This is a genomic window from Anaerococcus groningensis, assembly GCF_046365465.1.
Classification (GTDB): Bacteria; Bacillota; Clostridia; order Tissierellales; family Peptoniphilaceae; genus Anaerococcus; species Anaerococcus groningensis.
In genome coordinates, this window is sequence record NZ_JBGMEG010000005.1 from 1 (window position 1) to 57,671 (window position 57,671).

At 31.9% G+C, this 57,671-nt stretch carries 55 protein-coding genes and 2 tRNA genes (1 of these 57 running past the window's edge); 7 read left to right on the plus strand and 50 right to left on the minus strand.

The genetic code is table 11. The features are described 5' to 3' along the window. Nucleotides 1-125 precede the first annotated feature (125 nt). The 17 genes from AB9Q04_RS03910 to AB9Q04_RS03990 form a co-directional block, all read right to left on the minus strand. A complete protein-coding gene (locus tag AB9Q04_RS03910; protein ID WP_410024073.1) occupies nt 126-257 on the minus strand; it encodes a hypothetical protein in 132 nt (43 codons plus the stop codon). Nucleotides 258-439: 182 nt separating this feature from the next. Further along, the gene (locus tag AB9Q04_RS03915) at nt 440-1,990 is read right to left on the minus strand and encodes an NAD(P)/FAD-dependent oxidoreductase (RefSeq protein WP_410024074.1); all 1,551 of its coding nucleotides are present in this window, start codon (nt 1,988-1,990) and stop codon (nt 440-442) included. A gap of 45 nt (nt 1,991-2,035) precedes the next feature. Beyond that, nucleotides 2,036-3,133: a tetratricopeptide repeat protein gene (locus AB9Q04_RS03920; protein WP_410024075.1), complete on the minus strand. Its 1,098-nt coding sequence runs from the start codon at nt 3,131-3,133 to the stop codon at nt 2,036-2,038. Nucleotide 3,134: 1 nt separating this feature from the next. After that, nucleotides 3,135-3,821, minus strand: a complete 687-nt coding sequence (locus AB9Q04_RS03925) for a hypothetical protein (protein ID WP_410024076.1) — start codon at nt 3,819-3,821, stop codon at nt 3,135-3,137. After that, entirely contained in the window at nt 3,821-5,518 is a 1,698-nt protein-coding gene (gene argS, locus AB9Q04_RS03930) for an arginine--tRNA ligase (protein ID WP_410024077.1), read from the minus strand. The genes AB9Q04_RS03925 and argS overlap by 1 nt, the downstream gene beginning before the upstream one ends. 9 nt (nt 5,519-5,527) lie before the next feature. Further along, nucleotides 5,528-7,873: an endonuclease MutS2 gene (locus AB9Q04_RS03935; RefSeq protein WP_410024078.1), complete on the minus strand. Its 2,346-nt coding sequence runs from the start codon at nt 7,871-7,873 to the stop codon at nt 5,528-5,530. Next, a complete protein-coding gene (locus AB9Q04_RS03940) occupies nt 7,873-10,077 on the minus strand; it encodes a peptidase U32 family protein (RefSeq protein ID WP_410024079.1) in 2,205 nt (734 codons plus the stop codon). Before AB9Q04_RS03940 ends, AB9Q04_RS03935 begins: the two co-directional genes overlap by 1 nt. Then, a complete protein-coding gene (locus AB9Q04_RS03945) occupies nt 10,077-10,568 on the minus strand; it encodes a cell division protein ZapA (RefSeq protein WP_410024080.1) in 492 nt (163 codons plus the stop codon). Before AB9Q04_RS03945 ends, AB9Q04_RS03940 begins: the two co-directional genes overlap by 1 nt. A gap of 8 nt (nt 10,569-10,576) precedes the next feature. Continuing rightward, the gene (gene pheT / locus AB9Q04_RS03950) at nt 10,577-12,964 is read right to left on the minus strand and encodes a phenylalanine--tRNA ligase subunit beta (RefSeq protein WP_410024081.1); all 2,388 of its coding nucleotides are present in this window, start codon (nt 12,962-12,964) and stop codon (nt 10,577-10,579) included. Between the two features lie 8 nt (nt 12,965-12,972). Beyond that, nucleotides 12,973-13,995 carry a phenylalanine--tRNA ligase subunit alpha gene (gene pheS / locus AB9Q04_RS03955; protein WP_410024082.1) on the minus strand — a complete coding sequence of 341 codons (1,023 nt, stop codon included), beginning with the start codon at nt 13,993-13,995 and terminating at the stop codon, nt 12,973-12,975. A 234-nt stretch (nt 13,996-14,229) separates the two neighbouring features. Then, the gene (locus AB9Q04_RS03960; protein ID WP_410024083.1) at nt 14,230-14,952 is read right to left on the minus strand and encodes a TrmH family RNA methyltransferase; all 723 of its coding nucleotides are present in this window, start codon (nt 14,950-14,952) and stop codon (nt 14,230-14,232) included. After that, nucleotides 14,952-15,305 carry a 50S ribosomal protein L20 gene (gene rplT, locus AB9Q04_RS03965; protein ID WP_394012004.1) on the minus strand — a complete coding sequence of 118 codons (354 nt, stop codon included), beginning with the start codon at nt 15,303-15,305 and terminating at the stop codon, nt 14,952-14,954. Before rplT ends, AB9Q04_RS03960 begins: the two co-directional genes overlap by 1 nt. Before the next feature lie 18 nt (nt 15,306-15,323). Continuing rightward, on the minus strand, nt 15,324-15,521 hold the full coding sequence (rpmI, locus tag AB9Q04_RS03970; protein WP_203128278.1) for a 50S ribosomal protein L35: 198 nt from the start codon (nt 15,519-15,521) through the stop codon (nt 15,324-15,326). Further along, a complete protein-coding gene (gene infC, locus AB9Q04_RS03975) occupies nt 15,511-16,047 on the minus strand; it encodes a translation initiation factor IF-3 (RefSeq protein ID WP_394012238.1) in 537 nt (178 codons plus the stop codon). The genes rpmI and infC overlap by 11 nt, the downstream gene beginning before the upstream one ends. A 167-nt stretch (nt 16,048-16,214) precedes the next feature. Then, nucleotides 16,215-17,072, minus strand: a complete 858-nt coding sequence (locus AB9Q04_RS03980; RefSeq protein ID WP_410024085.1) for a DegV family protein — start codon at nt 17,070-17,072, stop codon at nt 16,215-16,217. A gap of 14 nt (nt 17,073-17,086) precedes the next feature. Beyond that, nucleotides 17,087-17,941, minus strand: coding sequence for a DegV family protein (locus AB9Q04_RS03985; RefSeq protein WP_410024086.1), 855 nt, complete (start codon nt 17,939-17,941; stop codon nt 17,087-17,089). 46 nt (nt 17,942-17,987) lie between these two features. Next, a complete protein-coding gene (locus tag AB9Q04_RS03990) occupies nt 17,988-18,764 on the minus strand; it encodes an MBL fold metallo-hydrolase (protein WP_410024087.1) in 777 nt (258 codons plus the stop codon). A gap of 78 nt (nt 18,765-18,842) precedes the next feature. Here AB9Q04_RS03990 and AB9Q04_RS03995 point away from each other — a divergent pair, with 78 nt between their 5' ends. Both AB9Q04_RS03995 and AB9Q04_RS04000 read left to right on the plus strand, forming a co-directional pair. After that, the gene (locus AB9Q04_RS03995; RefSeq protein ID WP_410024088.1) at nt 18,843-19,331 is read left to right on the plus strand and encodes an aminoacyl-tRNA deacylase; all 489 of its coding nucleotides are present in this window, start codon (nt 18,843-18,845) and stop codon (nt 19,329-19,331) included. Next, nucleotides 19,324-19,935: a hypothetical protein gene (locus AB9Q04_RS04000; RefSeq protein ID WP_410024089.1), complete on the plus strand. Its 612-nt coding sequence runs from the start codon at nt 19,324-19,326 to the stop codon at nt 19,933-19,935. Before AB9Q04_RS03995 ends, AB9Q04_RS04000 begins: the two co-directional genes overlap by 8 nt. 42 nt (nt 19,936-19,977) lie before the next feature. On the opposite strand, the gene AB9Q04_RS04005 is transcribed toward AB9Q04_RS04000, so the two are convergent. From AB9Q04_RS04005 to AB9Q04_RS04030, 6 genes are all read right to left on the minus strand, one after another. Then, on the minus strand, nt 19,978-20,340 hold the full coding sequence (locus AB9Q04_RS04005; RefSeq protein ID WP_410024090.1) for a desulfoferrodoxin family protein: 363 nt from the start codon (nt 20,338-20,340) through the stop codon (nt 19,978-19,980). Nucleotides 20,341-20,411: 71 nt separating this feature from the next. Further along, nucleotides 20,412-21,704, minus strand: a complete 1,293-nt coding sequence (hisS, locus tag AB9Q04_RS04010) for a histidine--tRNA ligase (protein ID WP_410024091.1) — start codon at nt 21,702-21,704, stop codon at nt 20,412-20,414. 44 nt (nt 21,705-21,748) lie between these two features. Next, entirely contained in the window at nt 21,749-23,032 is a 1,284-nt protein-coding gene (gene brnQ, locus AB9Q04_RS04015) for a branched-chain amino acid transport system II carrier protein (RefSeq protein ID WP_410024092.1), read from the minus strand. A gap of 65 nt (nt 23,033-23,097) precedes the next feature. Next, nucleotides 23,098-23,775: a DUF6873 family GME fold protein gene (locus AB9Q04_RS04020; protein WP_410024093.1), complete on the minus strand. Its 678-nt coding sequence runs from the start codon at nt 23,773-23,775 to the stop codon at nt 23,098-23,100. 50 nt (nt 23,776-23,825) lie between these two features. Continuing rightward, nucleotides 23,826-23,899 (minus strand) — tRNA-Cys (locus AB9Q04_RS04025). A gap of 258 nt (nt 23,900-24,157) precedes the next feature. Continuing rightward, nucleotides 24,158-24,232, minus strand: a tRNA-Gly gene (locus AB9Q04_RS04030). A 198-nt stretch (nt 24,233-24,430) separates the two neighbouring features. Between AB9Q04_RS04030 and AB9Q04_RS04035 the strand changes: the two genes are divergently transcribed. Together AB9Q04_RS04035 and AB9Q04_RS04040 are read left to right on the plus strand one after the other, a co-directional pair. Further along, the gene (locus AB9Q04_RS04035; RefSeq protein WP_410024094.1) at nt 24,431-25,060 is read left to right on the plus strand and encodes an ABC transporter ATP-binding protein; all 630 of its coding nucleotides are present in this window, start codon (nt 24,431-24,433) and stop codon (nt 25,058-25,060) included. Then, complete coding sequence (locus tag AB9Q04_RS04040; RefSeq protein WP_410024095.1) at nt 25,053-25,844, plus strand: ABC transporter permease; 792 nt, start codon at nt 25,053-25,055, stop codon at nt 25,842-25,844. Before AB9Q04_RS04035 ends, AB9Q04_RS04040 begins: the two co-directional genes overlap by 8 nt. Nucleotides 25,845-26,012: 168 nt before the next feature. On the opposite strand, the gene AB9Q04_RS04045 is transcribed toward AB9Q04_RS04040, so the two are convergent. Genes AB9Q04_RS04045 through AB9Q04_RS04055 form a run of 3 tightly spaced genes read right to left on the minus strand, consistent with a single transcriptional unit; the run spans nt 26,013 to nt 30,020 of the window. Then, nucleotides 26,013-27,902: an ABC transporter ATP-binding protein gene (locus tag AB9Q04_RS04045; protein ID WP_410024096.1), complete on the minus strand. Its 1,890-nt coding sequence runs from the start codon at nt 27,900-27,902 to the stop codon at nt 26,013-26,015. Next, nucleotides 27,895-29,655, minus strand: a complete 1,761-nt coding sequence (locus AB9Q04_RS04050) for an ABC transporter ATP-binding protein (RefSeq protein ID WP_410024097.1) — start codon at nt 29,653-29,655, stop codon at nt 27,895-27,897. The genes AB9Q04_RS04045 and AB9Q04_RS04050 overlap by 8 nt, the downstream gene beginning before the upstream one ends. Next, complete coding sequence (locus AB9Q04_RS04055) at nt 29,652-30,020, minus strand: MarR family winged helix-turn-helix transcriptional regulator (RefSeq protein WP_410024098.1); 369 nt, start codon at nt 30,018-30,020, stop codon at nt 29,652-29,654. The genes AB9Q04_RS04050 and AB9Q04_RS04055 overlap by 4 nt, the downstream gene beginning before the upstream one ends. Before the next feature lie 181 nt (nt 30,021-30,201). Between AB9Q04_RS04055 and AB9Q04_RS04060 the strand changes: the two genes are divergently transcribed. Together AB9Q04_RS04060 and AB9Q04_RS04065 are read left to right on the plus strand one after the other, a co-directional pair. Beyond that, nucleotides 30,202-31,107 carry an AAA family ATPase gene (locus AB9Q04_RS04060; protein WP_394020005.1) on the plus strand — a complete coding sequence of 302 codons (906 nt, stop codon included), beginning with the start codon at nt 30,202-30,204 and terminating at the stop codon, nt 31,105-31,107. After that, nucleotides 31,100-32,821, plus strand: coding sequence for a vWA domain-containing protein (locus tag AB9Q04_RS04065; protein ID WP_410024099.1), 1,722 nt, complete (start codon nt 31,100-31,102; stop codon nt 32,819-32,821). Before AB9Q04_RS04060 ends, AB9Q04_RS04065 begins: the two co-directional genes overlap by 8 nt. Before the next feature lie 18 nt (nt 32,822-32,839). Here the strand turns inward: AB9Q04_RS04065 and murJ are convergent, their stop codons facing one another. The 14 genes from murJ to AB9Q04_RS04135 form a co-directional block, all read right to left on the minus strand. After that, entirely contained in the window at nt 32,840-34,471 is a 1,632-nt protein-coding gene (gene murJ, locus AB9Q04_RS04070; RefSeq protein WP_410024100.1) for a murein biosynthesis integral membrane protein MurJ, read from the minus strand. Nucleotides 34,472-34,529: 58 nt separating this feature from the next. Further along, nucleotides 34,530-35,090, minus strand: a complete 561-nt coding sequence (locus tag AB9Q04_RS04075; RefSeq protein ID WP_410024101.1) for an ATP-binding cassette domain-containing protein — start codon at nt 35,088-35,090, stop codon at nt 34,530-34,532. Then, nucleotides 35,083-35,826, minus strand: coding sequence for an ABC transporter permease (locus AB9Q04_RS04080; RefSeq protein ID WP_410024102.1), 744 nt, complete (start codon nt 35,824-35,826; stop codon nt 35,083-35,085). The genes AB9Q04_RS04075 and AB9Q04_RS04080 overlap by 8 nt, the downstream gene beginning before the upstream one ends. Next, on the minus strand, nt 35,804-36,883 hold the full coding sequence (locus AB9Q04_RS04085; RefSeq protein ID WP_410024103.1) for an ABC transporter substrate-binding protein: 1,080 nt from the start codon (nt 36,881-36,883) through the stop codon (nt 35,804-35,806). Before AB9Q04_RS04085 ends, AB9Q04_RS04080 begins: the two co-directional genes overlap by 23 nt. Nucleotides 36,884-36,900: 17 nt before the next feature. After that, nucleotides 36,901-38,424: a 4Fe-4S dicluster domain-containing protein gene (locus AB9Q04_RS04090; protein WP_410024104.1), complete on the minus strand. Its 1,524-nt coding sequence runs from the start codon at nt 38,422-38,424 to the stop codon at nt 36,901-36,903. Next, nucleotides 38,425-38,715, minus strand: a complete 291-nt coding sequence (locus AB9Q04_RS04095) for a hypothetical protein (protein WP_410024105.1) — start codon at nt 38,713-38,715, stop codon at nt 38,425-38,427. A gap of 75 nt (nt 38,716-38,790) precedes the next feature. Continuing rightward, nucleotides 38,791-40,443 (minus strand): sensor histidine kinase, encoded by a 1,653-nt coding sequence (locus AB9Q04_RS04100; protein ID WP_410024106.1) that lies wholly within the window; start codon nt 40,441-40,443, stop codon nt 38,791-38,793. Beyond that, nucleotides 40,440-41,099, minus strand: coding sequence for a response regulator transcription factor (locus AB9Q04_RS04105; RefSeq protein ID WP_410024107.1), 660 nt, complete (start codon nt 41,097-41,099; stop codon nt 40,440-40,442). Before AB9Q04_RS04105 ends, AB9Q04_RS04100 begins: the two co-directional genes overlap by 4 nt. Nucleotides 41,100-41,101: 2 nt before the next feature. Beyond that, entirely contained in the window at nt 41,102-41,719 is a 618-nt protein-coding gene (locus AB9Q04_RS04110; RefSeq protein ID WP_410024108.1) for a phosphate signaling complex PhoU family protein, read from the minus strand. Nucleotide 41,720: 1 nt separating this feature from the next. Next, entirely contained in the window at nt 41,721-42,464 is a 744-nt protein-coding gene (gene pstB / locus AB9Q04_RS04115; protein WP_410024160.1) for a phosphate ABC transporter ATP-binding protein PstB, read from the minus strand. A gap of 231 nt (nt 42,465-42,695) precedes the next feature. Then, complete coding sequence (gene pstA / locus AB9Q04_RS04120; RefSeq protein WP_410024109.1) at nt 42,696-43,508, minus strand: phosphate ABC transporter permease PstA; 813 nt, start codon at nt 43,506-43,508, stop codon at nt 42,696-42,698. Between the two features lie 19 nt (nt 43,509-43,527). Continuing rightward, nucleotides 43,528-44,388: a phosphate ABC transporter permease subunit PstC gene (gene pstC / locus AB9Q04_RS04125; protein ID WP_410024110.1), complete on the minus strand. Its 861-nt coding sequence runs from the start codon at nt 44,386-44,388 to the stop codon at nt 43,528-43,530. 4 nt (nt 44,389-44,392) lie between these two features. Further along, nucleotides 44,393-45,397, minus strand: a complete 1,005-nt coding sequence (locus AB9Q04_RS04130; RefSeq protein WP_410024111.1) for a substrate-binding domain-containing protein — start codon at nt 45,395-45,397, stop codon at nt 44,393-44,395. A gap of 145 nt (nt 45,398-45,542) precedes the next feature. After that, nucleotides 45,543-46,898, minus strand: coding sequence for a uracil-xanthine permease family protein (locus AB9Q04_RS04135; RefSeq protein WP_410024112.1), 1,356 nt, complete (start codon nt 46,896-46,898; stop codon nt 45,543-45,545). 220 nt (nt 46,899-47,118) lie between these two features. On the opposite strand from AB9Q04_RS04135, the gene asnA reads away from it, so the two are divergent. Next, nucleotides 47,119-48,132 carry an aspartate--ammonia ligase gene (gene asnA / locus AB9Q04_RS04140; RefSeq protein ID WP_410024113.1) on the plus strand — a complete coding sequence of 338 codons (1,014 nt, stop codon included), beginning with the start codon at nt 47,119-47,121 and terminating at the stop codon, nt 48,130-48,132. 45 nt (nt 48,133-48,177) lie between these two features. Here the strand turns inward: asnA and recQ are convergent, their stop codons facing one another. From recQ to AB9Q04_RS04190, 10 genes are all read right to left on the minus strand, one after another. Then, nucleotides 48,178-49,977, minus strand: coding sequence for a DNA helicase RecQ (gene recQ / locus AB9Q04_RS04145; protein WP_410024114.1), 1,800 nt, complete (start codon nt 49,975-49,977; stop codon nt 48,178-48,180). 37 nt (nt 49,978-50,014) lie between these two features. After that, nucleotides 50,015-51,184 carry a DUF4097 family beta strand repeat-containing protein gene (locus tag AB9Q04_RS04150; protein ID WP_410024115.1) on the minus strand — a complete coding sequence of 390 codons (1,170 nt, stop codon included), beginning with the start codon at nt 51,182-51,184 and terminating at the stop codon, nt 50,015-50,017. Then, the gene (locus AB9Q04_RS04155; protein WP_410024116.1) at nt 51,174-51,593 is read right to left on the minus strand and encodes a hypothetical protein; all 420 of its coding nucleotides are present in this window, start codon (nt 51,591-51,593) and stop codon (nt 51,174-51,176) included. The genes AB9Q04_RS04150 and AB9Q04_RS04155 overlap by 11 nt, the downstream gene beginning before the upstream one ends. Next, nucleotides 51,586-52,329, minus strand: coding sequence for a tRNA pseudouridine(38-40) synthase TruA (gene truA, locus AB9Q04_RS04160; protein ID WP_410024117.1), 744 nt, complete (start codon nt 52,327-52,329; stop codon nt 51,586-51,588). Before truA ends, AB9Q04_RS04155 begins: the two co-directional genes overlap by 8 nt. Continuing rightward, the gene (locus AB9Q04_RS04165; RefSeq protein WP_410024118.1) at nt 52,323-53,120 is read right to left on the minus strand and encodes an energy-coupling factor transporter transmembrane component T family protein; all 798 of its coding nucleotides are present in this window, start codon (nt 53,118-53,120) and stop codon (nt 52,323-52,325) included. Before AB9Q04_RS04165 ends, truA begins: the two co-directional genes overlap by 7 nt. Continuing rightward, nucleotides 53,113-53,970, minus strand: coding sequence for an energy-coupling factor transporter ATPase (locus AB9Q04_RS04170; RefSeq protein ID WP_410024119.1), 858 nt, complete (start codon nt 53,968-53,970; stop codon nt 53,113-53,115). The genes AB9Q04_RS04165 and AB9Q04_RS04170 overlap by 8 nt, the downstream gene beginning before the upstream one ends. After that, nucleotides 53,967-54,788, minus strand: a complete 822-nt coding sequence (locus AB9Q04_RS04175) for an energy-coupling factor transporter ATPase (RefSeq protein WP_410024120.1) — start codon at nt 54,786-54,788, stop codon at nt 53,967-53,969. Before AB9Q04_RS04175 ends, AB9Q04_RS04170 begins: the two co-directional genes overlap by 4 nt. 8 nt (nt 54,789-54,796) lie before the next feature. Beyond that, complete coding sequence (locus tag AB9Q04_RS04180; RefSeq protein ID WP_410024121.1) at nt 54,797-56,215, minus strand: L,D-transpeptidase family protein; 1,419 nt, start codon at nt 56,213-56,215, stop codon at nt 54,797-54,799. Beyond that, nucleotides 56,212-57,351 (minus strand): THUMP domain-containing class I SAM-dependent RNA methyltransferase, encoded by a 1,140-nt coding sequence (locus tag AB9Q04_RS04185; protein WP_410024122.1) that lies wholly within the window; start codon nt 57,349-57,351, stop codon nt 56,212-56,214. The genes AB9Q04_RS04180 and AB9Q04_RS04185 overlap by 4 nt, the downstream gene beginning before the upstream one ends. An 85-nt stretch (nt 57,352-57,436) precedes the next feature. Further along, nucleotides 57,437-57,671, minus strand: the 3' portion of a protein-coding gene (locus AB9Q04_RS04190; protein WP_410024123.1) for an alpha/beta hydrolase family protein. The gene runs 581 nt beyond the window's last position; 235 of the gene's 816 nt are visible here — the last part of the coding sequence; the start codon falls outside the window, past its right edge — the gene reads right to left on this strand; its stop codon occupies nt 57,437-57,439.

The following is a 57,671-nucleotide window of genomic DNA, read 5'->3' on the forward strand; positions in this document are numbered from 1 at the left end:
ATAAAAGCTTTTTGATTCAAGCTCTTTTTATTTACACTGATCTAAAATCAATGCGTGATTTATTTCTCGGCCGTTCCGTCCTGCGACCACTCCGTGGAGGGTCCTCTTCTGGCCGGACTGGCCTATTAATCATCCTTAAAGAAATCAACTTGGTTAAAGTTGTCAATAACTTGTTTGTTATTTATTGATAGGTTGATTATGTTTTGTTTTACATAATCATTGATATTAAATTTCCTTTTAGATGTTATTTCTAACATCTGGTTCATCTTGTCGTTTGTTTGTAACGACTTTATTAGTCTACCACTAATTTTTGAACTTGTCAAGGACTTTTTAAAAGTTTTTTAAAAAATCTTCTTTGCTTAAGTTCACTCTCTTTCGTAGTGACTATAGAAGTATACACTCTATTTTTTAACTTGTCAAATATTTTTTAAAACTTTTTTTAAATTCTTGATAAAATGGCCTCAGCTGTTCTAATTCCATCTACTGCAGATGACACTATGCCTCCTGAATGGCCGCTGCCTTCTCCTACTACATATAAATTATTTAAACCCAAGGACTTATTTTCTTTATCTCTTATCATCCTTATTGGTGATGATGATCTAGTTTCTACTCCTGATAAGATTGCATCATCATCAGAAAATCTTTTTAATTTCTTTCCCATATACTCTATTGCACCTATAACCATCTCATCTATGATTGCTGGATATAGGCCACGTAGATTTGATAGTTTATATGCTGACTCTACTGATGGTTTTATTTCTCCTAATTCTTTTGTTGTTATGTCTTTTTTAAAGTCGATAAATTTTTGAACTGGTACTTTTCCATCTCCTAACTTATAGGCTTTTTTCTCTATTTCTCTTTGAAATCTCATGCCGTCTAATAAATTACTCCCATAGATTTCTTCTCCTATGGTTACTATTAGGGCAGCATTGGAATTTTCTCCATCTCGGTCATGGTAGCTCATGCCATTTACACAGGTCATGTTTTCTTCACTGCTAGCATTTACTACATAGCCACCTGGACACATGCAAAATGTGTAGGCAGAAAGATGAATTTCTTTATCATTGTAGGAAAGGTTATAAGAAGCTGCGGGCAATTCATTGCCTTCTATATCGGTTTTTTTGCCGTTGTACTGGGCGTCATTTATAGCAGTTCTCTTATGCTCTATCCTAAAACCTACTGCAAAGTTTTTATTTTCCATTTTTATTTTACTACTTAACATTTCAAAGGTATCTCTTGCCGAATGGCCTATAGCTAAGACATAGGCATCACTTTGGATTTTATTTTCATTAATAGTAATATTTTCTACACCATTATCAGAAATATTAATATCATCTAAGTGGTGAGAGAAGTAAAACTCTCCCCCGTATGATTTTATTTCTTCTCTTAAATTTGTAATAACATCACGTAGCAAATCTGTACCTATATGGGGTTTAGCATCTATCATAATATCATCTGGTGCACCGTGCTTATGAAAAGTTTCTAAAACCATTCTTACTCTTGGGTCTTTACTGCGTGCAGTAAGTTTTCCATCAGAATAAGTCCCCGCTCCACCTTCCCCAAATTGGATATTTGATTCTGGATTTAATTTGCCAGTTTCCTTAAAGGACTCGATAGTTTTTATCCTATCTTCTATGGCTTCCCCGCGTTCGTAAACTTTTACCTTCACTCCATTTTGCGCAAGGATATAGGCTGTAAATAATCCAGATGGGCCTGTCCCTATAATAGAAACTTCTTTGGGTGGATTATTAATTTCTATTTTTGACTCTCTAAACTCAAACCTATCTGCATTTTTTATTCTTTTAAGTTCCTTATCTGTTGGATCTATATCTACTAATACTTGGTAGGAGAATTTAATCCCTTTTCTAGAATCAATGGATTTTCTATAGATTTCGTAGTCAAAGTCTTTTTTATTTATTAATCTAGATATTTTTTGTCTTAATTTATCAGGATTATCTGATTCTAGAATAATATTTCTAATTATAATCATAAAGCCTCTTTCATTTTTCTCATTTAAAAAGACCGCAATGGGTCTTTAAATTTTGTACTGGTCTTTGATTGTCAATAGATTGCCCCTAATCTCATCTGTTAGGTCATCATAGGTAAGAAGTTCGTCTATATCTTCTTTGGCCTTACCTATATTTCCAAGTGTCAGATTAATTTGAATCTTGTTATAAGTAAGTCTTGGATCTTGGGGGAACTTCTCCAAACCTTCTGCAATTACACTAAGGGCATCAACTTGTCTATCGCTTAGGTATAAAGAAATCGCGTAGTCATTATAAAGTTCTCTAAATTCTGCTCCAGTATCTAGAGAATTTTCAAAGGCCATAATCGAGTTTTCGTATTGGCCTATATTTTGATAGGCTACTCCCAAATAATAATAGGCATCTGCTCGTTTTTTGTTAGAAAGTAAGCCTGTAAGCTTTTTAATAGCACTATTGTAATCGCCCTTGCCTATAAAATATAAAGATTCTTCTATTTCTGCATTATCATTTATTTCAGTTAGTTTATCTCTTATTTCATCTTGGGCCTCTGGGGCTTCTGTTTTTTGCAAGGCATTGTTATAAAAACTACGGGCCTTAATGTATTCTCCTAAATTTGCATAAATATTTCCTAGTTCATAGTAAGAAATTGCAAAATTTTCATCTTCTACAAGAGTTTTTTGTAAAATATCTAGGGCTTCCCTTATAAAATCCTCCTTGTACTTATCTTCTACTTCATAGGCACTTGGCCATAAAAATCTTGCATAAAGATAGGCATTATAATTATCAGCAGGATTAAGAATATAGCCACCTCTTAAAAGTAAAAGAGCCTTGTTGATATCAAAATCAGCAACTGCAATGGCTTTGCTTGAAGCGTACCTACTAATATCATCTAAAAACTGGGTGAGGATAACTTTATATTCTTCATTATGGAGAAAATCTTGATCTGCTCCTATATTTATAAGCATCCCATCTAAGAAATTTTCTAGTTCTATCTTCTCGCTCATAGATCCAGTCATAATCCCGCTTTGGATATCATCTACATAAATTGGCAGAGGTATATCAGCTAATACAGGGTAATCACTAGTTTCTTTTAAATCTAGGTAGGCAAGATTTTCTGTAAAAGTTCTAAAATAATTGTCTAGTCTCATCTTAACCTCTCATAAATTTTCTTTGACGGTAGGAGTGTTTATCTAAATATTTAAATAAATGACCCCTTACTAAATAAAATATCAAATCAATAATAGCAATTAATAAAATATACATGGCCCTACTTGTAAAACCAACGCTGCTATTTAGAGTAAGTTTTGCTATAATAATTAAGCAAATTAGACAAAATATTCCATAAGTTAGGATGTTATCGCAAACAAATTTGGCAGATTTCTTAAGGGCATCTGTTCCTGCGTTGCCATTTATATAGACTTCTTCTAGTAAGGCGGACATTAAAAAGTGAAAGGCTACATATAAAAATAACTTAATATCTGGATAACCTGGCAGTAGGTTAATAATCATCTCTATTAGATAAAAATAAAAAAATGTGCTTAGTATAGGCTGCCAAAAGTTATTTATAGAATTACCTATAGACTTTTTACCAGTATTGCCATAAACAACAACTGATCGCATGGATTGGGCAACAAAGCATAGGAGGGCTACTTCAATAAAGTAATTAATAAGCCCTCCTAAAAAACCTCCACCTATAATAGATGTCATTCTGGAATTTAGAAAAGCAGCCCTAACTAAAAAAACAAAAAATGCTACATAAATTTTATTAAATTTACTAAAACTTTCTTTAAAAGCCTTACTAGTAACTTCTAAAAAGTCTTGAAATTTATCATTCATTACATTTTCTCCACGGTTTTAATACCTAATAATTTAAGGCCTGATTTGATAACTAAGGATGTAGCGTAGGTTAAGGCCAGACGTTCGTTTTTGATTTCTTCATCATCAACCATAATTTGGGAAGAATTGTAGAGTTTGTTAAAGGCTTTAGCAATTTCTGTTAAGTGACGAGTAACAAGTGATGGCTCATACTTTTCACATGCCTTTGTCACTACATCTCCAAAATCAGCTAAAGTTTTTACCAATGCAAATTCTTCATCTGTATTTAAGTTTTTAAATTCAGCTACATCAAAACTTTCTACACCAGCTTTTCTTAAAACAGATTTGGCACGGGCATAAGTATATTGAACATATGGGCCTGTTTCACCATCGAAGTTTAATACTTCATCCCAGTCAAAAACATAGTCTTTTATACGATTGTTGTAAAGTTCTTGGAATTTCACAGCTCCTATACCAACAATTTTTGCAGTTTCGTCTATATCTTCTATGTCAGTATTGCGATCTACCATTATAGATTTTGTTTTATCTATAGCTTTATTTAATACATCTTCTAGGAAAACTACTTGGCCCTTACGAGTAGACATGGTTTGATCTTTTAAACTTACCATACCAAAGGCAATGTGTTTGTTATCATCCCACCATTCATAGCCCATTAATTCTAATATTTTTCTAAGTTGTTGGTAATGAAGGTTTTGTTGGGTAGCAACTACGTATAAATTTTCTTTAAAATCATATTCTCTTTTACGATTTATAGCTGTACCTATATCACGGGTGATATAAGAGCTTGAGCCATTTGATTTTATAATGATAGCTGGAGTTAAATCATATGGACTTAAGTCTACAATTTGCGCTCCATCACTTTCTACTAAAAGATTTTTTTCTTTTAAAAGCTCAATACTTTCTGGAATAAATTGTGAATTGTAGCTTTCTCCATTGTAATCATCAAATTTTATGTCAAGAAGTCCATACACTCTTTCAAATTCACGAAGGGAAATATCCTTAAACCATTGCCATAATTTTGTAGCTTCAGGATCTCCATCCTCTAAATTTTTAAATTCGGCACGAGCAGCATCCATCATCTCTGCATTTTCACTTGCTTCTGTATTATATCTTACATAAAGTTTTAAAAGTTCATTGATAGGATCTTTATTTATAGCATCTTCATCTCCCCAGAGTTTGTAAGCTGCAATCATAGTTCCAAATTGTGTTCCATAATCACCTAGGTAGTTTGTAGCTATGACATTGTAGCCTAAAAATTCGTGGATATTTCTAATGGCATCACCTTGAACTGTTGACCTTATATGACCAATATGGAAAGGCTTAGCTATATTTACTGACGAAAAGTCAATTACTATATTTTTGCCCTTACCCTCATCACTTTTACCAAAGTCTTCTTTTTTTTCTAAAATCTCATTTAATACTGAGTTTTCATAAAGATTTCTATCTACATAAAAGTTTAGGTAGGCATTTAAGTTTTCGATTTTTTCAAATTCTTCTATTTCTAGTTTTTCTGCCAAATCACTAGCTATTTGTGCAGGATTTTTTCTAAGAACTTTTGCTAGGGTAAAGCAAGGGAAGGAATAATCTCCCATGTCATCTTGTGGTGGAATTTCTATTAAATTATAAATCTCATCGTAAGATAAATTTATATCCTCATTTTCTAATTTTTTTGCAATTATCTCTTTAAAATCTTTCATTAATCCTCCCTACTCAAAGCTAACTATTGTTACTCCATAGCCGCCTTCTTTGTCATCGCCTAGCCTAAAGTCTGCGATTCTTTTATCATTTTCTAAATTTTCTGTAACACCATTTATCAAAGCACCTGTTCCCTTGCCGTGGATGATTTTTGCCTTAGAAATCCCTGCTAGCATTGCATCATCTAAATATTTATCTAAATTTCTCATGGCATCATCATATCTTTGTCCACGTAAATCAAGGGTTGGTGATATGTTCATTGCTTTTTTAGCATTATACACTTTTTGGATATTTTTTTCTGTTTTGCTATCACTTTCTACCTTGGTAACATTTTTGATATTTGAATCCATCTTTAAAATGCCCATTTGTAGTTTTATATTCCCCTTATCATCTGGCTCAGAAATTACTTCAGCTCTTTCATTGATTCCTTCGATAATTACTATATCTCCTAGTTTTAAGTCATCTGGAGCAGCATCTGATTTTCCAATTCTAAGTCCTTTTTGTTTTCTTTCGATTTTATTAGACTTATATCGATTTCTGATGTTATTTAAGCTACGGTCTATGTCAGAAGTATTGGCATTTTTAGATTTTTTGGCTTCTTTCAGCATTTCTTGAGATTCTGTGTTTGCTTTTTCTAAAATTTCATTTGCCCTATCTTCTGCTTCCCTAATGATAGCTGCTCTTTGTTTTTCTACTTCTTTTGACTTTTCATCTAAATCTCTTTTAGCCCTTTGGATTTCTCTCTTATAACGATCTATCTCTGCATTTTTGGCTTCTATTTCTTCTTTATTTTCTTCAATTTCTTCTAAGATTTTATTTACATTTTTAGTATCTTCACCCAGTAAATTTTGAGCATTTTTTAATATGCCTTCATCTAGGCCTAAACGTCTAGAAATCTCAAAGGCATTTGATTTTCCTGGAGTACCTATTTCAAGCTTATAGGTTGGAGATAGGGTATTTACATCAAATTCTACAGAAGCATTCATAACACCAGCAGTTTCTACTGCGTAGTATTTTAGCTCACTGTAGTGGGTTGTTGCAAATGTCATGATTTCCTTTTTCCTTAAATAATCCAGGATAGAAATAGCAAGAGCCGCTCCCTCTGTAGGGTCAGTACCAGATCCTAGCTCATCTAAAAGTACTAGAGAATTTGAGCTAGCATTTTCAGTTATTTTTACAATTTTTGTAAGAGATGCAGAAAAAGTTGATAAGCTCATTTCAAGTGACTGGGTATCTCCTATATCTACAAAAATATCATCAAAGACATTTACGATACTGTTTTCCTCAGCTGGTATATAAAAACCAGTTTGGGCCATAAGGGATATTAAGCCAACAGTTTTTAAGGATACAGTTTTACCTCCAGTATTTGGACCTGTAATTATAAGAGTTTTATAATCCCCACCAATTATTACATCTATAGGCACAACCTTGCCTGTTAAAAGTGGGTGGCGAGCTTGGTTTAATTTTATAATCTTATCTGTAGTTATTTTTGGCTTGGTATATTCATTATTTATTGCATACTTAGCCTTGGCTACTAGGAAATCTATACGTCCAATTAGCTTTTGGTTTTCTAAAATCTCTACATCAAATTTTTCGACAAAACGAGAAAGTCTATCTAAGATTCTTCTAATTTCATCTTCTTCTTTAAGTTCCAAATCTTTTAGCTGGTTATTTAACTCAACAATAGCAGCCGGCTCTACAAATATAGTATTGCCAGATGAGGACTTATCATGAATAATCCCGCCAATTACAGATTTTTTATTAGTTTTTACTGGCACTACATAACGCCCGTCACGGATAGATACTACCTTGTCTTGCAAGACATCATCATATCTGTCACTAGAAATATAGGAATTAAGTTTTGCTTTTATGTCAGCTTCCTTGCGTGCTTTTTGCCTGCGGATATTTCTAAGTTCGCTTGAAGCATTATCAGCTATTTCATCTTCGCTAATGATAGATCTTTCTATTTCATCTTTAATAAAATCATTGGTAGAAATTCTAGCAAATAAATCTTTGATGTATGGCTCTTCTATGTCTTTGCCATAATCTTTTAAATATTCAGCTACTCTTAAAAGATCATTTACTTGTAATAGTTCATAAGGTTCTAGGATTCCCCTTTTTCTAACATAACCAATCATAGCAGTAAAGTCATAAAGACCAAATAAATCTATATTGCCAAAACGCGAAATAACTCCTACCATTTGTGCTGTATTTTCTAATTCTTCCTTAATTTCATCAGCGTCTGTCATAGGAGCTAGATTTAAAATTTTATTTTTTATCACACTTGAACGTGCTTGGCTGGCTACTTTTTCTAAAATTTTCTCATATTCTAAAACTTCTAAAGTTCGCTCTTGCATTAAATCACTCCTTTTGTGTAAGAATCGCGAATTTTTGCCTGGTTCATATTTAAAATATCATTATCATCCATTACTGAATATAAGAGTGAAACCTTATCAGAAAATTTATCACTGTCAAAACGACTTGGTTTTTCTGGATATATTTTAGAATAATCTCCATAACGGATTACTTTCATTTTTTCTCCATCATGAGATTCTAAAACTCCCTTATTAAACCTACAAGTTTCACATCCAGATAGACCACATTTTTTGATTACAGAAAATGGGCAATGGCGCATATTCATAAGTTCAATCCTAGAATATACTAAAGCCTCTACAGCTTGATTTTGACTAATATTATTTATAATATCAAGGTCAGCTTCGCTTGATACACAAATATTTTCTGCAAAACCCTTATAAAAATTTGCAGTATAGGAATTAAATATATTTAAATATCTACCAATTCTTATTTTTATATCATTATTTGTAAAATCATCAATAAAGGCTAGATCTCTGTAGTTATTGCAAATAACCCCTTTTATACCATTTGCTTTTATATAAGAAATTAAATTATCTATCTTATATTCATCATGGGCATCTAGATTTAAATATAAGTCATTTCCCCTATATTTTTCACCAAAAGACCTAATATAGACATTGTCAAAATCATTTAATAATTCATTGGATATATTATCTGTAAGGAGCTCTATATTTCTCTCACTTTTATGATTTTGCTCCTTTTCTATCTGTGGTAAATCAATTTCTATTTCATCTCTATGGAAGTATTTTAATATTTCTTCTTCTAGTAGGGATACTCCCATCCTACGACACTCATTTATATCTTTTTTTCTTAAAAATATACCTTCATCAATGTCAATATTTATTGCACTTGGACTAAAAATTTCATCATTAAATTTTTCCAGATTTTCTTTTATATCTTCTGTTGTAAGGGAAACATTTTTTGCTTCCTCTATTGTTACTGGATGAGTGTAGCTTGCTGATGTATCTTTATAAGTAAGTGTTATTTGTGGATTTTCTCCAAGATGGGCCTTAAAATCAATTTTTATCGGTAAATTTCTATAAGCTTCTAGGGCATGGTCCTTTTGGTTTGTAACCTTATTTGAATTTACAATAAGTACATCAGAATCTATAGCTGCATCTGGGTATTTTTCCAAAAATATTTTTTCATTTGCTTTATAATCTCTAGTTATAGTAAAAGGTAATTTTTTTCCTTTATCTGTAGTAATTTCTAGGTTATCTCCTAAATATAAATCAGAATTACTTATAAAATATTTTTTACCTTTCTTGGATGAAACTTTTCCCACACTTCTATGTTTGTTATCATCTTTTAAAGTTATATAATCTCTTTTTTGGCCAAAGATAAACCCCTTTGTATAGCCTCTATTTGAGCTATCTAATATTTGATTTTTATCATAAGTACTTTCTTCGATTTTGCTTTTGTAATTAGCTACTGCTGCAAAAACATATTCTGGAGTTTTCATACGACCTTCAATTTTTAGACAGTCTACTCCTATTTCTATCAGCTCATCTAGGTTATCAATAGCATTTAGGTCCTTCATATTTAAATAATAATCATCACCTAAAACCTTGCCACCAGATATTAATTTATATTTTTGCCTGCACGGACCAGCACATCTGCCACGATTTGCAGATCTGCCTCCAAAATAAGAGCTCATCAGACATTCGCCAGAAAAACTCACGCAAAGTGACCCGTGAACAAATACTTCTGTTTCAACGGGTAAGCTTGCAATTTTTCTAATTTCATCTACTGGAGTTTCTCGTGCTATTACAATTCTATCAAAGCCTAAATCAGCAAGATATTTTGCTCCAAAATATTCTCTAACTGCCATTTGTGTTGATGCGTGAAGCTCCATGCCAGGGACCTTATCTTTTATAATAGAAAAAAATCCCAAGTCTTGGATAATTAAGCCATCTACTCCATATTCATAAAGTTTTTCTACATAGGAAATCGCCTTTGTCATTTCATTATCTTTTATCAAGGTATTCATAGTAATAAATACTCTTTTGCCAAAAAGATGGATGTAGTCAATGGTTTCTTTTATATTTTCTAAGGTAAAATTTTCTGCATAAGCGCGCGCCCCAAAATCATCTAAGGCTAGATAAAAACTATCAGCTCCTGCAGCAAGACCTGCATAAAGCATATCGGCCTTACCTACTGGAGCTAATACTTCTGGTTTTTTCATTAAATAGACCCCTTTAATTGGTCATTTTCTGCTTTAAGGTTTACTGCTTCTTTTTGTAGTCTTTCAATTTCTTTTCTTAATTTATCTATTGTTTTTTCACTTTCTTCGTTTACTTTTACCTTCTTATTTAGAGATTCATTGTCATCTTCTAAAACTTTTATTTTATTTGAAAGTTCATCTACTTTTTCAATTAATTCATCATTATGGGCTACAGCCTTTTTGTAATTTTCTACAAGGCTTGGGTAGTTTTCCATAGCTTCAGATGAGTCTTCTTTTAGATTTTTGTATCTATTGCCTACATGGTAAAGGTCGTTGGCAATATTTATACTTGCTAAAACAAGTTCCCTGTCATAGCTTAGTTTATTTGATTTTACTTCTGCAATTTTACCACTAACATAAGCAGCTATATCTTTTATTTGTTCTTCGCTTTCGTCGGTAACAAGGGTATAGCTTGCCCCATCTATTTCTACTTGAACTTTTTTTTCGCTCACTTTTGCTCCTAACTACGTAATACTATGCCTGATTTTTCTAAATCAGCTAATATATTTTCTTCTATATCTTTTATATCTTCTTCTTTTAAAGTTTTATCATTGTCCCTATATTCTACCTTGTAGGATATAGATTTTTTGTCATTTTCTATTTGGTCCCCTGTGTAAATATCAAATAACTCGATATTTTTAACAAGGTCTCCACCATTATTAATAATTGTATCTTCTATGAAGCTAGATTCAACATCACGGTCTGTTACAAATGAATAGTCACGGGTGATTGCTGGATATTTTGGAAGTTCAGCATATTTTCTATTTTTAATTCTTTGATTACCTATTTTTGCGAGGTTGATTTCTAAAATTAAAGCACCTTTTTTGATGTCGTATTCATCGCGTACTTCATAGGAAATTTCTCCCATAGTTCCGATAAATTCATCCCCGTAATAAATATCTGCACATCTTCCTGCGTGGAAAATAGGATTTTCTTTTTGGGTTTTATAGGTAAATCCATTAAATCCGACACGTGCCATAGCAACTTCGAATATATCTTTTAAATCATAGAAATTATAAGACCCGTAAAGACCCATAGTTAAAGTATCATTTTCGTTTGGTAAATCTGAGTCTGTTTTTTCAAATGTCTTACCAAGTTCAAATAATTTTAAGTCCTTTTGCCCGCGGTTGATATTTTTTGCAATCACATCTAGCATATTTGAAATTTGAGTAGTTCTCATAACTGAGAAGTCCTCACCTAGTGGATTTGTTAATTTTATATATTCTCTTAATTTTGAGTCTGCTAGCACACCCATTCTGTCAAATTCTCTTGGTGAGATGAAAGAATAAGTTGTAAGTTCCGCAAATTTTTGACCAGCTAATTCTCTTTTTAAATCATCTCTTAAAAGTCTAGCATCTGATCTAAGTCCCCTTTGCAGGCTAGAATAAAGTGGTTTCGGCTCTATGTTACCCATACCATAAAGTCTTACAATTTCTTCTATTAAATCTGCTTCGATTTCCACATCAGTTCTAAAGAATGGAACTTTAGCGCGGATAGTATTTTCATCTATATCTTCTACTTCAAATTCTAAAAGTTCTAGATTTTTGATAGCTTCTTCTTTAGTAAAATCTACTCCTGTTAGAGCATTTAGCCTTGATATGCGTAGGTCTACAGTTTTTCCTTCTGAATTTTCTTTGCCCTCTTCTATAAATCCACCAACAACTTCCCCAATTCCTAAATCTGAAATAATTTTCATAGCACGACGGCTAGCGAAATCTGCCATTTCAAGTGGAAGTCCTTTTTCAAAACGTGTTGACGCTTCACTACGTAGGCCAAGTTTTTTAGAAGTTTCTCTTACACTTGTGCTATTAAAGTTAGCTGCTTCTAGGACTATATTTGTAGTTTCATCAGTTACTTCTGTATCAAATCCACCCATTACTCCTGCTATACCAACTGCATTTGCTCCATCAGCTATAACTAGCATATCTGAATCAAGTTTTCTTTCTTCGCCATCAAGAGTTTTTAAAACTTCTCCTTCTTTGGCTTCACGAACTATAAGTTTTTTATCCGTTAATTTATCTAAGTCATAAGCGTGAAGGGGTTGGCCAGTTTCAAGTAAAACAAAATTTGTTATATCTACTATATTATTTATTGGACGCATACCTGCTAAAATAAGGTAATTTTGTAACCATTGAGGTGATTTGCCCACCTTTACATTTTTAGCTACTCTTGCAGTAAACTTAGCGCAATTTTCTGTTTCTATACTTACTCCATTAAAATAATCTTTTATATCTTCATCAATTTCTTTATAGTCAATTGATGGGAGAGTGATTTTTTTGCCAAAGCTTGCCGCAGTTTCTCTTGCCATACCAATAATTGATAGACAGTCAGGTCTATTTGGTGTGATTTCATACTCAATTACAGGAGTATTAGATGATAAAACTTCACTTACTGGAGTACCTGGTTTATATTCTTCATTTAAAATAATAACTCCATCTCTAAATTCTTTTGGAATTACATTATCAGGGTAGCCTAGCTCTGCATATGATGTAAGCATTCCTTCAGAGTTGATACCAAAAAAGTCGTGGTCTCCTATATAATCACCATTGTCCATGGTTGTCCCACTTGTAATTACAAATAAGTAATCATCTTTTTTTGTATTTTTTGCTGCAGTTATAATTGTTGCAGGTTTTTCACGTCCTATATCTATTTTTAAAACTTGTAGCCTATCAGCATCTGGGTGTTTTTCTTGTTCTAGGACATGACCTACAACTACACCTTCTAGGTCTGTTGTTCTGATAGTTACTTCTTCAACGTGAGATCCAGTTTCTGAAAGTCTATCTGTTATTGTTTTTAAATCTTCATCTATTTTTACGTAATTGTTTTGCCAAACTAAAGGTACTAACATGATTTCTCCTAAAATTGTTCTAAGAATCTTTTGTCATTATCATAAAGTAATCTGATATCATTAAGGCCGTATTTTACCATAGCAATCCTGTCTACTCCAAGACCAAAGGCAAAACCGGTGTATTTTTCACTATCGATACCGCAAGCTTCTAGTACATTAGGATGAACCATCCCTCCACCTAAAAGCTCCATGGACCAACCAGTATTTCCACAAGCTGGACAACCCTCACCACGGCAAACTGGACAAGTTGCATCTACTTCTAAAGATGGTTCTGTAAATGGGAAGTGGTGTGGACGATATCTTAGTTCCATATCATCTCCAAACATTTCTTTGATAAATGTTTCAAGCGTTGCTTTTAGATTTGCCATAGACACATTTTCATCTACAACTAGGCATTCTAATTGGTGGAACATCGGTGAGTGAGTTGCATCTACCTCATCATTTCTAAATACACGTCCTGCTGATACCATTTTTATAGGTAGTTTTCCTTCATTCATAACTCTAATTTGCATAGAAGAAGTGTGTGGGCGAAGTAATATATCATCTGTTATATAAAAAGTATCGCTAGTTGACCTTGCTGGATGGTCTGTTGGTGAGTTTAAATCATCAAAAACGTGTTTTACAGTATCTATTTCTGGTCCTTCAACAACATCAAAGCCCATATTTTGGAAAATTGTTTCTAATTCTTCTAGAGTTTGATTTATCAAAGCTAAATGTCCGCTATCATGATTTTCAAAGTGAGCTGTTACATCTATAGTTTCTTCTGCTATTTTTTCTTTTAATAGTTCTTTTTTAAGAGTTTCTGACTTTTCACTAAGAGCATTTTCTATTTCTGTGCTTGTTTGATTTATAAGCTTACCTGCCATTGGTTTTTCTTCATTTGGCAGTTTTGAGATGTTTTTCTTTAAATCTGTTATCACACCTTTTTTACCAAGGTAGGCTACTCTTATTTTTTCTAAATCTTCTAGGCTATTTGCAGCTTCTATTTCACTTTGAGCCTTAGCCAAGCTTTGCTTTAAATTTTCTTCCATTATTATTCCTTTCAATTTTGGTAATAAAAAAATTCCATCCTATAAAAGGACAGAATTTATCTGCGGTACCACCTTAATTGGTTAATATTAACCCACTTAAAAGCTTATAACGCAGCAAATCGTATCAATTACTAATTTCATATCAAGCTTCATCGGTGAATATATTTAGCCGTAACCTTGAGAGCTTCCATCATCCCCTCTTGCTGGTAAAGAATAGCTAAAGTTTTTTCCGAATCATAAGCTAAGATTATTCATTAAAATACTAGCAGCAATAGCTGCATTTAAGGATTCTATTTTCCCTTTCATAGGAATTTTAACAAATATATCTGTCATAGATTTTATTTTATCTGACAAACCATTTGCTTCATTTCCTATTACTAAGATAATATCCTCATCAATCTTACATGTATTAATATCATACCCGCTCATGTCGGCTGCTACCAATTTATAAGATTTTTTTAACAAAGCTATATCATCATAGCTAGTTTGTTTTATATTTAATCTAAAAATGGAGCCCATTGAGGCTCTTAAAGTTTTTTCGTTATATATATCAACTGTATTTGGGGCAAGCAATATATCATTAAAACCAAAGGCTTCTGCAGAACGGATAATGGTTCCCATATTTCCCGGATCATTTAGACCATCTAAAAGTAAAACTCTATTTGATGAAATATTATCTTCTTTTTTCTTTTTAACCACCGCTGCAAATCCATCTGGTGATTTTAGACTAGATAGTTTTTTAAAAAGTTTATCATCAAAAATTATCTTATCTAGCTTTGTTTGATAGTCCTTATTACTTTCAGATAAAAAAATAAAATCTACATCAGCAGAAGAGATAGCCTCTTCTACCAATTTCTTAGATTCTATAATAAATTTATCTTCTATATCCCTATACTTTTTGTTTTTAAGTTTTGATATATATTTAAATTTTTGGTTGGATGTAGAATTTATTACCATTAAGCGTTTTGGTTAGCTAATTCTACTAATTTTGTAAATTCAGCTGGATTTTCTACAGCGATTTCTGCAAGCATTTTTCTGTTGATATCAATGTTTGCTTTTTTAAGGTTACCCATTAATTTTGAGTAAGTTGTACCATTAAGTCTTGCTGCAGCATTAATTCTAGCAATCCATAATTTTCTGAAGTCTCTTTTTCTGTGTTTACGTCCAATGTAAGCATAGTTTAAAGATTTCATTACAGCTTGGTTAGCTGTTCTGTATAGAAGGCTTTTTGAACCGTAGTATCCTTTTGCTTGTCTTAATACTTTTTTATGTTTTTTCTTAGCGTTTGTTGCTCTTTTTACTCTTGCCATTTTCTATTTGCCTCCTAATTACATTCCTAATAATTGTTTAACATTTCTTTCATCAGCTTTAGAAACTACTGTTGATTTTCTAAGATTTCTTTTTCTAGCTGGTGATTTTTTAGCTGTTAAGTGACCTTTGTATGCTTTTCTTCTTACAACTTTTCCACTGCCTGTAACTTTAAATCTTTTTGCAGCAGCTCTTCTTGTTTTATTTTTATTTGCCATTTTCTTCTCCTTTTGGTTCTAGGAACATTACTAGGGATCTACCTTCCATTTTTGGTTTTTTATAAACTTGTACTCCCTCTCCAAGCATGTCCTTAAATTTATCCATTAATTCATAACCTGGTTCTTTACGACCTAGCTCACGACCTCTAAATCTTATAGAAACTTTTACTTTATCCCCGTTGTTTAAGAATTTTTTGGCTTGATTTGCCTTAGTTTGCAAATCATTATCCTCAATATTTAAGGAAAATCTTGTCTCTTTTAACTGAGCATTCTTTTGTTTTTTCTTATTCTCTTTTTCCTTTTTTTCTTGATCGTATTTAAACTTTCCATAATCCATGATTCTAGTAACAGGTGGTTTTGCCTTTGGACTCATTAAAACTAAGTCTAGTTTTGCTTCATCAGCACGAGCTTGGGCATCTCTTAGTGTAGTTACTCCAACTTGGTTACCATTTTCATCGATTAATCTTACCTGGTCAGCTCTAATTTCATCATTTATTCTTAAATCTTTTATAGTTATACCTCCAATGTATAATTACATAAAAAAAGCGGGCACAAAGTACCCGTTCAAATTTTTAAAATCATCTTTAAAAATTATTAACCTACAAATTGTAATCGGCAGGTGAGTATCTGGGTACTTCTTTGTTGTCTATGTGCTATATAATACTAGCTTTTTATATTTTTGTCAAATCTTTTTTAATCAACTAATAAATATGCCACAGCATATATTTGAGGACCTACATGGACTGCTACTACTGATCCTGTAGCAGCTTTAAAAATTCCCTTGGCATTTTTTTCTAAATCATCCAAGTCATTTTTTACACCATCTAATATCTTTATATCATTACCGTAAAGATAGGCCATGTAATAATTTTCCTTACCAGCTAGTTCTTCTCTAACTTTTTTCACTGTTTCTATGTATGACTTTTCTTTACTCATTTTTAGCTTATATAAATCAAATTCTCCATTACCGTCGATTGACATAAAGGGTTTAAAGTTTAAAACTGCAGAAACTTTGCTAGCAGCTTTGCCAAGTCTGCCACCAGCCTTTAAGTATCTTAGCGAATTTATCCAACCAATGGCTATGGAATTGCCGACAGCTTTATTTAACTTTTTAACAATTGTATCAAAGTCAGCTCCAGAATTTAATAAATCATTAGCATACATTACAAGAAGTCCTTCTAAAATAGTTACTGTTTTACTATCGATAGTTGCTACTTCTAATCCATGGTGTTCTGCTATATTAGAATTTATTATAGTTGAAGATAGGTTGCTACCCATGCCAATAAATATTACTTTCTCATAGCCATCATCTTTTATTTGTTTAAAAATCTTGCTAAAATCATCTGGGCTTGGAGATGCTGACTTTGAAGAAAAACTAGGGTCCTCATCATTTAGTCTAAACATATCCTCTGGTGTGATATCTATACCATCTTTATAATATTTTTCATCTACAACTACATATAAACTGATTACGTAAATATTATTTTCTTTTATAAAAGATTCTGGTAAATTTGCGACCGTATCAGTCATTAATGCAATTTTTTCTTTCATTTTTACCTCAACAATCAGTCTAGTTTAAATAATCCAAATCCAAATAAGCCCGGTCCAGTATTTGCCCCAAGGGTTGGTGAAATTTGTATATTACAATATTTTTTGGCATTTGCTATTATATCTGAGAAAGCTTCTTCAAGCTTTGATGAACCCTCTTCAAATCCACCATGGCCGATAAAAAAGTAATAGTTTTTTATATTTTCTAACTCATTTAAGGCTATTTTTCTAAACTCTTTTAAAACTTTTTTTTCTCCCCTAGATATTTTTAAAAGTTTAAAGTGATTATCATCAGGGCTAATGGTTATAATTGGCTTTACTGACAAGGCATTACCAATTTTTCCAAAAGTTCTTGGAACTCTGCCCCCTTCTACTAGGTATTTAAAGGTATCTAGGGTAAAAAACACCTTAGAGTCAGTTCTTTTTTCTTCTAACTTATCTTTAATTTGATCAAAGCTTAAGCCCTTATCTATTAATTCTTTTGCATAAAGGGCAAAACATCCTTCTGCCATAGTAAGGCTTCCACTATCAAATACATAAGTCTCTAGGCCCTCTATATTTATCATGTTAAATAAATTGTAGGTAGAAGAAAAGTTTGCACCAAGGCTTATCATAATTACTTTTTCATAACCATCATTTTTGATTTCTTCTAAAAGCTTAGTAAGATCACCTGGTGATGGTGCACTGGTTTTTGGCAGTGAATTATTTTCCCTAACCCATCCATAAAATTCATCAGGGCTAATTTCAACTCTATCTTTAAAATACCTGCTATCTAAATTCACATATAAGGGCAAAAGATATATACCTAAATCTTTTGCTATATCTATATCAATATCAGATGCGGTATCTGCTAATATTGCTATTTTTTCCATAAATCTCCTAACTCGTTTTTCTTATTATCTATATATCATATTTGATTTAATCATCAATGTCTATCGTTATTTTTTGATTAGGTTCAAATATTTCCCTCACATCCGTAAATTCATAGCTAAAGCTTTCTTTAAATTTACTGGTAATTTCAAGCTTATCCCCGTAGTGCATTGGGAAAAATATTTGTGGACGTACTTCTTTTATAAAGATATCCCCACCCTTATAATAATTTTCTTCAAGTCTTGGATCGACTGGAAAGAAAGCAATATCTATGGGATGTTTTTTGATTTTTTCTACCTCTAGTATAAAATCATCGTATTCTTTTTGCATTTGATTTTCATCATAGCGTGGCCAAGCCCAAAAGTTAAGGTCGCCTGCGTGAAATATGGTCATATCATCTACATATAGTAAAATAGAAACTCCCCTATCAGTTGACCCAAAAGTTTTGATTTTTAAGGTCTTCCCGCTGTTAAGCCTTATATTATAGCTATTATTTTTACTTACTAAGTGTACATTTTTAGAATTGTATAAACTTTTTAGCTGGTCCATAGAAATTTTATCATCTCTTATGTAGATGATATTTTCATTTGATGGCAGCTTAACTATGTCAGAACTTAAAATATAGGTTTTATCTTTCATATCAGGCACTTTTAGTATTTCTGAAGTGTAGTGGTCGCTGTGGGCATGGCTTGATACAAAAATAACTTCTTTATCTTCTGGAATATTTAAAAGTCCTTTGTAATAATCAAAAATAATAAATAAATCATTAGTTTCCACAGTATAACAAGAGTGGTAAACATAGGTAATTATAATCTCTTCTTTCATATATAACTCCATTCTCTAAAAATTTATACCCAATAAGTGAATAATGATAGAGTATAATGAGAGAAAGGATGTGATTTAATGAAAAAAGAAATAAAAACAAATGCCATGCGTGCATTAGAAAACTTAGATATCCCTTATGAGCATATCGATTATGAATTTGAAGGGGAGTTTAAGTCTACAATTGATATGACTGAAGAAACCCACCAAGATATAAGCGTGGTATATAAAACTCTTGCAACTATTTCAAATACAAAAGATATATTTATATTTGTTATACCAGGTGCAGAAAATATTGATTTTAAAAAAGCAAGTAAATGTGTAGGAGTAAAGTCTCTAGAAATGCTGCCACTTAAAGATTTAAAATCTAAAGTAGGCTATGAAAGAGGTGCAACAACTAGCCTTGCTATGAAAAAAGATTATGATGTAATAATTGATGCCAGCGCCAAAGACCATGACTTTATAAAGGTATCAGCTGGTAAAGTCGGCCATAGTCTAAAAATAAAAGCAGAAGATTTAGCTAAGGCAAACGGGGCTAAGTTTTTTGATGTAATCCAAAATAATGATTGATATTAAAAAAAATAAAGACTATATAAAATATTCTTTTTTAAATGATAGGTATAATAGCAGGCTAAGGCTTTTAATAACCCTATCCCCTATTTTTATAGCCTGCTTTGATAATGGATCCTATGAATTAGAATTTTTAAAAAATACTATAGAAAAGTCAACATATCCTTACGGTCTATATCCAAAGTTTTTTGAAGGTTTTAATAGGGATTCTTATTTTAAAGCTTATGAAAATAAAAAAGTCAATGAAGATATAATTTTAAATAAGGATGGGTATGTAGATTTTTATGTAAATCCTATGGAAGAAAAATACGTAATAGCCCTTAAAAATTTAATTGAGGGCTTAATTTTGGATAGTGAGGCAAATAAATATTGGAATGACTACTTTAAGAAAATCCGAAATGACATAGTTATAAATGGCAGAAGATCTATAATTGCCAATGGCATCCAAGGATTTTACTTAAATAAATACGTCCTTGTTTGGATGATGGACTTATGTGATTATATAAAAGAAAATAATTATAATCTTTATATAGATATCCTGCCAATATATCACCTATCCAGTAATTTAAAGACTATAGCGGATAGTAAAAATCAAAATAAATAAAAAAAATCAGACAAGTTAATGTCTGATTTTTATTTTAGCTTATTAGTTTAATTCTGCTGAATTTTCCCATAATCCGTGGATATTGCAGTAGCTTAGGGCATAAATTGTACCTTTTTTGCCTGCTTTTATGTATCCTGTTGCACATGGAATTGTGTATAGATCATCTTCTCCGTGAGCTGTAAATTCAGATGAAGCAATTTCTACAGGGAATTGTGCATCTTCAGCTTGGAAAAATACTTTAATCCATGCAATGTGGTGTTCTAAAGTATTTGGGTGTTCGATTTCTGTTCCTACTGCAGCTCTGATTTTTACTTTGCCATTTTCTACACTTTCAAAATCAATTTCTGGAACGTGTTTTTCATTTGTCCAATCGCCAGTTTGTACTGTTTGTGTTAATAAAGTCATATGTACCTCCAAATATTTTTGATAAATCATTATCTACTACCAATATAGCAGGTATTTAAAATAAAATCAATCTAAAAATCTAAATTTTCTAAACTTTTATTAAATTGTTCCCCTGTTTCCATATTTTTTATTGAAACTTCATTTTTAGAAGCCTCTTCTTCTCCAATTATTACAGCATATTTAGCATTTATTTTATCAGCAAAGTTTATTTTTTTCTTAAACTTACCAGTTTCTAAGTAAATATCAGCTTTTTTACCTAAATCTTTTAGTTTATATAAGACATCTATGGCATAAAAGTTAAATTCTTTATCCATAGGTAAAATTAATAAATCTATCTTGCTAGATTTTTCTTCTTCCACAAGTCCTAGTTCTTGTAATTGGTAAAATAATCTAGTTAAACCTATAGACATACCAACTCCAGGCAAGTTTTGTTTGGTAAAGTTGCTGGCAAGATTTTCATACCTACCACCTGAACAAACTGATCCGATTGATTCGTAGCCATCTATAAAAGTTTCATAAACAGTTGATGTATAATAATCAAGTCCACGAGTAATAGCAAGGTCAATTTTTATATTTTTATCTGCCACTCCAAATTTCACCATGTATTCATAAACAGTTTTTAACTCTTCTAAACCTTCTAAGTATAAATCATTACCAGCAAAAGCCGCTAAATTTTCTAAAACTTTTTCATTATCTTCACTTGAATTGATAAATTCTAAAGTCTTATCAGCCTTTTTTTCACCGATTAAATCTATTAGTAAATCTCTAGTTTTATCTAGACCTATCTTATCTTTTTTATCAATAGTCCTTAAAACTTCAGTACTATCTTCTATATCAATAGAGTTAAAAAATCCATTTAATAATTTTCTGTTATTTATGTGAAAAGTAATATTTGGGAAATTTATCCTAGTAAAGGCTTCAAAAATCACTCTTGCTAGTAAAGCATCATTATAAATTGATAGGCTATTGTTACCAATTATATCAATATCTGCTTGGTAAAATTCTTTATATCTGCCCTTTTGATTACGCTCACCACGGTAAACTTTGCCGATTTGATAGCGTTTAAAAGGGAAATTTAAATCAGATAAGTGTTCTGAAACATATCTTGCAAGGGGTACTGTTAAATCAAAACGCAGGCTCATATCTTTTGAGTCACTTGCTATTTCAAAAATTTGTTTTTCCGTTTCTCCGCCACCCTTAGCAAATAAAATTTCGTTTTTTTCGATAACTGGTGTATCGATTGCTAAAAATCCATAATCTTTAAAAGTATCTTCAATTGTATTTTTCATCCTGTCAAAAACCGCTTGATTATCTGGAAGTAATTCCATAACTCCAGCAATTGTTGAAGGTTTAATAATATCCATCTATTCTCTCCTAGGCTTTTTTTCAATTATAACATAAATAATTATTAGACTAAAGTTTCTCCCTTTTCCCTATTTAAAAGTCCTATTATAAATAAAATAATAAAAGGTCCTAGCCACGGAAAACCATAATCATAAAGCGGTAGCCAAGAAATAATTTTCTCAAAATTTTCTCCTAAACTTGGATTAATCATAGAAATGTACATGGTTAGGGATTGAATTAAGGAAATAATTCCTGTGAGTCCTAGGATAATTTTTCTATAAGCTTTGCTTAGATTATAATTTAGTAAATTAAATACAATCATTATTAAAACTAATGGGTAAACAAAGGTTAGAAGTGGCAAGGTAAAGTTAATTATCCCATCTACTCCAACCATCGAAAGGATAATTGAAATGATTACTACTATAATCGCAGTTGTATTATAGGAAATTTTATCATTACACATCTTAGTAAACATATCAGAAATAGAGCTTATAAGGCCAATAGAAGTTGTAAAACAAGCTAAAACAATAATTGCTGCCAAAATATATTTACCAAACGATCCTAAAATCGATCTTGCAAGTACTATTAAAAGTTCTACTCTAGAATTAATATCAGGATAAGGTGTTGAACTTGTCGCTCCTAAATATGTAAGTGATAAGTAAACTAAAACAAGTCCCGTAGCTGCAACTAAGATAACTTGTACAGTTTTTTTCTTAAGTTCATTTTCATAACCTTTTTCTATTAAAGATTTTATTATTATAGGTGCAAAAACTATTGAAGCTAAGGCATCCATAGTGTTATAGCCTTCAATAACTGACTTGGTAAATGTATGTGACTTAGTTATTGAGCTAGGCTTTGGGCTACCAATAGGATTTATAATTCCCGATATAATCATAAAAAATAATACGATTAATAGTAATGGTGTTAAATATTTACCAATTACGTCTATAATTTTGTTATCAGTTAGTATGAAAATTAAAGTTAACCCAAAAAATAAAATAATGAACAAATTGTAGGAAATATTTATACCAGAAGCTATCATAACCTCCCCACTAGTAGCACCTGTACGAGGTATAGCTCCAAGAGGTCCAATCACTACTGAAATGATTAGTAAAACAAGATTACCCAATCTTTCTCCACCTATTTTTATAAATTCTTTTATATCTCCATCTTTCTTAGCCATAGAATAAACAGCTACCGAGGCAAGGCCAACTCCAGTTAAGATAAATCCAATACTTGAAATCAACCAGTTTGACTCGTAAGTTCTCCCTAAAAAGGGCGGGAAAATTAAATTGCCCGCTCCAAAAAATAAGGAAAATAAGGCAAAACCTATAAATACAATATCCAAAATAAAACTCCTATCCTTTTAAAATATTTTATAATTATACTTTTATTTTTATAATTATCTATATCTTAAATAAATAAAATTGATCCAGTATCAACTAGGTCACAATTTTTAGGATACAAAAGCCTAATTTTAGAAGCCTCACTCTCTTTTTTAAGAGTTTCATAGTTAGATAATTTTTCAATATTACCATTAAAAATTAAGGTTTTATCAAAAAATCCACAAGTCCCACCTAAAAATCCTTCATCAAATCCATCTAGAGGGATATTTTCTTGTCTTAATAAAATAACTTCTATTTTATCTTTTAAGGTCTTGTAGATACCAAAATCGGCCGTCAAAATCTTATCCCCCATAGGAATTATAGAACACCTAGTGTACCCCTGATTTGTAAACAAATGCTTGTAGTTATTAACTTTCATATAATTATTTATATTTTTTTCAGTAACATCATTATGGATATAAAAAGCAGATCCCTTATAAACATTATAAATAGCATCATAAGGATACTTTTTACTTACACTCTCTCCTGGTATTAAATTTTTATCAGTAATATTTTTTTGATAATAATTTATAACACTACTATCAATTGATAGATCATTCTCATTTAAAGGAAATATTGATAAATCTGGGTGATCAGCAATCCTAGGATCTAGGTTTGGATTATCTATTGTTTCTATAAAATCTAGCTTGTTGTCCTTTAAAAACTCTTTAAACTCAACTGTAGATTTGTGGCTAATAATTAACATAAAACTCCTCAATAAAAAAACTCCCATTATTTAAAATGAGAGTTTGTATTTGGAGGCGCCACCCAGATTTGAACTGGGGGTAAAGGTGTTGCAGACCTCTGCCTTACCACTTGGCTATGGCGCCATATATAAGCCCATCCGGCTGATTGAGGACCCTCCATGCAATGGTCGTGCGAAGCACGAAAGCCCATCCAATATCCTGAATCCTCATGACAATAGTCAATAAGTACCCAAGGAAAACCACAGACTATTATTTTTAAAACAAAAACAACCAAGAAACGAGGAATCATTCTATTTTTAGAACAATTAACGCCACCTGGTATTTTCGATTAATTGATATTTTATTATTAGAATAAAATATCAGGCGCTAATTAGCGCAAAATGGAGCGGATGACGAGATTCGAACTCGCGACCCTCGCCTTGGCAAGGCGATGCTCTACCACTGAGCCACATCCGCATGTACTTTTACATTATACAACTAAAAAAATTGTTTGTAAAGTTTTTTTTACTTAATTTTTACTACAATTTCATAATCTAATTTAGATTACTAATATATTTTAAACTTTTCATTTTATTTTGTCAAATCTTCTGTCTTGAAATTTTGCCTTATTATTATACAGTATATTAGATAAATATTATAGAAAAAGAGGATTTTATGTTTACATTTGATAATGTTAAATACAAGGATATCCTTGCTATAGATGATTTAAAAATAGAGCTTGGCAAGGTGACTTGTATCACAGGACCTAGTGGGTCTGGTAAGTCTACATTTCTTAGACTTATTAATAAATTAATCTCTCCTGATAGCGGAATAATAGCTTTAAATGAAGAAAATATTGCGAGTATTAATTCGGTATCTTATAGAAGAAAGGTGCCTATGCTTTCTCAAAGCCCGGTAACTTTTCCTGGAACTATAAGGGATAATTTACTTATAGGCAGAAAATTTCAGGGAAAAAAAACTCTTAGCGATGATAAATTGCTATCTGCTTTAAAGGCTGTTAGCTTAGATGAGCCTTTGGATAAAGATATAGAAAACTTATCTGGTGGGGAGCAACAAAGAGTTTCTATAGCCCGCCTTATGCTTTTAGATAGTGAAATATATCTTTTAGATGAGCCCTCTTCTGCTCTTGATGATATAACTGAAGATTTTGTTATAAAATCTATGGTTGATATGGCAAGAGATGAAAATAAAACAATAATTTATGTTACTCACTCAAATTCTATGGCTGATAAATATAGTGATAGAGTTATAAATATTGTTGATGGGAGGGTAGTCAATGGATAAGTCAGTTATAGATTTAAGTACCAATCAAATGCTTCTTACCTATGTTTTTGTAATCCTTGCTATGATTATAACCTCACTAAATGGATTAAATCGTAACAAGGAATTTATCATAGGCACTATTAGAATGACTGCTCAGCTATTTTTGGCAGGTTTTGTTCTAGTTTACATTTTTGATAGTTCATCCCTTGTTTTATCAATACTTATGATTTTACTTATGGAATTTTTTGCTATCTTTAATATTGTCTCTTCTAAAAAAGGACAATTATCAAAGGGTATGATTGGCGCAATAAGCATTTCTATTTTAATAGGATCAATATTTACACTAGTATTTTTCTTAATTGTTGTAGTAAGACCAACTCCTATCTATGACCCTCAATACTTAATTCCTCTTGGTGGAATGATTATAGGAAATTCTATGACAGGTATAAATCTTGCTTTAAATCAAGTTTTAAAATCTATTGATACAAATAGAGTAAATATAGAAGGTTCTTTAATGCTTGGGGCTACTCCAAGAATGGCTATGGATAAAATTATCCAAGATGCTTTTGATACTGCAATCACTCCAAGTTTGAATAATATAAAAAATATGGGGATTATTAACCTACCTGGTATGATGACCGGTCAAATTTTAGGTGGTGTTTCACCATTAATTGCTATAAAATATCAAATTGCAATTATGACTGCAATTTTAAGTTCTGTAACCATATGTGTTTTTTTCTTCCTACGCTTAGGTTACAAAAAATTCTTTAACGAACAAGACCAACTAATTAGAAATCAACAATAAAACGACAAAAGAGCACCTAATAGGTGCTCTCTTTATGTAAGTCATAGGGTTGCGAAATTCTTTGTCCTTACATTATATGTATATCCTAAATTTAATATAATAGGTAAACTTTTAGTAAAAAATATATAAAAGCTATGTAAAAAATCGCCCACCTTAGTGAGCGATTTTTTAGTCTAATTCTAAAGCACCGGTATATAATTGATAGTAAGTACCACCTTTTTGCATTAATTCAGTGTGGTTACCTCGTTCTATTATCCTACCTTGCTCCATAACCATAATTACATCCGCATTTTGTATGGTAGATAGTCTATGGGCTATAACTATAGAAGTAGATCCTTCCATTAGTTTATCCATAGCCTTGGTTACTTTTATTTCTGTTGTTGTATCAATTGAGCTTGTTGCCTCATCTAGTATAAGCATCGGTGGATTTGCTATCGCTGCTCTTGATATGGAAATCAATTGGTTTTGTCCATCAGATAGTGATGACCCATCCCCACTTATTTCCGTTTCATAGCTTTCTGGTAGCCTATTTATAAAACCATTTGCTCCTGCAAGCTTAGCTGCATTTATAATTTCATCTTCACTAGCATTTAGTTTTCCATAGCTAATATTATCATTTACACTTTCTGTAAATAAATTTACATCTTGAAGCACCATACCAAAGGCTTTTCTTAAGTGGTCTTTTTTGATATCTCTAGTATCTATACCATCTATTTTTATAGATCCACTATCAATTTCATAAAATCTTGTTATTACATTAGTTACAGTTGTTTTTCCAGCTCCAGTTGACCCTACAAGGGCAATTTTTTCACCTGGATTTGCATAAAATGTTACATCTTTTAGAATTTTATCTTTGCCATTATAAGAAAAATCTACATGTTCAAAGTCAATTCTTCCTTCCAGTTGTTTATAAACTGGCTTTCCATCTTCTTCCCATTTCCATGAATAGCATCTTTCTCCAGTACATTCGATAGCATTGCCATTTTCATCTACTCTTGCATTTACTAGCTCCACGTAACCAGTATCTTTTTCTATAGGCATTTCTATGATTTCAAATATACGGCTAGCCCCTGCCATAGCAGAAAAGACTGCGTTTGCTTGTTGGGAAATATTTGAAATAGGTCCTTGTAATTGACGAGCAGTTGTTAAAAACGTTGCAAGTATACCCACTGTCATTGCCCCATTTATAGTTAAAACAACACCTGTTACCGCAAGAATTGCATACATTATATTTATTGAATTTACTAAAAATGGCATCATCTTACCAGCATTTACTAAAGCATCTGCCATAGATGACCTTAAATTTTCTGATTTTTCATCAAATTGATTTATTATATCATTTTCTTTATTAAATACTTTTATAACTTTTTGGCCAGATAGCATCTCTTCATCAAAACCATGGAGGATTGATACATTTTTTTGAGATTCTTTAAACAGTCTTCCTGTTTTGCTTACTATATTTTTTAAAACAAAAACCATAATTACAAGCCCTATAAACATTACTAAGGTAAGTAATGGTGATAGAGATATCATTACAACTATAGTTCCTATTATCATTAAAATAGATCTAATTAAAGTTGGAAGAGTTGATGATAATGATTGGGAAAGTGTATCAGTATCATTGGTAAACCTACTCATTATCTGACCATGTTGGTTAGTGTCAAAAAAGTTTACAGGCATCTGTTGGATTTTGACAAATAAATCATTTCTAAGATTTTTTACTGACCTTTGTCCTATACGAATCATTAGCCTATTATAAATAAAGGTAGTAATTACAGATACTAGATAGACAAAACCCATCTTAATAACTGCTATTTTTAATCCATTAACATCACCTTTTAAAATATAGGTATCTATTATAGGTTGCATCATTGATATGCCCCATACTTGAGTAACTGATGATGCTATTACACATATAAATACAACCACCATTTGCCATTTATTATTAAATAGATAGGCAAAAAGATTTTTAAGGGAAGCCCAGTCTAGGTCACGAGATTTTTTATCAGTAGAAATTTTTACTTCTTCTGTTTTAACTTCAGCTTTTTTATTACTCATCTTCCCCTCCTTTTTGTTGAATATCATAGGTCATTTTATATATTTCGTTTCTCTCATATAATTCTTCTGCTGTGCCTATGTCAGATATTTCTCCATTATCCATAACGATTATTCTATCAGCCTTCTCAAAGGATGATAATCTTTGAGAAATAATAATTTGTGTCATATCTTTATCTAAGTTACTAAAGCCTTCTAATAATTTGGCTTCTGTTTTAGTATCAACAGCGCTAGTTGAGTTATCTAATATTAAAATTTTTGGTTTTTTAAGTAGAGATCTTGCAATAGTTAGTCTTTGTTTTTGACCACCTGATACCCCTGTACCACCTTGGCCAAGCTCAGATTTGTATCCGTCACTTCTTTCTCTTACAAATTCATCTGCTTGGGCAATTTTTGCCATAGCCACTACTTCATCAAAACTTGCATCAGGGTCTCCCCATTTTAAGTTATCGATAATTGTTCCAGAAAATAGGGTGTTTTTTTGTAAAACTATGGTTACATTATCCCTTAAAGTTTTTAAATCGTAGTCTTTAATATCATGGCCACCCACTTTTAGGCTACCTTCTGTGATATCATAAAGTCTTGGTATTAATTGAACAAGGGTTGATTTTGCTGAACCTGTTGGTCCAAGTATACCTATTACCTCACCTGATTTTATGTGTAAATCTACATTTTTAAGTTGGTAGGCATCAGAATCTTCTTCGTATTTAAAACTTACATTATAAAAATCAATTGACCCATCTTCTAAGTTTAGACCTTCTATCTTGGCACTATTATCCATTGAAATTTCTCTAGTTAATACTTCTTTAACACGGGTAACTGAAGGAGATGCTGTCATTAGCATGGTAATTACCATTGATAAACCAATAAGTGATCCTAAAAGCATCATGGCATACATGTTAAAGGATACTAAATCTCCTACTCCAAGATTACCATTTATAATTTCGATTCCACCAAACCATGTTAGGGCAACAAAGGCCACATATAAAATTGCATTTGCTGTTGGGAAAACATAAGAAACTGTTCCCTCTGAACTATCAGCTAGCGTAAACATTTCTTCATTAGCACTAGCAAATTTATCTATCTCATATTTTTTTCTAACAAAGGCTTTCACAACCCTCATATTATTTAAGTTTTCTTCTATAATTAGGTTTAGCTTGTCATATTGTTTACGAGTTTGCCTAAATTTTGGAATAGCCCTTGATGTAATTGATAATAAAATAATTACTAATATTGGCATCAAAACTAAAAATATAAGAGATAATTTTGAGCTAGTGTTAAATGCTAGGATAAAGGAAACTATTGCCATTACTATTGTTTTTATAACAAATCTTGTTGTCATAAAAGTTGATTGGGCTAGGGACTGCATATCTGTTGTAAGTCTTGTTAAAAGTGATGGCACCCCAAAATATTCAAAGTCCTCAAAGGCAAAATCTTGAATTTTTCTAAACTGAGCCTTTCTTACATTGTTAGAAAGACCAGTAGAAGTTATACCTGCATTTTGTGAAGCCTTTATACCTGTAAACATAGATAGTATCGATAAAACAATTATAATTGCTCCATATTTTAAAGCCTGGCTAGGGTCTTTTTGATAGATTACTTCATTTAAAATAACCCCCATTACAGCAGGTATTAAAAGTTCAAAAATAGTTTCTAATACTGTCATTATCATAGAAATTATTCTATTTTTTCGATATTGGTTTAAGTATTGCTTTAAATATGAAAAAGCTTCATTAAACTCTAATAAACTTTTCATATGACCTCCTCATTCATATTTTCTTCTATTACTTTTATTATCTGATTTAGATCTTCTTCTATAGATCTTATTGTCTTAGCACCCAGTTGGTCATAAATTTTACTATTAGAAAAACTTAAAGACCTATTTATATTCGCTACTTCTTCTGCACCTTTATCAGTTAATACTAATTTCTTAACTCTCTTGTCGCTATCAATAGACTTCATATAAATCAGGTCATTGTCTTTTAAATTCATAATTATGCTATTTACTGTTTGTTTGGGCATATTAAGAATATTTACTAAATCTTTTTGAGTTAAATTCTCAATCTTATCTATATGAAATAAGATAATGGACTCTATATTATTTAGGCCAAAGGCCTCCACTCTTTGCTTATTAAGGCCATTTAGCTTCCTTCATAAGGAAAAAATATTAAAAATTTCGCATGATTTTTCGTCCAATTTTAGACCTCCTAATAAATACTACTATAGTATAGTCTATAAATGGACTTTGTCAAGTGAATTTTTGCAATTAAATTGTATAGTATTATGGTTAAAAGGAGTAAAAATGATTGAATATTTAGAAAAACAAAATGTTGATAAAAATCTTATAAAAGAAGTTGAAATATATAGAGAAAAAAATGGATTATTTGATGATCCACGTGTGACAAAACCAGAATTTAACTATTATGGAAAGGAAGTTTTAGAACAAGCTATTTCTGCAATTCTAGCTGGCAAAAATATTTTGCTAACTGGTGCAAAAGCTACAGGTAAAAACGTGCTTGCTTCAAACCTATCTTATTTATTTGCTAGACCATCTTGGAATGTCTCCTTTCATATAAATACTGATTTTAATTCACTAATCGGTGCTGATACCTTTAAAGATGGAGAAGTTTCTTTTAGAAGAGGACCTATCTATGAAGCAGCAACCCAAGGTGGTTTTGCAGTTTTAGATGAGATAAATATGGCAAAAAATGAGGCAATTTCCGTTTTACACGCAACTCTTGACCACAGAAGAATAATTGACCTCCCAGGTTATGAAAAGATAAACCTAGATCCAAATACAAGATTTATAGCAACCATGAACTACGGTTATGTGGGTACTCGTGAAGTAAACGAAGCCCTAGCGTCTAGATTTATGATTATAAATATGCCAAATATTACCCGTCAAAACTTAGACCAATTATTAAAAGATACTTTCCCAAAACTAAAAGATAAATATAGAGATGCCTTTTTAGATATGTTCATTTCTCTACAATTTAAGAGTGAAAATAACGAAATTTCTACAAAATCTGTAGACTTACGTGGGCTTATTTCTTCTATCGAAACTATGGAAGTAGGACTAAATCCATACGAAGCAATTTTAATGGGTATTGCCAACAAATCCTTTGATGAATTTGAAAGACAAATTGTAATAGATACTATAAAAACAAAGGTGCCACCAGTTATCCAGGAGAGCGTTTTTAATGACTGAGTCTCTTGATAAAATTCGAGAATATAATATTATTTGGGATTTTGCAGACAATTATAGATTTACACCAGCTAAGTCCTACCCCATGAATGAAGTTTATAAAAATATCATCTATGGATTTACCTACAAGACCTTTGACACAAAGATCTTAAACTCATTTTTTGCTTATTTGAGAAGCGAAAATCCTTTTTATGAAGAGTTTAAGTTTATAACAAATCTTTTGATAGAAGAAATATCTTTTAAAAAGCTTAGCAAAGAAAACTTAGTTATAGATGATTTACAAAAAGAATATGCTAGAAAAAAATTAACTAGATATCGCTACCACGAACCTGATAATTTGATTGAGCAAATGGAAAAAGCCTACTATGGCAAGGTTTTAAATAAACCCATAGTAGAAGGACCGGTATTTAGGTCTATTTATGAAGCAATATTTAAAATAAATACTACAGATACTAATGTCTTAGTCGATGAATTAAACGATGTTTTTAAAACTTATTTTAATTTTGAAAGGGCCAAGGAAGAAGAAGAACTATTTGAAAAAATGGTTGAAGAGAATAAGCCCCAAGAGTTTAAATCAGAAGATGATGATAGCCCAACAGAATATAGCGATGAAAATATAGACGAGCAATTTGGGATTGGGGCAGCAGAATTTACCGGTCTTATCTATTATGAAGATAGAAAAGAAGATTTAAACAAAAATTTGATGTTTATGAATTCCTCTCAAGATGATTACCATTCTTCCAGTGAATTTATAGAAGATTTTTTTGGCAAACCTATCCTACCTTTAGGCCAGATAGAAAAAATTGAAAAAGAGGTAGCTACTGGTATTCATAGCAATAAAAAACTTTACTTTACCAAGGGTGAATATACCCACAAACCAAATGCTAGATTCTACAAAGAAAATAGACGTGAGCAATATGAAAGAAACAAAAAGTATATAGAAAGTAATTTTGCTATAAATCATAGAAATATAAATGAGCTATCATTAGCCATTAAAAATTCATTGGCTACCTTTGAAGACTATGTAGATGTTACCAAAAACTATGGAGTAATCGACTCTGCAAAGGTATGGAGAGCGCCTGTAATCCATGATTATGATGTATTTTTAAACCAAGAAAATGATGAAGTAACTAAATTTAAGGTTGATTTAATTTTAGATGCATCAGCTAGCCAAATAGAACGCCAACATATAGTTGCCAACCAAGCTTATATCATAGCAAAAGCCATGGATGAAGTGGGAATTCCTATTAGAGTTACTAGCTTTTCAACGCTTCGTGATCACACAGTTTTTAATGTTTTTCGTGATTATAATGAAAAAAATAAAAACACCGAAGTATATAACTTTTTTGCAGCAGGGTCAAATAGAGATGGACTCGCCTTTAAAACCCTCCACCATCTAATAGATATAACAGAAGATGTCCGTCATTTAGTAATAGTCCTATCAGATGGAAAGCCAAATGATGAAAGAGCTAATATAAATACAGTAAAAGTAAAAGATAAGGACCAATATACTGGGCAAACTGCCATAGATGATACTGCCTTTGAGATAAGAAATTTAAGAAATGATAATGTTTCTGTCTTAGGTGTCTTTACTGGAGAAGATGATGATGTGGAAAATGCAAAATTAATCTATAACAGAGATTTTGTAAGAATAACTAACCTAGAAAACTTTAGTAAAGTTGTTTCAATCTTTATGAAAAATCAAATATTAAATTAAAAGCAGCAGGCATTGTACCTACTGCTTATTTTTTTCCCTAGCAGATCTTCTAGGATCTTTTCTCCTATTAAATTCTCCTAAAGTATCACCTTTTTGATTTGGTGCTTGTATATGTTTTTTTGCTTTTCTTTTTCTAAATACTTTATGGTAGATTATATTTACGAGATTCATTACCTCTGGTATTCTTGCAATTAGAATTAAAAATCCATATACCAAAGCAGCTAGTAAAATCGCTATAAATAAGGCTAGGATATGTGGCATCTTGCCACTGGTTAGTTTATAAACACCACTAGCAGTTAGCGCCATAAGGGCAGTTGCAATTATGATTTTAATTATAGATAATAAAGCTGTCTTAAAATTAAAAGAGCCAAAGTTATCTCTAAATTTATAAATCATTAATATAGAGCCCACAATTGTTGAAATAACAGTAGAAAGTGCTAATCCATTTATTCCAAAAAAGTTTATTAATATCATATTAAAAATAATATTTATAAGCTGTTGTAATACAACAATTACAACTGGTGTTTTTGAATCTCCTACTGCATAAAATCCTCTATCCACAACATCTGAAATTGATTGGAAAATTACAAATGGTGCATAGCTTGATAATAAACTTGCTACAATAATTGTATCTTCTGGAGTAAAAGCATTCCTTTCAAAAACAAGCTCTATAATTGGTTGAGATAGTACAGACATTCCAATAGTTGCAGGAACTACCAGTAATAATGTAGTTACAACTGATGAAGAAATGGACTTTTTCATAGAATTGATTTTTCCAGATTGACCAAGCTCTGCTATTTTTGGAAAAAGTGCTGTCGTAACAGAAACTGTAATAACACCTGTAATTAAAGTAAGCATAGTTTTTGCATAAAATAATTTGGAAATAGATGCCTTACCAAAATATGCTGATGCCATAGAGTTATCTACTATTATAGAAATCTCACCAGCTGCAGATGATACTATAACTGGTATTGCTATAACCATTAATTGTCTAACATATTTATTGGAAAAATCTATAATCCTATCATGGTGGTAGCCAGATTTTCTAGTAGCTCTTGGGAACAGTATATATTGTAGAACATTTCCTAAAAGCGCTCCTATTATAAGTAAATAGGCATTTCCAGTTTTTCCTGTAAGGACTGTAAAGATAATTATTACAATATTCATAATTATCCCAGTAATAGCAGGATTAAAGAAATCTCCCTTTATATTTAGATAACCTCTAAATACTGCAGAATAAAGGTAAGCATAAACTGCAAACATCATTATTCTTGTGTAGTTAGCTGCTAGATCTAGCCACTCTCCATCTAAGTCTGGAGAAAGAACTTTTGAAAATGGTTTTGCAAAAACTAAACCTAATATAAGAGCAATTGTTGCAAATACCATCAAGATATTAAAAATATTTGAGGTAAACTTCTCTGCAGAAGCCTCACCTTCTTCGTTTTTTGCTCTATTATAGATAGGGATAAAACCTGAAATAATACCAACTGCTACAAAGTTTGCAACAACTACCGGAAGAGTATTTGCAGTTGTATAAATTGATTTTAGTTCGCCCGCTCCTATATAATTTGCCATAACCGCTTCTCTAACAAATCCAAAGATTTTTGAGATGATGGTTATAAACATGAGCATAAATGTCGTTTGACCCATAATAACCTCTCTTATTATTTCATCTACTTATTATATCTATAAAAAAAAGTAAATACAACTATAAGTGGATAATCTTATTTTTATTTATAGAAAAAAGCTCAAAATCTTCTGGGTTGTGGCTTACTATTATTATAGATTTTCCCTTAAATTTATTATTTAAAAGATTTGCTATTTCTTTTTTACTAGATGCATCTATCCCAGTAAAAGGCTCATCCATAATTAAAATATCACCAGCAAATAAATAAGCACGAGCTAGGGTAACTTTTCTTTGCATGCCCCCACTTAATAAATTAATATTTTTATCTATATCATAGATGCCAAATTTATTGAGAATTTCTTTAGCTAAATTACCATAATCAGTTATTAACCTTAAATTATCTAAGGCTGAAATCTCATTAATTAGCCTATTTTCTTGAAATACTACTGAAGCTTTGGAAAAGTTTTTATTAATAGTTCCAGTATCTGGTTTTTCTAGACCCAAGATTAAATTTAATATAGAAGTTTTTCCTATACCAGACTTGCCAAAAATCGCCATATTTTCTAGATCAGCTAGATAAAAAGAAAAGTCATTAAGGATTTTTTTATTATAGGACTTAGATACATTTTTAAATTCAATCATGGTTTGCTCCCAAAAGTTTTTTAAGTAAGTTCTCAAAAAGTGATGAGACCAATAAAATTGCCAAAGTCCAGGCAAATAGACTTGGCATATCTAAATATACTTTGGCATTATAAAGATTATTACCGATAGAATCTTGAGGTAAGCCTATAACTTCAGCTGCTATGCCCGCCTTAAAAACCAAACCTGATATGCTTATAATAGAAGAATACAGAAAAGGTTTTGCCTTTATCCTATAAATATATTTTATTTTCTTTTGCTCAGTCACCTGATAAATATCAGCCATTTCTAAAATATCTTTGCTGATATTAACTAAGCCATCAAATACATTTTGAAAAATTAAGGGCATTGCCATAATAAAACTTACATAGATCGAAAGATATGCTTTGTTTGCCCAAAATAATAAAAATATAACTATGCTTGCAAGGGGAACCGACCTAAAAATGCGAATAAGAGGGCTAATGAATTCATTAAATAAATGGGACCTATATGCAAAATATGCAAATATTGTCCCTATTAGAATAGATAATATAAAACCACCTATTATTTTGCTTGTAGAGGCAAATATTGCCTTATAAAAATCAATTTGTCCTAACAGATAGATAAATTTTCTAAATACAAGAAGAGGAGATGGTAGTAGTATCTCCTCTTTTATAAGACCAGCCATAATTTGCCAAATCAATATCCAAGTTATAGCTATTAAAATTTTTCTTAATTTATTTTGTGTAGTAGAAGTCATCTGCTGGTAAGGATCCTCCTACTAATTGAGGATTGCTTTGATATAGATGGTCAAGATAGCTTTCAACCATGGTTTTCATCTCATCCCCATCAATGTATTTTAAAGCAAGATTTGGTAAAGCTTTTTTTGCAACTGCTTCTGGCATAATATCGTATTTTCCAAGAAGGGCTGCAGTAGCATCTACATTTGTCTTTGCTTCATCAATTGATTGTTCATACATTTCTAATAAAAGTGGCACATCTATTTCATCTAAGTATTCACTTCTAGCTACTAAAACTGCAGAAATAAGAGGGCTAGATGTGGCCTCTTCATAAAGTTTATTGATATCTAAGGCAACTTTTGCATTCTCATTTTTCAATAGTACATTTGTCACCATTGGCTCTGGAAGAAGGGCAACTTTTGCTTCTCCTGCTATCATTTTTTGAGCTACTTCACTAGCTTCTGCTAGATATTCTATGTTTACATCACTTTCGCTAAAGCCAGCATTTTTTATAACTTCATTTATAGTAAGGTCTGGTGTTGCTCCCTTGCCTGATGTATAAATAGTCTCTCCACTATTTACTAAATCTTCTACAGAATTTATATCTAAATCACCATTTTCAACTAAGTATAAAACACCAAGGTTATTTATTGCTAAAACTTTTATCTTGCCTTCAGTTTTATTATAAACAGTAGATGCAAGGTTTGGAGGAATAATTGCCATATCAGCTTCGCCAGAAACTAATTGTGGAATTACTGCATCTGGAGCACCCTCCACTGATTGATTAAAAGTAAAGCTTGAATTCTCATTTTTTGAGATGTCTACCATATTTATTGCTCCAGCACTTGTAGGACCCTTTAGCATAGCAAGATTGCCTTGGTAAGTAGCTTCGTTTTTATCTTCATCTACTTCCGTTTGCTTTTCTTCTGGTTTTTCTGTTTGAGTTTCCTCTACTTTTTCTGATTTTTCTACTTGTTCTACTGTTTTATTGTTATTTTCATCATTAGTTGTATTACTAGAACATCCTATTAACCCGAGGGATAATAGGATGACTAGTGACTTAGATTTAAATTTCATCAATTAATTTCCTTAATTTATTTTAATAAATCATCATTTGGTCTATCTTCAGCTGGAATGTGGATATTATCAGCTGGAGATTTAAAGTCAGATGCTTTTGAGAATGCTTTTACAGCCTTAGCTGTTTTATTATCTGCAATTACTACTCCTGGACCACCAACGCAACCGCCTTGGCAGGCCATACCTTCGATTAATTTACCATCCATACGTCCAAGTTTTGCCATTTGAGCAAGTTTAACACAGTTTGCAAGTCCATCTGCAGCTTCTACATCTACTTCTATGCCTGGTCTTATTTCTTTTGCACGTCTTACAACTGCTTCCGCAACTCCTCCACCATTTGCATAATTTCTACCTGTTTCTGAAGCATCCATCATTACATCATCTACTTCGATTTCAGATGGTTCTATGCCTTTAGCAAGGAACATTCCTAGAAGTTCTTCATAGGTAATTACAAAGTCGATTATTTCTGCTACTTCTGGCTCTAAAGCTTCTAGTTTCTTAGAAATACATGGTCCTATAAAGGTTATTTCGCAGTTTGGATCTTTCTTTTTAAGTTGCAATCCTGTATAAATCATTGGTGTAGATGATTCTGATATGTATTCATTGATATCTGGGAATTTCTTTCTTACCATCATCTTCCATGAGAAGCAGCAAGATGTTCCCATAAATGGAAACTCGCCTGTTGGTACTTTTTCTAAGTATTCGTGAGCTTCATTCATTGTTGTAAGGTCAGCACCTAAACCTACCTCAATAACTTCATCAAAACCTAATTGTTTGATAGCTTCTCTAGTTTGTTCTGGGCTTACATCTGGACCAAATTGTCCAACAAATGATGGAGCAACTATAGCATAAGTTTTCTTTTCTGATTGGATAGATTTTACTAGTTGGTAAATTTCAGATTTATCAGAGATTGCTCCAAATGGGCAGGTACTTATACATTTACCGCATGCTACACATGCATCAGCATCTATTTCTGCACGGCCTAGTTCATCTGAGTGAATAGCATTTACACCACAGCTAGCCGCACATGGTCTTTTTTGGTGGTTAATAGCATTGTAAGGACAAGCTTCAACGCATTTACCACACTTTATACACTTATCTTGGTCAATTACTGATCCATCTTTGGTAAAAGTAACTGCATTTTTTGGACAAACATTTACACATGGGTGCCCAATACACGCCATACATTGGTCTGTTACAGTTACTTTATTTTCTGGACATGATTGGCAAGCTATTTTTATTACGCTTACTAAAGGTGGATTGTAAATTCTGTGGCTTACATCCATTTTGTCAAGACCTTCTGTTATAGCATCAGTTTTATCTGCTGTTCTTGCATCAAGGCCGATACCCATTCTAAGTCTTTCACCCATTACTGCTCTATCTAAGAAAATATTTTCTCTATATTGAGCTTTTTCTCCTGGTAGTATGTCGTATACTTCTAGGCCTATATCTGTGATTGGTCTGTTTTCATAAGCAATTTTTGCTATATGTTCAAAGGCCATTCTTCTTATGTTTAATATGTCTATGTATGTTTCTTTCATCTATTTGACCTCATTATTAAATTGGTATTGGTTATATATATTTTCCATAAGCTCTTCTGGCTTAATTTTTTCATAATATGTATCATCAACTTTAGCTAATGGAACACTGTTGTCAGAATCTTCTACATCATCCATTATGTTTGTAAAGTCTACGTCTATTTCTGGTTTTGTATCTATTTTTTCGAAAGCATAAGCTTTTAGTAAGTCACTTTTTACTTCATGAACTGAATCTAGTAAAAACTCACTACCTGCTGCGGTGCATCTTGCACACGAACAAATTACAACTTTCATATGACCTCCTTATTGGTTATACATAAATTATAACAAAGAAAAAGCTTATAAGCAATGATAAAAAATTATCACCACTTATAAACTATCTTTTCGGTCAAACTCTAATGGAATTTCAATAATAAACTTAGTTCCCTCTCCTAGTTTTGACTCAACTTTTATATCGTAGTCCAGGTAATTTACAATATGTTTTACAATTGAAAGACCAAGACCAGTTGATTTTTGATTTCTTTTTCTAGACTTATCTACTACATAAAATCTTTCAAAGATTCTTTTAATATCAGCAGAGGCTATACCTATGCCGCTATCTTGTATGCTTAGAAAGTAAGTATTTTCTTCGACCATATAAGAAAATTCAATAGACCCACCTATTTTGTTATATTTTATAGCATTTTCGTAAATATTTGAGATTAAATCATAAAACAATGACTTTGAAGTTTTAATTTTATAAGGTTTTACATTATTTACTACTGTTATATTTTTATTATCAGTTAGTCTTTGGTATTTCTCAATACTTGCACTAATAACTTCATTAATATCTACTTCTATGTAGTTCTTATCAAAATTATTTTCATCAAGTCTAGATATTTTCAATATATCATCTATTATCTCTAGCAACCTATTGCCTTCTTTATAAATTATTTCTGCAAATTTTACTACATCATCTTGTTTGGCTATACCTGTTGCAATCAGTTCTGCATAACCGTTTATAGATGTTAGAGGGCTTTTTAGTTCGTGGGTTACATTTGCAGAAAACTCCCTACGCATTTGCTCAGCACGGACATCTTCAGAATTGTCCACTATAATCATAGCATAGGCTTTTTTATCACTAGTGCTTAGGGGATCTATAAATACTCTTAAATAATAGCCATTTATTCTAATATCAAGATTCTTGCTACGTTTTAAAATAGATGCTTCTCTAAGGGCTAGACTATATTCTTTATTATCTATTAGATTGCTAATGTGAGCATCTTTTTTAACTCCCAAATAATTTTGAGCAGAAGCATTCATAAGCTCTACATTGCCATCTCCATCAAAAAGGATAAAACCTTCTTTCATGTTGCTAGTTATATTTGTAAATTCTAATAACCTAGCTTTTAATTCATTTCTTTCCTTACCAGCCTTTTCTATCTCATCTATATAACCTTTAAGGTAGTGGCTAATTTCATCGTAATTATTGTCCCTTAGAATATTACTATAATTATCAAAATTTATTTTTTTTAAATATACATCTACTTTTTTATCGACATATCTATTTACTATGATATTTATTAAAAATGCCAAAGCAATATAAAATAACAATAAATAAATATTTATATAAAACCATATATCGTTTTTATTAGCAATTAGCAATACATTTTTAGCCTTAGCCCCATAAACTTCTTGGTCTTCTGATGCTCTAAAAAACTTTATGCTAGATCCAACATTCTCACTTTCAAAATTTTTGATTTTGAAATTACTAGTATTTATTTTATCTGGATTATATAAAACCTCATTTTTATCAGTTAAATAAACTAGGGATAAGTTTTTATGGTTATTATTAAATTTTTCTAGGATATCTATAAAATCGGCATCTTCTTCCTTCATTAAAAGAAAGCTCAAAGAATTTTTTGCAAAATCACTTTGAGCTTTGTCATTTATCCTGTAAGAAATACTATTGCTAACTAAAAAAGTTAGGGCTATTATCCGATAGGCCAGCCTTTTCACAGATTTTTCTGCAAGTTTTTTCATATTTCTCCAAACTTATAACCTAAGTTTCTAACTGTTTTTATATGGCGACCTTCTGAAAGAAGCTTGTTACGAAGGGATGCTATGTGTACATCCACAGTCCTCGTTTCGCCTTCATAATCATAGCCCCATATTTTTAATAGAAAGTCCTCACGAGTTATGACATTGCCTATATTGTTCATAAATAATAAAAGCATTTCAAATTCTTTAAAGGTCAAATCTATTGGTTTGCCATCTACTTTTACTGTTCTTTTTTTTGTATTTATAGAGATATTTTTATAATTTATGTGGTCACTATCTTTTTTTACTGATCTTCTAAGGACTGCCTTAACTCTTGAGATAAGTTCTAAGATAGAAAACGGTTTGGTAATGTAATCATCTGCCCCAGACTCTAAACCTAGGACCTTATCAAATTCATCTGTCCTTGCTGTTAGAAGTATTACTGGTATATCAGAAAATTCCGTTATTTCCTTTAAAATTTCTATTCCATCTTTTTCTGGCAGCATTATATCTAGTATTAAAAGCTGACCACCCTTTTGTTTTATGGTATTTACTATATCAAGTCCATCTTCAAAGCTGGTGACCTGATAGCCTTTTTCAGTCAAAGCATAGTCTACTAAATTTCTTATAGACTTATCATCTTCAACTACATAAATCATATTTAAAGCCTCGTAGCTAAATCGCCGACTCTTGCTAAGCGATCGCCTAGTCTTTCAAAATATTTATATAATAAAACTTTTTCTGATAGCTCAATAGCACCTATGCTATTATTTTTATTTAAATCTGCAATGTAATTAACCGCCTCTACAAATAGTTTGTTGTTAACTTCATCATCTTCGATAGTTTTTAGACCTAGGTCATTATCATTGTTGATAAAGCTATTTATACTATCATTAGCCATTTGTTTTTGATTTGCTATAAATCTTTTTACTAGGTCAATTTCTTCATCTGTTAGAGGATATTCTATCATTATCATAGAAGCTTGGGCTAGGTGGCTAGCTATTCTTTTATAAGTAGAAGCAAGCTTTATAGACATTTGTAAAAATCTTAAATCTTTCGCAACTGGTTGTTGTAGAGCAAGAAGCTCAAAACAAAATCTTTCAACATCAGCTGCATTACGTCTTATATCATCATTTAGTTCAATTATTTCTTCTAGATTTCTATTATTTTTATTTTCTAAAAATAAATCAATTTTATCATAACAAAGAATAACAAGCTCCATTAGCTCGTTACTCATGTTTTTGATAGAACCTAGGTCCTGTCTATATCTTGTTCTCATATTAACCAAACCTTCCTGTGATATAATCTTCAGTTCTCTTATCTCTTGGATCTTCAAAGATTTGTTTGGTATCATCCATCTCAATAACTTCACCTGTTAAGAAAAATGCAGTTTGATCTGAAATACGAGCAGCTTGCTGCATGTTGTGAGTTACAATAACAATTGTGTATTGTTCTTTTAAATCTTCCATCAACTCTTCAATAGAAGCTGTAGATATTGGGTCAAGCGCTGAAGTAGGCTCATCCATTAAAACTATCTCAGGTTTTACAGATAATGTTCTTGCAATACAAATTCTTTGTTGTTGTCCACCTGAAAATGATAGAGCATTTTGGTCTAGCTTATCTTTTACTTCATCCCAAATTGCCGCTTGTTTTAATGATGTTTCTACAATCTCATCTAAGGCATCCTTGTCTTTGATACCATCAAGTTTTGGACCATAGGTTAAGTTATCATAAACTGATTTTGAAAATGGGTTTGGTGTTTGAAAAACCATGCCCACATTACGACGTAAGTTTACTACATCTACACCTGGTTTATAGATGTCATTACCTTTTATCTCAATAAGCCCATCTATTCTACAATTTTTTACAAGGTCATTCATTCTGTTAAAACATTTAAGTGTTGTAGATTTACCACAGCCTGAAGGACCTATAAAAGCAGTTACTTGACCTTTTTTGATATCCATATTAACTCCTTTAAGGGCTTGGAAATCTCCATAATATAAGTCAAGGTCTTTTACAAGAATTGCTGTTTCTAAATCAGAATATTTATTTGTTTGATCAAGGGTATGAACTGGTTTACTATCATCCCTATCTTCGTAGTCTAGGCTGTAGTCAGCTCCACTTTCTGTTGCTGACTCAGTATTAGTAGAAGATACGTCTTTAATATTATCCTCACTTTTACCTAGATTTTTATCTAAACTAGCCTTTCTTTTATCGGAAGGCTCGAATGTTTTTTTATCCATTTATTTCTCCTCTTAGTTAACTAAGGTTTTAGTAATTTTTCCTGATATCCAGTTAATTATTATAACAAATATCAGTAGTAAAACTGCAGTAGCATAAGCTTCTTTTACATGGAAACCTTCTGAGGAAAGCATGTACATGTGTACAGCTAGAGTTCTTGCTGAGTTTCCAAGAGTTTTTGGAATAGAAGGTTGAGTACCCATAGTATAAATTAATGCTGCAGACTCTCCAACTATCCTACCTGTTGCTAGAAATATACCACCTAAGATACCATCCATGGCTTCTGGTAAGACTACTTTAAAAATAGTTTGAATTTTTGTAGCACCAAGAGCTAAAGATGCGTGTGCTTGAAGGGGATTAACAGTAAGTATTGCTTCTTCTGTAGTTCTAATAATAGTTGGAAGGATCATGATAGCGACTGTTAGACATCCAGCTATTAAAGAATATCCCATACCTAGACCTAGATTTGTTTTAGTTACAAAAAATAAATATCCAAATAAACCATAAACAATAGATGGAATTGATGATAAGATTTCTGTAGCAAATCTTACAGCTTTAATAAAGTACTTGTTTTCAGCATAATTTGATAGGTAGATAGCTGTAAAAATACCCATTGGTAATGCGATTAATAATGTTAATAAAATAGTAAATAATGTCGAAATTAAGGCCGGCATTATAGATACGTTTGTTGAAGTGTATTGCCATTCAAATAATGATGGTGATATGTTTGGTATACCTTGAAATAAGATGTAGAGAATAATTATTCCACCAAAAGCATATGCCAACACAGTAAATAGCCATACAAAAATTTTATAAGCTTTAGTCATATATACTCCTAGTCAATAATTAATACTTTTGCTCGCTCTTACTTCTTATAATATTAAATATAATATTGATTATTAATATAAAGAAGAATAGCACCATACCCGTAGCAATTAGAGATTCTCTATGCATACCAGACGCATAGCCCATTTCTAGAACGATATTAGTTGTTAAAGTACGAGCTCCATCTAAAATAGAACCTGGCATTCTTGGTTGGTTACCAACTACTAGATAAACTGCCATTGTTTCACCAATAGCACGACCAATAGCAAGGATAATTGAAGAAAAGATACCGCTTTTAGCGTAAGGAAGCATAACGTGATGGATAGTTTCCTCTTTTGTAGCTCCAAGTGCTAGTGATCCAGTATAAAATACTTTTGGTACTTGGCGAAGAGAGTTTTCTGATATATTTACCATAGTAGGTAAAATCATTATGCTAAGCAAAATAGATGCTGTAAGCATGTTGTACTGTGAAGTATGGAATATTTTACCAATTCTTGGTGCAAGCACCACCATGGCAAAGAAACCATATACTACTGAAGGGATAGCTGCCAATAAGTTTATTAATGATTTTAGAAAGTTATAACTTTTATCAGCATAATAGGCCATGAATATGGACACTGCTAGCCCAAAAGGAAGGGCTATCAGTGTTGATAAGGCTGTTACAATAAGAGAGCCTACAATCATAGGCAAGATTCCAAAGCTTGCTGGTTTTGCTGTAGGCGCCCATTTTTCTCCCGTTAAAAACGGAACAAGTCCGTATTTACTTACGAAGTCTATTCCTGATCTAAAGATAAAGAATATGATTAATAGTATAAGTACTACGGACATTGCTGCTGATATAAAGAATAAGATTTCACCAAATCTTTCCTTTGTATTTTTCATTTTCTTAGTTTAATTCTCCAGTATTTTTAAGTTCACCTGCAAAGATTTGTTTAAGTTGTTCGATTGTTAAATCTTCAACTTTGCTGTCTTTGTTAACAATAACAGCTATTCCGTCTGTTGCGATTACTTCTGGTGTTAATTGCTCTTTTTCATCATCTTTAAGTTCTCTTGATGCCATAGCGATTTGTGCTGCACCATCGATAACTGCTTCAATACCTGCTGATGATCCGTTAGATTGGATTTCAATTGTTACATCTGGGTTAAGAGCTTCATAAGCTTCTTTGAATTTTTCCATAAGTGGAGTTACAGATGTAGATCCTGCTACTGTTATAGATCCGCTTAAACCTTCTGCTGCAGTGTATTCTTCAGTATCTTTTAAAGGTACATATCCTTCTTCTTTTACAAGTTCTTGGGCTTGTTTAGATAAAGCATATTTTAAGAAGTCTTGAGAGATTTCATCTAGACCTTCTTCTTTGTATGCAAGGTTAAATGGTCTTGAGATTTTGTAATCTCCTGATTCAATATTTTCTTCTGTTGCTTCTACACCTTCAACTTTAACTGGTTTTACTGTATCATTTAATGAACCAAGAGAAATGTAACCAATAGCTGATGGGTCTTGTGCTACAGTTGTCATAACTCCGTTTGTAGAGTTTTGAACTACTGCATCAACAGTTGTTTTATCTTCTTTGCTTCCATCTGCTGCTTCTTCTTCAAGACCAACAAGTTCTATGAAAGCTCCTCTTGTACCAGAACCATCTTCTCTTGATACTACTGTAAAGTCATAGTCTTCTGCATTAGCTGTGTCAGCTTCTTCTGTTGTTTCTTCTTTTGCTTCATCAGCTGGTTCTGTTGTAGCATCATCTGTAGCTTCTTCTGTTGTTTCAGCTGTATCTGTAGTTTCTGTTGCAGCTGGTTCTTCAGTTTTATTTTCAGCATTGTTTCCACATGCTGTTAAAACTAATCCTAGTGAAAGTGCTGCTGCAATAATTTTTGAATTTTTAAGTGTCATGAAATATCTCCTTATAGTTTTCTTATATTTCTTTACTTAAGTATTCTACACAAGCTTTATTTAATTTATTTTAAAGTTTTGTAAAATTTGTGTAAAGTTTGCTCCAACTACATTACTTATATACCCACTTAAAAATTTTCAAACATCAAGCTTTATCTTCTTCTTTTTCTGGGATAACTAGGTTCATTATAAATGCAAATAAGGTTGTAAGAACAACTGGAGATGAGCCTATAGCTACTTCTAAGCTTTCTGGCATAAATGTAACTCCTGCATTATGAGCTGCAGTAACTACTTGGGTAAAACCAAAACCTATTGCTACAGATACACCAACTATGTAAGTGTTTCTCATAGATAAGGGTTGGCTAGTTATCATTCTTATACCATTCATTGTTATAGCAGCAAAAACTGAAATGGTAGCTCCCCCTATAACTGGATATGGAATTGTTAGTAACAGAGAAGAAAATTTAGGTACAAGACCTGCTATTAAAATCATAATAGATGAAGTAATAAATACTTTTTTATTTATTACCTTATTAATAGAAACTATCCCAGCATTTTGTGAAAAAGTTGCAGTAGGTAGGGTTCCTATAAAAGCTCCAAGTATATTTGCAACAGAAAAGCCCATGATACCACCACGAAGTTCATCACTTGTAGCTGGTCTATTCATACCACCTATAGTAGTAGAGTTCATATCCCCTATTCCCTCAATACAGGTTACTATGAAAATAATAATAAAGGCTGCAACTGCTGATGGTTCAAATTTGATACCAAAATACATTGGACTTACAAAAGAAAACCACCCAGATTCTGCCACTGGAGATAAATCTACATAGCCCATAAAAAACGCTAATACATAACCAACTATCATAGAAAGTAGGACAGATGCTAATGATACCATGCCTTTACCAAAGTGGGTAAAGATAATATTTGCAAGTAGGGTCACCGCTGCAATAAACCAATATTGCCAAGATCCCCATCCTGCCATACTCACATCTCCTCCACCACCCATATAATTTAGAGCAACTGGATATAAAGAAAGTCCGATTGATAAAACAACAGTACCGGCTACTAGAGGTGGGAAATATGGTAAGACATATTTAAGAGCAAAACCAAAAATAAAAGAAAAAATTGCCGCAATAAGTTGGGCTCCTAAAACTATGGCCACGATATTTTTTGACCCTAAACTCTCAAATTGGTTGGCAAGAGCAATCATTGTTGGAACATAAGAAAAACTTACCCCATAAATCATAGGAAGTTTATTTCCTATAAGACGCGCTGGAGCTAAAATAATCAAAAGTGTAGTAAGTGCTGATCCTATAAGCGACATTTGCACTAGTAATATAGAATGACCATAATCAAGACCTGCAGCTCCTGCAAAAATTAAAGTAGGTGCTATACAACCTGCAATCATTGCTATAAGATGCTCAAAAGCTAAAGGCAAGGACTGCTTTAAACTAACAGGTCCATCAACAGTAAATAAATTAGAATAATTTTTATCCATTATCTCTCCTTCATATTTAAATAATAGTAACGACCGACTAACTTATCATCCTTAATAATAAATGATGTTTTTATTTTATAACAATTTTACAGAGAATATTTTAACTTAATTGGTGAAATTAAAAATTTTAATAAAAGAATTCGGTTAAAAACGTTATCCTTGACAACAATTAGTAAAAAATTATAATCATTAAGTGATTATACAGAAAAAGAGGTTAAAAATGAGCAATATTATAGTACCAGATGGGTACACTTCAGATCCAGATTTATATACAACACAATTATTAATAAAAGAAATAAAAGATTATTTTCAAATTAACTTAGCAAATAACTTAAATTTAAAAAGGGTGTCAGCCCCACTATTTGTATCAAAAGAATCAGGGTTAAATGATAACTTAAACGGTTTTGAAGGTCCGGTAGTATTTGATGTTCCAGAAGCAAACAACGAAGAGCTAGAAATAGTTCACTCCCTTGCCAAATGGAAACGCTACGCCCTTAAAAAATATAATTTTAGAATGCATGAAGGCCTTTACACAGACATGAACGCTATCCGCCGTTGTGAAGTGCCAGATAATACCCATTCATTTTATGTAGACCAATGGGACTGGGAACTTATTATGGAAGAAGGCGAGAGAAATGAAGATTATTTAAAAAGAGTAGTAAATGTTATCTACAGAACATTAAAATCTCTAGATGAATATCTTTGCAGTCTTATTCCTCAAAGACATAAGCTTTTAAAAGATCAAATAACCTTTATTACCAGCCAAGAACTTTTAGATAAGTATCCAGAAGTAGCTGACAGTACAGAAAGAGAAAGACTAGCAGTAAAAGAATATGGGGCGATATTCTTAATGCAAATTGGTACTACTCTTTCAAACGGACAAAAACACGATAACAGAGCACCAGACTACGATGACTGGTTATTAAATGGGGATTTAATAGTTTATAATCCAATCTTAGATGACCAGTTAGAATTATCTTCTATGGGTATTAGGGTAAATCCAGATAGATTAAATGAACAATTAAAACAATCAGACAATCTAGATCGTTTAAAATATAATTACCACAGAATGCTAATGGATGGAGAATTACCACAAACTGTTGGTGGTGGTATAGGTCAATCTAGACTTTGTATGTTCTTCCTACAAAAAGCTCACATTGGTGAAGTACAGGTTTCCTACTGGCCAGATGATTATAGGATGGCTCTAGAAAATAGGGGTGTTACCCTATTATAGCTAATAAAAAATCTCACTTTTTAGGTGAGATTTTTTGTTTACTTTTTATGCCAAAAATTCTGATATTTCAGCTATAAATATGTCCCCATATTGGACAAGTTTTTTATCTCCTACTCCCTTTACTTCTAAAAACTCTTCTTCTGTTTGTGGTTTTAAGGTTGCCATATCTTTTAAAGAAGCATCTGAAAATATAATAAAAGGTGGAATATTTCGATTTTTTGATAAATCTAGCCTTACTTTTTTAAGGTGGTTAAATAACTTATCATCATAGTCGGTTGGGTCAATATTTCTTAGGCTTTTTTCCATTTCTTTTACCGGATCAGCTTTATTTTCAATAACAAATACTTTCTCATTATCAAAGAGTACTTCTTTTGATTTTTCTGTAAGCTTTAAAATAGGATATTGGCCGCCACTTACTCTAATATAGCCATCTGCAATCAAGGTTCCTATAAGGTCTTTGATATATTTATCATCATTTTCTTTCATAATTCCAAAGGTCGAAACTTCAGATAAATTTTTCTCACGCGCATTTTTATTTTGGGATCCCTTAAGACAGTCAACTATGGTTTTTGACCCGTACCTTTGATCTAGCCTATAAATACAGGATAAAATTTTTTGGCTATCAATGGTTGCATCTGTTTTATCTACTTCACTTAGACAATTAGAACAGTTATCACAATAGTCCATAGCCTCACTACCAAAATAACTAAGGATAAATCCTCTAAGGCAATTGCTAGTATTTACATAATTTATTATAGTTTGTAATTTTTCTAGCTGATATTTCTTAAAGGAAAAGTTATTAGTTTGATTTATCAAAAATTTGTTAATAATTATATCTTGGGCGTTATATAATAAAATACAATCAGCATCTTCTCCGTCTCGTCCTGCACGACCTGCTTCCTGGTAATAAGATTCCATATCCTTGGGCATATTGTAGTGGATAACATAGCGTACATTGCTTTTATCAATGCCCATACCAAAAGCATTGGTAGCAACTATTATTTTTTTGCGTTCATAGATAAAGTCATCTTGGTTTTTAATTCTTGTACTTTCATCTAAACCAGCATGGTACTTACAAACATCAAGGCCCATTTTCTTAAGCGACTTATAAACCTCATCCACTTTTTTACGAGTGGAGGCATAGATGATACCGGATTCATCATCATGGTCTTTTAAATATCCTTTTAAAAATTTTAGTTTATCTTTTGGTTTTTCTACAATATAGGTTAGATTTTTCCTATCAAAGCCTGTTACCTTTATAAAGGGATCTTTAAGTTCTAAGTTCTTAATTATATCATCACGTACTTCTTTGGTTGCTGTTGCCGTAAAGGCTGCAACTGGGATTTCTCCAATAACATCATAGATACTTGGAATAAGTTTATAGGCTGGCCTAAAATCATGGCCCCATTGGCTTATACAGTGAGCTTCATCTACTGCTACAAAATTTATATTCAAATTCTTAATAAATTCTATAAAAAAATTATTTTCTAGTCTTTCTGGTGAAATATAAAGTAGTTTTACATGTCCGCGTCTGATATCACTTAAGGTTTGCTTATACTCATCAGTGGTTAAAGTCGAATTAATAAAGCTTGCACTAATTCCATTTTCGTTTAAGGCATCCACTTGATCTTTCATCAAAGATATTAAGGGCGATATGACAAGAGTAATTCCATCCATCATTAAAGCAGGCAATTGATAACAAATAGACTTGCCACCGCCAGTTGGTAACACTCCTAGTACATCTTTACCATCTAAGATATTTTTTATAATCTCTTCTTGGCCTGCCCTAAAACTTTCATAACCAAAATATTTTTTTAAATTTTCCTTTAATAAATTTTCTGTCATTATAAATCCTAAAAAAAATAATTAAGCTCCTAAGAACTTAATTATTATTTCCTTCGGTTTGATCAACCTCTTTATCAGTCTCGATTTCTTCTGGTAAATCTTCTTCTGTACTATCGGTTAATTCTTCTTCAGTTTCTTCTTGGTCTATTTGCTCTGTTTGAGGTTGCTCATCGGCTTCTTCCTCATAGTCACTTCTTGGACTTTGGTTAGTTATATATTCTTCTTCCTCTAAGATAGCTCCCTCACCCTTGTTAAAGGTAATATCTCCTACCTTTGTTTTTAGACTAATATCTTTTTGAGCCTTATTATTTTTGCTAAAGCCATCTTTGATATTTCTATAAGAAATATTTCCTAAAATAAAGTTACCTACTTCTAGATTTGCCTTTACATTATAGTTATCAAGGCTATCAGTTGAGCTAATTATAATATCTCCAGTTTGAGTTGAAAAATCCGACCTAGTTCCTAGCTTACTTTCGTTAATAATAATATCTCCCGCATTTGTAGCAAGTTTTGTATTTAAAAGTTCTGATTTTTCTAGGCTAATGTCTCCTGCTTCATTAGTCACACTTCCTCCAAAAAATGAGTTTTCAAAGCTAATGTGGCCAGTTTTTACATTTAAATCTAGATTTCTAACTTCTAAATCAGTTATTTTTACATCACCAGCATTAACATTGGCCTTGATTTCTTCTAAATTCTTATCCATTGGTAAGAATATTCTAAGGATTTGGACCTTATTTTTCATATTCAATTCCTTACCCTTAATGTCTGACTTGAGGTTTAACACACCATTTTCATAAGAAACATCGATAGTGTAGACATCTTCTTCCCCTCTTTTTAGCTCAGTATACTCTATATAAGGGTTGGTATTTGATTTTTGGATACGAATATCAGCCACATCTAGGTCAATATTAATTTTTTTCACTTGGTTTAAGTCAACGCGCATGATAGTGGAGCCATTATAAGAATTTTGGTCAATTGCTTCTGATGTTTGACTGTCTTGTGGATCCATATTTTGTTTTTTATTTATAAAGTAAAGAGCTGCTGCTAGCAAAACTACTATTAAAGCAGCGATTAAAATATTTCTTTGACTAAATTTTTTGCGTCTTTTTCTTCTCTTGCCTTGGTTTTTGCTTTCTTCATCTAGAATTTCTTCTAACTCTTGGTCGTATTGCTCTTCTTCATTTATATTTTTATTATTATCTTCCATAGGTATCCCCCTCAGGTCCACTTGTCTTAAATTGTAAAATCTGTAAAAACAAGGTTAGAATAAATATCCAAACAATCATGGGAATATTAAAGTTCCCGTCCTTGTAAAATGGATATAGTAATGTCTCAAAAATCCTTGTTTCATTAGACGATATAAAATATTGTACCATAAAAAATAAAGTAATTATATTATATAGACTTATAGCAATATTTAATAAGTGTTTACTAAAAGATAAATCATAATCTCTAATGTATAAAGTAGCAATTATTAGTAAAAGAGATGAAAAAATTGCAAAATATATCAATTGTTCCTTAGGTACATAAAGATAGCCAGCGAAAGCTGTAAAAATTAATACAAATATCTTAAATTCTTCCAAAAAATTATATTTTTTTGTTTTATCTTCACTCATAATCGATACTCCATAAATATAGGCCACTAGCTGCTAGGGCCGGATTGGCTTTTTTAGTGTTATTAGAAGCAAAATAGTTTTTAAATTCATCCATACTTAGCTTGCCACGGGCTAGTTCTACCAAGGCCCCTGACATAATTCTAACTTGGTTATGTAAAAAACTATTGGCCTTATAGTAGATTTCTATTTTATTTTCATTTGCAACAAAGTACGCATCATTTAAAGTACGAACAGTATTTATTTCTAAATCCTTATCAACCCTCATAAAGGCTTTAAAGTCATGCTCTCCCTTTAGAATATCCAAGCCTTCTTGTAATTTTCCTAAATCAAGCTTATAGGTAATATGCTCCATATAATTTCTATATATAGGGTGCATAATTTTATCTCTATAAATTACATACTGGTAGGTCTTAGTTTTTGCAGAAAATCTAGCATGAAAACTTAGGTCTACCTCTTTGGATTCTAGGGAAATAATATCATCTGGCAAGAATGGTTCTATATGATATTTAAAGGCTCTTGGGTTGATATTGGTAGCTGTTAGAAAATTTATGTATTGAGCATAGGCATGGACTCCTGCATCAGTCCTGCCTGCTGCAATAATGCGGTTATTTTCACCAGTTACTTTATGAATGGCTTTTTTTACTTCACTTTCTACATTTCTTAAGCCTTCTTGGTATTGGTATCCATGGAAATTTGTTCCATCATAACCAATTTTTAAAAGTATATTTTTTACCATAGGTATTTTTTAGCAATCATAAGCACACAAAATCCTAAAAATAAAAACAGCGTTATATAGTCTGTCTTATCCATAATGATTTCATTTAGCTTAGTACGTTCTTCACCAATACGGTACATCCTAGCCTCCATGGCTGTAGCAAGGTCATCAGATCTTTTAAATGAATTTATAAAAAGTGGTACTAAAAGAGGAATCATTGCCTTAGCACGATTAAAGATGTTTCCAGATTCAAAATCTGCTCCTCTAGCCATTTGTGCCATTCTTATTTTATTTGCCTCATCAAATAAGGTTGGGATAAATCTTAGGGAAATACTTATCATCATGGCAAGCTCTCCTGCAGGAAAACCGAATCTTTTTAGGGGTGAAAATAATTTTTCTAAGCCGTCTGTAAGCTCCATGGGACTAGTTGTATAGGTTAACATGGATGTTGTAAGAATAATTAAAATTAGTCTTATAATTGTAAAAAGAGTTCTATAGACACCTTCATCAGTTATAGTTAATCTACCAAAAGATACTAGCGTATTCCCAGGGGCAGTAAATAGGTTAATAATTGCAGTTACTATGATAATAAATAGTAGGGGTCTTAGTGATTTAAAAACGTTCTTTACAGGGATTTTTGCTGTATAAAGCATAAGAACTAATAAAATTGCAAAGGGAATGAAACTTACAAAGTCATCTACAAAAAATATTGTAATAATATATGCAAAAACTCCGATAAGCTTTACCCTAGGATCTAGCCTGTGCATAAAAGTATCAAAGGGTAGGTATTGACCGATTGTTATTTTATTCATGGGCTACTCCTAAATATTTACTTAATTCCTCTACTGCAGCTTCTATAGTGTAGATATCATCACGGACATCATGGCCCTCATTTTTGTATGCTTTCATAAATCTTGATACTTGAGGAACATCTAATCCAATTTTTTCTAAATCTACTTTAGTAAAGGTATCATAGGTTGATGCATCACTATAAATCTCACCCTTATTCATAACAATGACCCTATCTACATACTCTGCCACATCTTCCATGGAATGGCTAACTAAAACAATAGTTAGTTCTGGATCATTTTCATAAATACTTATGATTTCTCTAAAAATTTCCTCTCGACCTGCTGGGTCTAAACCTGCAGTTAACTCATCTAGAACCAAAACCTTTGGATTCATAGCAATAATTCCTGCAACGGCAACCCTTCTTTGCTGACCCCCAGATATTTCAAAAGGAGATACATTTTTGTATGTTTCATAGTCAAGACCAACTTTACTCATGGCTTCTTTTACACGTAAATCTACTTCATCTTCTGTTAAACCCATATTTGTAGGGCCAAATGATATGTCTTTTGCTATAGATTCTTCAAAAAGCTGGTGTTCTGGATATTGAAAAACAAGACCAACCTTAAATCTGATATCCCTACGTTTCTCTTTATCCTTGGTATTTACACCATCTACAACTACATCTCCATTTGTTGGGATTAAAAGTCCATTTAATAATTGAACTAGAGTTGATTTTCCTGATCCAGTTTGTCCTATTAAGCCTATAATTTCATGGTTACCTATATTTAAATTGATATCTTTTAGAGCATATACTTCACCAGGTATGCCTTGATTGTAAATATAATCTACATTTTTTATATCTATATTCATATACTCTCCAACATTTCATCAATACTTAAGGGTAGTTTTTCAAATTTTACACCTTTTTTGCTTAGTTCATAGGCCACTTCTGTAACTTGTGGGACTGTAAGGCCTAGAGATTTCATTTGATCAACTTTAGAAAAAACTTCTCTAGCACTTCCTTCTAGGGCTACCTGTCCCTTATCAAGAACTACAATTTTATCAGCTATTATAGCCTCTTCCATGTAGTGGGTAATATAAATTATAGTTTTACCATAATTTTTGTTTAACTCTTCTACAAGTTTTATAACATCCTTACGTCCCTTGGGGTCAAGCATGGCAGTTGGTTCATCAAAAATAATGTAGTCGCTCATCATAGCAACTACACCTGCAATTGATACCCTTTGTTTTTGACCACCAGATAGATTTGCGGGATTTCTTGTTTTAAAATCACTCATGCCAACTAAGTCTATTGCGCTATCTACTCTTTGTCTAAGCTCAGGATTTGGGATTTGTAGGTTTTCCACCCCAAAGGCTACCTCTTCTTCTACAGTTGTAGCCACCATTTGGTTATCTGGGTTTTGGAAAACCATGGAGCATTTGCCCCTTACATCCCATATTAAATTTTCATCTTTTGTATTTAAGTCATCTATCCAAATATCTCCAGTAGTTGGAAAAATTTGCGCATTCATCAGCTTTCCCAAAGTGGATTTACCAGACCCATTATGGCCTAAAACAGCAACAAAATCTCCTTTATTTATTTCAAGATTAAGTTCTTTTAAGGCAAAATGGCCCTCGCTATCATCATTTGATGGATAGGCATAACTTAGATTTTCAATTTTTATCATAATATCTCTTAATAAATCATACCAGGTGAGTAATTTGTGCTTGATTCATAAACTACTACTGGTGTTACATAATCAACATTCTCAAATAAGGCTTTTGCTGCTGATGGTGGTAGGTTATAGCAACCGTGAGATCCATTTTGTAGGTAAGTACTTCCACCAAATCCACCACGCCATGGTGCATCATGGAAGCCTTCTCCATCCCAGCCTATTGGCATCCAGTAATCAACTGGAGTTTGGTATGAAGTTTGGCCATCAAAGTTTAAACCTGTTAAAGTAGTGTCGGCAACTTTATTTAAAATTTGTCCTACACCAACATTTGTCGCCCAGCCATCAATTGGTCTACCTGAAACTAAGTCAGATTCTAAGATTAAATTACCATCTTTATAAAACCACATGTGTTGACGGGATAGGTCTACTTCTACATAAGTATCTGCTATATCCTCACCAGTATCTGTTCTTACATAGGCAATATTTGCGTAAACGGGTTCTATAACACCGCTTTCTCTAGAATTTACTTGTTCATAAATTTTATCAACCATGCCATCAACATCTAGTTTAAAGCCATAAACTCCTGGAGCTACAACTATTTCTCCTATACCTGTAGCATTAAACTTACGGTTTTTTCCATAGGTATCTGTTTCGCTTGCTAGATATTTTGCATAGTCATAAACTTTATCATAGTTTAACTCAAGACCTTCATCAGTCATATCAAATAAATCAAGTAAGGAGTTGCCTTCTAATTTTAAGTCAAAACCATTAAAGTTAAATTTGATACTCATGTCTTTGATATGCTCAGAATCAGCTAGAACTTTTTGTAATTTTTCTGATTTACTAGTTACTTTTGGATTGTGGTAGTAGCTATCGTCTAAGCTTAGTTCCTTACTTTTTGTATTGATATTATCGATAATGGCCTCTTTTAATTTCTTTTTATCAACCTCATTACCAATAACCTCATCTTCTATAAAAAACTCTCCATCTTTCATGGCAATTTTTGCATCTTTTGGCTCTGTTATACCATTCATTAACTTTGATTCCTCGATTTTTTTATCAAGTTTATCTTCATCATAAGAAACCTTGTATTCAAAATCAAAGTCTTGCTTTTTATTATTTACTAGAGCAGCCGGCCAAGTAAAAGGGTTTTGATCTATTTTTGCATCTGATGGTAATTTAGCATCATAGTCGATGTCAGCTGGGTTAATTATTAAATCTCTATCATCTCTACCTGTTACATTTAAGCTAAAATCATCTGGAGCTTTTTCTAAAGCTTCCTTTTTTGAAGCATAAGAAATGTCCTTGCCATTTAAAAATGTTCCTGGCAAAGCTATATACGAAAATATCACTGTTCCTATTAAGTAGATAGCAACAAGTATTGATATAATAATAAGTCCTATCCTCTTACCATCATTCTTTTCTTTTTTATCAGTCAATTATTTCCTCCGTTATTATCTGGTTTTTTCCCAAAATATTGGTAAAAATCAACTTTCTCTCCACCGTTATAAAGCTTTCTCTTTTTAGAAAGTCTTCTTTTAAATTTCTGATCAAATCTTTCATCACTGGTTATAAAATAACAAGACCATGTATCCATGTTCTTAAATTTATCATTAATTTTTTGGTAAATCTCATCAGTATCTACCCTAGATAATCTCTCTCCATAAGGTGGGTTGGTTATAATAATCCCATAGTCATCTTTTAAAGCAACATTTGAGATGTCACGGGTAAGAAATGAAATATCTTCCTCAACACCTGCATTTATAGCATTATTTTTTGCAAGGCTAATAGCCCTACCGGATATATCTGATCCTAGCAAATTAAGTTTTTTATCATAATCAATTACTGATAAGGCTTCTTTTTTTGCATTTTTGTGATGGTCTTTATCAAAGAAAATAAAGTCTTCATAATCAAAGTTTCTATCTATACCTGGAGCAATATTGCGCGCTTTTCTAGCTGCTTCTATTAATATAGTCCCCGACCCACAAAATCCATCAAATAAAAACCTATCAGGATTGTAAAATGATAAATCAACAAGAGCTGCTGCAAGATTTTCGCGTAAAGGTGCTTTTACTGTATCTTCACGGTAACCACGTTTGTGTAGCCCCTCTCCGGATGTATCTATAACTACACTTGCAATATCATTTTTAAGCATCACTTCTATTTGGACCCTATGACCAGATTTTTCAAAGTGATTTACCCTATATTTTTTTCTCATAGAATCTATAATAGCTTTTTCAGTAACTGATTGAATAGTTCTTATCGAAAAAAGCTTAGACTTATAGGTTCTAGCATTTACTATAAAATTGCTCTGCTTATCTAAAAAATCAGACCAGCTAATAGCCTTTACCCTTTCAAAAAGTTCATCAAAATCGCCTGCCTTAAAACTATCCACTACAAGATAGACCCTATCAGCTTCACGTAAATTTATATTCAGTTTTGAAATATCTGATAATTGCCCATTAAGGGAAATCATCCCATCACTAACTTCAAAGTCTTCATAGCCCATATCTAAAAGCTGTCTTTTAACAAGGGCCTCTAGGCCAAAGCTAGTGGTAATCAAAAATTTAGTCATACTTTTATTATAACTTTAAAAACTAATTTTTCATCTTATAATAAGTATTTTCACAATAAAAAACCACCCGAAGGTGGTCTTATTATTAATTGGCTTCTAAAAAGTCATACATCTTTTCAAAAATAATTTGCCTATGCTCATAGTTTTTAAAAGAATGGTCTGCACCATCTACTTGCTGGTAACTAGCGTTTGGATAAGCTTTTTCGAGTTTTTCGTTAGCGTCATTAAAAACTAGATCATCCTTAGTCCCGCGTAGGATAAGTACATTGCCTTGGTATTTACTAGCTTGCCCGTAAATATCTTTTGGTAAAAAGTCTAGT

Coding starts and splice junctions, on each gene's coding strand:
- AB9Q04_RS03910 (WP_410024073.1), bottom strand. CDS start 257: ATGTTAGAAATAACATCTAAAAGGAAATTTAATATCAATGATTATGTA.
- AB9Q04_RS03915 (WP_410024074.1), bottom strand. CDS start 1,990: ATGATTATAATTAGAAATATTATTCTAGAATCAGATAATCCTGATAAA.
- AB9Q04_RS03920 (WP_410024075.1), bottom strand. CDS start 3,133: ATGAGACTAGACAATTATTTTAGAACTTTTACAGAAAATCTTGCCTAC.
- AB9Q04_RS03925 (WP_410024076.1), bottom strand. CDS start 3,821: ATGAATGATAAATTTCAAGACTTTTTAGAAGTTACTAGTAAGGCTTTT.
- argS (WP_410024077.1), bottom strand. CDS start 5,518: ATGAAAGATTTTAAAGAGATAATTGCAAAAAAATTAGAAAATGAGGAT.
- AB9Q04_RS03935 (WP_410024078.1), bottom strand. CDS start 7,873: ATGCAAGAGCGAACTTTAGAAGTTTTAGAATATGAGAAAATTTTAGAA.
- AB9Q04_RS03940 (WP_410024079.1), bottom strand. CDS start 10,077: ATGAAAAAACCAGAAGTATTAGCTCCAGTAGGTAAGGCCGATATGCTT.
- pheT (WP_410024081.1), bottom strand. CDS start 12,964: ATGTTAGTACCTTTAGTTTGGCAAAACAATTACGTAAAAATAGATGAA.
- pheS (WP_410024082.1), bottom strand. CDS start 13,995: ATGGAAGAAAATTTAAAGCAAAGCTTGGCTAAGGCTCAAAGTGAAATA.
- AB9Q04_RS03960 (WP_410024083.1), bottom strand. CDS start 14,952: ATGGTAATAAATTCTACATCCAACCAAAAATTTAAATATATATCAAAA.
- rplT (WP_394012004.1), bottom strand. CDS start 15,305: ATGGCAAGAGTAAAAAGAGCAACAAACGCTAAGAAAAAACATAAAAAA.
- rpmI (WP_203128278.1), bottom strand. CDS start 15,521: ATGGCAAATAAAAATAAAACAAGAAGAGCTGCTGCAAAAAGATTTAAA.
- AB9Q04_RS03980 (WP_410024085.1), bottom strand. CDS start 17,072: ATGAAAGAAAAAATTGCATTAATGACTGATACGGTCGCAAATTTACCA.
- AB9Q04_RS03985 (WP_410024086.1), bottom strand. CDS start 17,941: ATGGAAAAAATAGCAATATTAGCAGATACCGCATCTGATATTGATATA.
- AB9Q04_RS03990 (WP_410024087.1), bottom strand. CDS start 18,764: ATGAAAGAAGAGATTATAATTACCTATGTTTACCACTCTTGTTATACT.
- AB9Q04_RS03995 (WP_410024088.1), top strand. CDS start 18,843: ATGAAAAAAGAAATAAAAACAAATGCCATGCGTGCATTAGAAAACTTA.
- AB9Q04_RS04000 (WP_410024089.1), top strand. CDS start 19,324: ATGATTGATATTAAAAAAAATAAAGACTATATAAAATATTCTTTTTTA.
- AB9Q04_RS04005 (WP_410024090.1), bottom strand. CDS start 20,340: ATGACTTTATTAACACAAACAGTACAAACTGGCGATTGGACAAATGAA.
- hisS (WP_410024091.1), bottom strand. CDS start 21,704: ATGGATATTATTAAACCTTCAACAATTGCTGGAGTTATGGAATTACTT.
- AB9Q04_RS04020 (WP_410024093.1), bottom strand. CDS start 23,775: ATGTTAATTATTAGCCACAAATCTACAGTTGAGTTTAAAGAGTTTTTA.
- AB9Q04_RS04035 (WP_410024094.1), top strand. CDS start 24,431: ATGTTTACATTTGATAATGTTAAATACAAGGATATCCTTGCTATAGAT.
- AB9Q04_RS04040 (WP_410024095.1), top strand. CDS start 25,053: ATGGATAAGTCAGTTATAGATTTAAGTACCAATCAAATGCTTCTTACC.
- AB9Q04_RS04045 (WP_410024096.1), bottom strand. CDS start 27,902: ATGAGTAATAAAAAAGCTGAAGTTAAAACAGAAGAAGTAAAAATTTCT.
- AB9Q04_RS04050 (WP_410024097.1), bottom strand. CDS start 29,655: ATGAAAAGTTTATTAGAGTTTAATGAAGCTTTTTCATATTTAAAGCAA.
- AB9Q04_RS04060 (WP_394020005.1), top strand. CDS start 30,202: ATGATTGAATATTTAGAAAAACAAAATGTTGATAAAAATCTTATAAAA.
- AB9Q04_RS04065 (WP_410024099.1), top strand. CDS start 31,100: ATGACTGAGTCTCTTGATAAAATTCGAGAATATAATATTATTTGGGAT.
- murJ (WP_410024100.1), bottom strand. CDS start 34,471: ATGGGTCAAACGACATTTATGCTCATGTTTATAACCATCATCTCAAAA.
- AB9Q04_RS04075 (WP_410024101.1), bottom strand. CDS start 35,090: ATGATTGAATTTAAAAATGTATCTAAGTCCTATAATAAAAAAATCCTT.
- AB9Q04_RS04080 (WP_410024102.1), bottom strand. CDS start 35,826: ATGACTTCTACTACACAAAATAAATTAAGAAAAATTTTAATAGCTATA.
- AB9Q04_RS04085 (WP_410024103.1), bottom strand. CDS start 36,883: ATGAAATTTAAATCTAAGTCACTAGTCATCCTATTATCCCTCGGGTTA.
- AB9Q04_RS04090 (WP_410024104.1), bottom strand. CDS start 38,424: ATGAAAGAAACATACATAGACATATTAAACATAAGAAGAATGGCCTTT.
- AB9Q04_RS04095 (WP_410024105.1), bottom strand. CDS start 38,715: ATGAAAGTTGTAATTTGTTCGTGTGCAAGATGCACCGCAGCAGGTAGT.
- AB9Q04_RS04100 (WP_410024106.1), bottom strand. CDS start 40,443: ATGAAAAAACTTGCAGAAAAATCTGTGAAAAGGCTGGCCTATCGGATA.
- AB9Q04_RS04105 (WP_410024107.1), bottom strand. CDS start 41,099: ATGATTTATGTAGTTGAAGATGATAAGTCTATAAGAAATTTAGTAGAC.
- AB9Q04_RS04110 (WP_410024108.1), bottom strand. CDS start 41,719: ATGAGAACAAGATATAGACAGGACCTAGGTTCTATCAAAAACATGAGT.
- pstA (WP_410024109.1), bottom strand. CDS start 43,508: ATGACTAAAGCTTATAAAATTTTTGTATGGCTATTTACTGTGTTGGCA.
- pstC (WP_410024110.1), bottom strand. CDS start 44,388: ATGAAAAATACAAAGGAAAGATTTGGTGAAATCTTATTCTTTATATCA.
- AB9Q04_RS04130 (WP_410024111.1), bottom strand. CDS start 45,397: ATGACACTTAAAAATTCAAAAATTATTGCAGCAGCACTTTCACTAGGA.
- AB9Q04_RS04135 (WP_410024112.1), bottom strand. CDS start 46,898: ATGGATAAAAATTATTCTAATTTATTTACTGTTGATGGACCTGTTAGT.
- asnA (WP_410024113.1), top strand. CDS start 47,119: ATGAGCAATATTATAGTACCAGATGGGTACACTTCAGATCCAGATTTA.
- recQ (WP_410024114.1), bottom strand. CDS start 49,977: ATGACAGAAAATTTATTAAAGGAAAATTTAAAAAAATATTTTGGTTAT.
- AB9Q04_RS04150 (WP_410024115.1), bottom strand. CDS start 51,184: ATGGAAGATAATAATAAAAATATAAATGAAGAAGAGCAATACGACCAA.
- AB9Q04_RS04155 (WP_410024116.1), bottom strand. CDS start 51,593: ATGAGTGAAGATAAAACAAAAAAATATAATTTTTTGGAAGAATTTAAG.
- truA (WP_410024117.1), bottom strand. CDS start 52,329: ATGGTAAAAAATATACTTTTAAAAATTGGTTATGATGGAACAAATTTC.
- AB9Q04_RS04165 (WP_410024118.1), bottom strand. CDS start 53,120: ATGAATAAAATAACAATCGGTCAATACCTACCCTTTGATACTTTTATG.
- AB9Q04_RS04170 (WP_410024119.1), bottom strand. CDS start 53,970: ATGAATATAGATATAAAAAATGTAGATTATATTTACAATCAAGGCATA.
- AB9Q04_RS04175 (WP_410024120.1), bottom strand. CDS start 54,788: ATGATAAAAATTGAAAATCTAAGTTATGCCTATCCATCAAATGATGAT.
- AB9Q04_RS04185 (WP_410024122.1), bottom strand. CDS start 57,351: ATGACTAAATTTTTGATTACCACTAGCTTTGGCCTAGAGGCCCTTGTT.